This is a genomic window from Streptomyces sp. NPDC090445 (assembly GCF_044769385.1).
Taxonomy (GTDB): Bacteria; Actinomycetota; Actinomycetes; order Streptomycetales; family Streptomycetaceae; genus Streptomyces.
Genome location: NZ_JBIVXV010000017.1, coordinates 56470 through 112899 on the forward strand (window position 1 = coordinate 56470; position 56430 = coordinate 112899).

General features: G+C 72.2%; 52 protein-coding genes, 2 pseudogenes and 1 riboswitch (2 of these 55 cut by a window edge). Of the genes and pseudogenes, 41 read left to right on the top strand and 13 right to left on the bottom strand.

The window, feature by feature from the left end; translation table 11 throughout:
- Positions 1-1499, top strand: the 3' portion of a protein-coding gene (gene ffh, locus ACIQUT_RS26945; protein WP_403566379.1) for a signal recognition particle protein. 70 nt of this gene lie to the left of the window's left edge; only the last 1499 of its 1569 coding nucleotides appear in the window; its start codon lies off the left edge, out of view; it ends in the stop codon at positions 1497-1499.
- Between the two features lie 108 nt (positions 1500-1607).
- Entirely contained in the window at positions 1608-3578 is a 1971-nt protein-coding gene (gene ftsH, locus ACIQUT_RS26950) for an ATP-dependent zinc metalloprotease FtsH (protein ID WP_403566380.1), read from the top strand.
- A gap of 37 nt (positions 3579-3615) precedes the next feature.
- On the opposite strand, the gene ACIQUT_RS26955 is transcribed toward ftsH, so the two are convergent.
- Complete coding sequence (locus ACIQUT_RS26955; RefSeq protein ID WP_403566382.1) at positions 3616-4293, bottom strand: SAM-dependent methyltransferase; 678 nt, start codon at positions 4291-4293, stop codon at positions 3616-3618.
- Between the two features lie 131 nt (positions 4294-4424).
- Between ACIQUT_RS26955 and proS the strand changes: the two genes are divergently transcribed.
- The 18 genes from proS (at position 4425) to ACIQUT_RS27045 (ending at position 19609) form a co-directional block, all read left to right on the top strand.
- Positions 4425-5837: a proline--tRNA ligase gene (gene proS, locus ACIQUT_RS26960; RefSeq protein WP_403566383.1), complete on the top strand. Its 1413-nt coding sequence runs from the start codon at positions 4425-4427 to the stop codon at positions 5835-5837.
- 226 nt (positions 5838-6063) lie between these two features.
- Positions 6064-6663, top strand: a complete 600-nt coding sequence (locus ACIQUT_RS26965) for a hypothetical protein (protein ID WP_403566385.1) — start codon at positions 6064-6066, stop codon at positions 6661-6663.
- 216 nt (positions 6664-6879) lie between these two features.
- Positions 6880-7317, top strand: coding sequence for a 30S ribosomal protein S16 (gene rpsP, locus ACIQUT_RS26970; RefSeq protein ID WP_179176226.1), 438 nt, complete (start codon positions 6880-6882; stop codon positions 7315-7317).
- Between the two features lie 2 nt (positions 7318-7319).
- The gene (locus tag ACIQUT_RS26975; RefSeq protein ID WP_031107040.1) at positions 7320-7559 is read left to right on the top strand and encodes an RNA-binding protein; all 240 of its coding nucleotides are present in this window, start codon (positions 7320-7322) and stop codon (positions 7557-7559) included.
- 81 nt (positions 7560-7640) lie between these two features.
- Entirely contained in the window at positions 7641-8192 is a 552-nt protein-coding gene (gene rimM, locus ACIQUT_RS26980) for a ribosome maturation factor RimM (protein ID WP_403566386.1), read from the top strand.
- Positions 8192-9013 carry a tRNA (guanosine(37)-N1)-methyltransferase TrmD gene (gene trmD, locus ACIQUT_RS26985; protein WP_403566388.1) on the top strand — a complete coding sequence of 274 codons (822 nt, stop codon included), beginning with the start codon at positions 8192-8194 and terminating at the stop codon, positions 9011-9013. Before rimM ends, trmD begins: the two co-directional genes overlap by 1 nt.
- 133 nt (positions 9014-9146) lie before the next feature.
- A complete protein-coding gene (gene rplS, locus ACIQUT_RS26990; RefSeq protein WP_403566390.1) occupies positions 9147-9497 on the top strand; it encodes a 50S ribosomal protein L19 in 351 nt (116 codons plus the stop codon).
- A gap of 43 nt (positions 9498-9540) precedes the next feature.
- Entirely contained in the window at positions 9541-10317 is a 777-nt protein-coding gene (gene lepB / locus ACIQUT_RS26995) for a signal peptidase I (protein WP_403566391.1), read from the top strand.
- Positions 10310-11395, top strand: coding sequence for a signal peptidase I (gene lepB, locus ACIQUT_RS27000; RefSeq protein ID WP_403566392.1), 1086 nt, complete (start codon positions 10310-10312; stop codon positions 11393-11395). The genes lepB (ACIQUT_RS26995) and lepB (ACIQUT_RS27000) overlap by 8 nt, the downstream gene beginning before the upstream one ends.
- Before the next feature lie 166 nt (positions 11396-11561).
- The gene (lepB, locus tag ACIQUT_RS27005; protein ID WP_403566520.1) at positions 11562-12389 is read left to right on the top strand and encodes a signal peptidase I; all 828 of its coding nucleotides are present in this window, start codon (positions 11562-11564) and stop codon (positions 12387-12389) included.
- A gap of 42 nt (positions 12390-12431) precedes the next feature.
- Positions 12432-13241, top strand: a complete 810-nt coding sequence (lepB, locus tag ACIQUT_RS27010; protein WP_403566394.1) for a signal peptidase I — start codon at positions 12432-12434, stop codon at positions 13239-13241.
- Complete coding sequence (locus tag ACIQUT_RS27015) at positions 13231-13734, top strand: NUDIX hydrolase (RefSeq protein ID WP_403566396.1); 504 nt, start codon at positions 13231-13233, stop codon at positions 13732-13734. The genes lepB (ACIQUT_RS27010) and ACIQUT_RS27015 overlap by 11 nt, the downstream gene beginning before the upstream one ends.
- Before the next feature lie 55 nt (positions 13735-13789).
- A complete protein-coding gene (locus tag ACIQUT_RS27020; protein ID WP_179178094.1) occupies positions 13790-14098 on the top strand; it encodes a DUF2469 domain-containing protein in 309 nt (102 codons plus the stop codon).
- A gap of 119 nt (positions 14099-14217) precedes the next feature.
- Positions 14218-14589, top strand: coding sequence for a YraN family protein (locus ACIQUT_RS27025; RefSeq protein WP_403566398.1), 372 nt, complete (start codon positions 14218-14220; stop codon positions 14587-14589).
- Positions 14589-16232: a YifB family Mg chelatase-like AAA ATPase gene (locus ACIQUT_RS27030; RefSeq protein WP_403566400.1), complete on the top strand. Its 1644-nt coding sequence runs from the start codon at positions 14589-14591 to the stop codon at positions 16230-16232. Before ACIQUT_RS27025 ends, ACIQUT_RS27030 begins: the two co-directional genes overlap by 1 nt.
- Positions 16233-16747: 515 nt before the next feature.
- Positions 16748-17914, top strand: a complete 1167-nt coding sequence (gene dprA / locus ACIQUT_RS27035; protein ID WP_403566402.1) for a DNA-processing protein DprA — start codon at positions 16748-16750, stop codon at positions 17912-17914.
- Between the two features lie 248 nt (positions 17915-18162).
- The gene (gene whiG, locus ACIQUT_RS27040) at positions 18163-18999 is read left to right on the top strand and encodes an RNA polymerase sigma factor WhiG (RefSeq protein WP_361095282.1); all 837 of its coding nucleotides are present in this window, start codon (positions 18163-18165) and stop codon (positions 18997-18999) included.
- Positions 19000-19051: 52 nt separating this feature from the next.
- Positions 19052-19609: a TetR/AcrR family transcriptional regulator gene (locus ACIQUT_RS27045; RefSeq protein WP_403566521.1), complete on the top strand. Its 558-nt coding sequence runs from the start codon at positions 19052-19054 to the stop codon at positions 19607-19609.
- Positions 19610-19823: 214 nt separating this feature from the next.
- Here the strand turns inward: ACIQUT_RS27045 and ACIQUT_RS27050 are convergent.
- Positions 19824-20444 (bottom strand): annotated as a pseudogene (locus tag ACIQUT_RS27050) (peptidoglycan DD-metalloendopeptidase family protein); the annotation flags it as partial.
- Between ACIQUT_RS27050 and rpsB the strand changes: the two are divergent.
- The 9 genes from rpsB (at position 20443) to ACIQUT_RS27095 (ending at position 30514) form a co-directional block, all read left to right on the top strand.
- A complete protein-coding gene (gene rpsB, locus ACIQUT_RS27055; RefSeq protein ID WP_403566405.1) occupies positions 20443-21318 on the top strand; it encodes a 30S ribosomal protein S2 in 876 nt (291 codons plus the stop codon). The pseudogene ACIQUT_RS27050 and the gene rpsB sit on opposite strands and share 2 nt — an antisense overlap.
- 135 nt (positions 21319-21453) lie before the next feature.
- Positions 21454-22290 carry a translation elongation factor Ts gene (tsf, locus tag ACIQUT_RS27060; protein ID WP_403566407.1) on the top strand — a complete coding sequence of 279 codons (837 nt, stop codon included), beginning with the start codon at positions 21454-21456 and terminating at the stop codon, positions 22288-22290.
- A gap of 163 nt (positions 22291-22453) precedes the next feature.
- Positions 22454-23233 (top strand): UMP kinase, encoded by a 780-nt coding sequence (gene pyrH / locus ACIQUT_RS27065; RefSeq protein WP_179175889.1) that lies wholly within the window; start codon positions 22454-22456, stop codon positions 23231-23233.
- An 85-nt stretch (positions 23234-23318) separates the two neighbouring features.
- The gene (frr, locus tag ACIQUT_RS27070; RefSeq protein ID WP_179175888.1) at positions 23319-23876 is read left to right on the top strand and encodes a ribosome recycling factor; all 558 of its coding nucleotides are present in this window, start codon (positions 23319-23321) and stop codon (positions 23874-23876) included.
- The gene (locus tag ACIQUT_RS27075; RefSeq protein ID WP_403566408.1) at positions 23876-24961 is read left to right on the top strand and encodes a phosphatidate cytidylyltransferase; all 1086 of its coding nucleotides are present in this window, start codon (positions 23876-23878) and stop codon (positions 24959-24961) included. The genes frr and ACIQUT_RS27075 overlap by 1 nt, the downstream gene beginning before the upstream one ends.
- A gap of 336 nt (positions 24962-25297) precedes the next feature.
- Positions 25298-26413 (top strand): 23S rRNA (adenine(2503)-C(2))-methyltransferase RlmN, encoded by a 1116-nt coding sequence (gene rlmN, locus ACIQUT_RS27080; protein WP_403566410.1) that lies wholly within the window; start codon positions 25298-25300, stop codon positions 26411-26413.
- A 58-nt stretch (positions 26414-26471) separates the two neighbouring features.
- Positions 26472-26580: riboswitch (TPP riboswitch) on the top strand.
- An 87-nt stretch (positions 26581-26667) separates the two neighbouring features.
- Positions 26668-27771 (top strand): thiamine ABC transporter substrate binding subunit, encoded by a 1104-nt coding sequence (locus ACIQUT_RS27085; protein WP_403566411.1) that lies wholly within the window; start codon positions 26668-26670, stop codon positions 27769-27771.
- 56 nt (positions 27772-27827) lie between these two features.
- The gene (locus ACIQUT_RS27090) at positions 27828-29444 is read left to right on the top strand and encodes an ABC transporter permease (RefSeq protein WP_403566412.1); all 1617 of its coding nucleotides are present in this window, start codon (positions 27828-27830) and stop codon (positions 29442-29444) included.
- Positions 29444-30514, top strand: coding sequence for an ABC transporter ATP-binding protein (locus tag ACIQUT_RS27095; protein WP_403566413.1), 1071 nt, complete (start codon positions 29444-29446; stop codon positions 30512-30514). The genes ACIQUT_RS27090 and ACIQUT_RS27095 overlap by 1 nt, the downstream gene beginning before the upstream one ends.
- Before the next feature lie 92 nt (positions 30515-30606).
- Here the strand turns inward: ACIQUT_RS27095 and ACIQUT_RS27100 are convergent, their stop codons facing one another.
- The 5 genes from ACIQUT_RS27100 to ACIQUT_RS27120 all read right to left on the bottom strand — a co-directional run bounded on the left by ACIQUT_RS27100 (position 30607) and on the right by ACIQUT_RS27120 (position 35497).
- Entirely contained in the window at positions 30607-31524 is a 918-nt protein-coding gene (locus ACIQUT_RS27100; protein WP_403566415.1) for a hypothetical protein, read from the bottom strand.
- 126 nt (positions 31525-31650) lie between these two features.
- The gene (locus ACIQUT_RS27105) at positions 31651-32724 is read right to left on the bottom strand and encodes a hypothetical protein (protein ID WP_403566416.1); all 1074 of its coding nucleotides are present in this window, start codon (positions 32722-32724) and stop codon (positions 31651-31653) included.
- Positions 32706-33452, bottom strand: a complete 747-nt coding sequence (locus tag ACIQUT_RS27110; protein ID WP_403566418.1) for an ABC transporter ATP-binding protein — start codon at positions 33450-33452, stop codon at positions 32706-32708. The genes ACIQUT_RS27105 and ACIQUT_RS27110 overlap by 19 nt, the downstream gene beginning before the upstream one ends.
- 177 nt (positions 33453-33629) lie before the next feature.
- Positions 33630-34991, bottom strand: coding sequence for an aspartate aminotransferase family protein (locus tag ACIQUT_RS27115; protein WP_403566420.1), 1362 nt, complete (start codon positions 34989-34991; stop codon positions 33630-33632).
- Positions 34992-34993: 2 nt separating this feature from the next.
- Positions 34994-35497, bottom strand: a complete 504-nt coding sequence (locus ACIQUT_RS27120) for an Lrp/AsnC family transcriptional regulator (protein WP_403566422.1) — start codon at positions 35495-35497, stop codon at positions 34994-34996.
- Positions 35498-35667: 170 nt separating this feature from the next.
- On the opposite strand from ACIQUT_RS27120, the gene ACIQUT_RS27125 reads away from it, so the two are divergent.
- The 3 genes from ACIQUT_RS27125 (at position 35668) to ACIQUT_RS27135 (ending at position 38964) form a co-directional block, all read left to right on the top strand.
- Positions 35668-37107, top strand: a complete 1440-nt coding sequence (locus ACIQUT_RS27125; protein ID WP_403566423.1) for a gamma-aminobutyraldehyde dehydrogenase — start codon at positions 35668-35670, stop codon at positions 37105-37107.
- Positions 37108-37243: 136 nt separating this feature from the next.
- Positions 37244-38422, top strand: a complete 1179-nt coding sequence (locus tag ACIQUT_RS27130) for a spermidine/putrescine ABC transporter substrate-binding protein (RefSeq protein WP_403566425.1) — start codon at positions 37244-37246, stop codon at positions 38420-38422.
- Between the two features lie 71 nt (positions 38423-38493).
- Positions 38494-38964 carry a hypothetical protein gene (locus ACIQUT_RS27135; protein WP_403566426.1) on the top strand — a complete coding sequence of 157 codons (471 nt, stop codon included), beginning with the start codon at positions 38494-38496 and terminating at the stop codon, positions 38962-38964.
- 33 nt (positions 38965-38997) lie between these two features.
- On the opposite strand, the gene ACIQUT_RS27140 is transcribed toward ACIQUT_RS27135, so the two are convergent.
- Together ACIQUT_RS27140 and ACIQUT_RS27145 are read right to left on the bottom strand one after the other, a co-directional pair.
- A complete protein-coding gene (locus ACIQUT_RS27140; RefSeq protein WP_403566427.1) occupies positions 38998-39687 on the bottom strand; it encodes a glycerophosphodiester phosphodiesterase in 690 nt (229 codons plus the stop codon).
- 21 nt (positions 39688-39708) lie between these two features.
- Positions 39709-40734 carry an adenosine deaminase gene (locus ACIQUT_RS27145; RefSeq protein ID WP_403566429.1) on the bottom strand — a complete coding sequence of 342 codons (1026 nt, stop codon included), beginning with the start codon at positions 40732-40734 and terminating at the stop codon, positions 39709-39711.
- Between the two features lie 110 nt (positions 40735-40844).
- Between ACIQUT_RS27145 and ACIQUT_RS27150 the strand changes: the two genes are divergently transcribed.
- Positions 40845-41540: a DUF4190 domain-containing protein gene (locus tag ACIQUT_RS27150; RefSeq protein WP_403566430.1), complete on the top strand. Its 696-nt coding sequence runs from the start codon at positions 40845-40847 to the stop codon at positions 41538-41540.
- An 83-nt stretch (positions 41541-41623) separates the two neighbouring features.
- On the opposite strand, the gene ACIQUT_RS27155 is transcribed toward ACIQUT_RS27150, so the two are convergent.
- The gene (locus ACIQUT_RS27155; RefSeq protein WP_403566432.1) at positions 41624-43234 is read right to left on the bottom strand and encodes a TROVE domain-containing protein; all 1611 of its coding nucleotides are present in this window, start codon (positions 43232-43234) and stop codon (positions 41624-41626) included.
- Positions 43235-43705: 471 nt separating this feature from the next.
- Complete coding sequence (locus ACIQUT_RS27160; RefSeq protein WP_403566433.1) at positions 43706-44266, bottom strand: NADAR family protein; 561 nt, start codon at positions 44264-44266, stop codon at positions 43706-43708.
- A 181-nt stretch (positions 44267-44447) separates the two neighbouring features.
- Here ACIQUT_RS27160 and ACIQUT_RS27165 point away from each other — a divergent pair, with 181 nt between their 5' ends.
- The 7 genes and pseudogenes from ACIQUT_RS27165 to ACIQUT_RS27195 all read left to right on the top strand — a co-directional run.
- Entirely contained in the window at positions 44448-45962 is a 1515-nt protein-coding gene (locus tag ACIQUT_RS27165) for a gamma-aminobutyraldehyde dehydrogenase (RefSeq protein WP_403566435.1), read from the top strand.
- 49 nt (positions 45963-46011) lie between these two features.
- Positions 46012-47259 (top strand): spermidine/putrescine ABC transporter substrate-binding protein, encoded by a 1248-nt coding sequence (locus tag ACIQUT_RS27170; protein ID WP_403566437.1) that lies wholly within the window; start codon positions 46012-46014, stop codon positions 47257-47259.
- A gap of 68 nt (positions 47260-47327) precedes the next feature.
- A complete protein-coding gene (locus tag ACIQUT_RS27175; protein ID WP_403566439.1) occupies positions 47328-48479 on the top strand; it encodes an ABC transporter ATP-binding protein in 1152 nt (383 codons plus the stop codon).
- Positions 48476-49405, top strand: coding sequence for an ABC transporter permease (locus ACIQUT_RS27180; protein ID WP_403566441.1), 930 nt, complete (start codon positions 48476-48478; stop codon positions 49403-49405). The genes ACIQUT_RS27175 and ACIQUT_RS27180 overlap by 4 nt, the downstream gene beginning before the upstream one ends.
- Positions 49405-50199, top strand: coding sequence for an ABC transporter permease (locus ACIQUT_RS27185; protein ID WP_403566442.1), 795 nt, complete (start codon positions 49405-49407; stop codon positions 50197-50199). The genes ACIQUT_RS27180 and ACIQUT_RS27185 overlap by 1 nt, the downstream gene beginning before the upstream one ends.
- Before the next feature lie 21 nt (positions 50200-50220).
- On the top strand, positions 50221-51639 hold the full coding sequence (locus ACIQUT_RS27190; protein ID WP_403566444.1) for an NAD(P)/FAD-dependent oxidoreductase: 1419 nt from the start codon (positions 50221-50223) through the stop codon (positions 51637-51639).
- Positions 51594-51845 (top strand): annotated as a pseudogene (locus ACIQUT_RS27195) (hypothetical protein); the annotation flags it as partial. The gene ACIQUT_RS27190 and the pseudogene ACIQUT_RS27195, both read left to right, overlap by 46 nt.
- A gap of 475 nt (positions 51846-52320) precedes the next feature.
- On the opposite strand, the gene ACIQUT_RS27200 reads toward ACIQUT_RS27195, so the two are convergent.
- Together ACIQUT_RS27200 and gabT are read right to left on the bottom strand one after the other, a co-directional pair.
- Positions 52321-52809, bottom strand: a complete 489-nt coding sequence (locus tag ACIQUT_RS27200) for a phosphatase PAP2 family protein (RefSeq protein ID WP_403566446.1) — start codon at positions 52807-52809, stop codon at positions 52321-52323.
- 451 nt (positions 52810-53260) lie between these two features.
- Positions 53261-54595 carry a 4-aminobutyrate--2-oxoglutarate transaminase gene (gene gabT, locus ACIQUT_RS27205; protein WP_403566448.1) on the bottom strand — a complete coding sequence of 445 codons (1335 nt, stop codon included), beginning with the start codon at positions 54593-54595 and terminating at the stop codon, positions 53261-53263.
- Between the two features lie 246 nt (positions 54596-54841).
- Between gabT and ACIQUT_RS27210 the strand changes: the two genes are divergently transcribed.
- Positions 54842-56430 carry the 5' portion of an ATP/GTP-binding protein gene (locus ACIQUT_RS27210; protein WP_403566449.1) on the top strand. 943 nt of this gene lie beyond the right edge of the window, so only the first 1589 of its 2532 coding nucleotides appear in the window; the start codon lies at positions 54842-54844; its stop codon lies beyond the right edge, outside the window.

Genomic DNA, 56430 nt, shown 5'->3' on the forward strand with positions numbered 1-56430 from the left:
AGGCAGACGTCGACTCCGCGGCCCGGGAGATCCGTATCGCGCTCCTCGAGGCGGACGTCGCCCTTCCGGTCGTCCGGTCGTTCATCAAGAACGTCAAGGAAAGGGCGCTGGGGGCCGAGGTCTCCAAGGCTCTGAATCCGGGCCAGCAGGTCCTCAAGATCGTCAACGAGGAGCTGGTCTCGATCCTCGGCGGCGAGACCCGCCGCCTGCGGTTCGCCAAGACCGCGCCGACCGTGATCATGCTCGCGGGTCTCCAGGGTGCCGGTAAGACCACCCTCGCCGGAAAGCTCGGCTTCTGGCTGAAGGGCCAGGGCCACAGCCCTCTGCTCGTCGCCTGCGACCTCCAGCGCCCGAACGCCGTCAACCAGCTCAGTGTCGTCGCGGAGCGGGCCGGGGTGGCTGTCTACGCGCCACAGCCGGGCAACGGTGTCGGCGACCCGGTGCAGGTGGCCAAGGACTCGATCGAGTACGCGAAGACCAAGGTTCACGACATCGTCATCGTGGACACCGCCGGCCGCCTCGGCATCGACGCCGAGATGATGCAGCAGGCCGCGGACATCAGGGACGTGATCAACCCCGATGAGATCCTGTTCGTCGTCGACGCGATGATCGGTCAGGACGCGGTCAACACCGCCGAGGCCTTCCGCGACGGCGTCGGCTTCGACGGCGTGGTGCTGTCCAAGCTCGACGGCGACGCCCGCGGTGGTGCCGCGCTCTCCATCGCGCACGTCACCGGCAAGCAGATCATGTTCGCGTCGAACGGCGAGAAGCTCGACGACTTCGACGCGTTCCACCCCGACCGCATGGCGGGCCGGATCCTCGACATGGGTGACATGCTCACCCTCATCGAGCAGGCCGAGAAGACCTTCTCGCAGGCCGAGGCCGAGAAGATGGCGGCCAAGCTCGCCAAGGGCCCGAAGGAGTTCACGCTCGACGACTTCCTGGCCCAGATGGAGCAGGTCCGCAAGATGGGCTCCATCTCGAAGCTCCTCGGCATGCTGCCGGGCATGGGCCAGATCAAGGACCAGATCAACAACATCGACGAGCGTGACGTCGACCGCACCGCCGCGATCATCAAGTCGATGACCCCGGCCGAGCGCCAGGACCCGACGATCATCAACGGCTCGCGCCGCGCCCGTATCGCCAAGGGCTCCGGTGTCGAGGTCAGCGCCGTCAAGAACCTCGTGGAGCGGTTCTTCGAGGCCCGCAAGATGATGTCCCGCATGGCCCAGGGCGGCGGGATGCCCGGTATGCCGGGCATCCCGGGCATGGGCGGCGGCCCCGGCCGGCAGAAGAAGCAGCCCAAGCAGGCCAAGGGCAAGCGCAAGAGCGGCAACCCGATGAAGCGCAAGCAGGAGGAGCTGGAGGCGGCCACCCGCCGCGAGCAGGCCGCGCAGGGCGGCCCGGCCGCCGCGGGCAGCCCGTTCGGCCTCCCGGCCGGCGGCCAGTCGGGTCAGGACTTCGACCTGCCGGACGAGTTCAAGAAGTTCATGAAGTAGTCCCTGCACCACTTCGTGAAAGGGCGCTGAGCCCTGTGTACGGGCCCCGGCCGCGGGATGCGGCCGGGGCCCGCGTGCGTCCGGAAGCCGTGGTCCGGAATATCCCTTATGGTCGGCCGGGGGGACGGCAGTAAGGAGGCCACGGTGCCCAGCCCCACCCCCGCGCCGCCCCGCGACCGGGCCGACACCCCCTGGCGGTCCGAAGGCGCGCCGCCCAGCCAGCAGCCGAGGAAGCGGATGCCCGGCGGCTGGCGCGGGCTGATCCTCGCGGCCCTGGTCGTCTTCCTGGTGACCAACCTGGTGCTGTCGTTCTTCAACGAGGGCGACGAGCCGACGATCTCGTACACCGAGTTCAGCAAGCAGGTCACAGCCGGGAACGTCTCGAAGATCTACTCCAAGGGCGACGCCATCCAGGGCGAGCTGAAGGCGAAGCAGCCGCTGCCGCCGGACGGCGACAAGGCCAAGGGCGACTACACGAAGTTCGTCACCCAGCGGCCCGCCTTCGCCGAGGACGACCTGTGGGCCAACCTCACCAAGCAGAACGTGAACGTGACGGCCTCCCCGGTCGTCGTAGCGCGCAGCTTCCTGGCCAACCTGCTGCTCTCGCTCGCCCCGATGCTGCTGCTGATCCTGCTGTGGGTGTTCATCGCCCGCCGGATGGGCTCGGCGATGGGCGGCGGCCTCGGCGGGCTGGGCCGCAAGGCGCCGCCGCGGCCCGTGGAGCTCCAGGAGGGCGCGAAGCGCACCACCTTCGACGACGTGGCGGGCATCGACGAGGTCGCGGGCGAGCTGAACGACGTCGTCGACTTCCTGAAGGACCCGCAGCGGTACCGCAGGATGGGCGCCCGGATGCCCGGCGGCGTGCTCCTCTCGGGCCTCCCCGGCACGGGAAAGACGCTGCTGGCGCGCGCGGTCGCCGGCGAGGCGGGCGTGCCGTTCTTCTCCGCTTCGGCGTCCGAGTTCATCGAGATGATCGTCGGCGTCGGCGCCTCCCGCGTCCGGGAGCTGTTCGCCGAGGCGCGCAAGGTCGCGCCCGCGATCATCTTCATCGACGAGATCGACACCATCGGCCGGGCGCGCGGCGCCGGCGGAGGCATCGGCGGGCACGACGAGCGCGAGCAGACCCTCAACCAGATCCTGACCGAGATGGACGGCTTCTCCGGCTCCGAGGGCGTGGTCGTGATCGCCGCGACCAACCGGGCCGACGTCCTGGACCCGGCCCTCACCCGCCCCGGCCGCTTCGACCGCACGGTGACGGTCTCCCCGCCCGACAAGAGCGGCCGCGCGGCGATCCTGCGCATCCACACCCGCGACATCCCGCTCGCCCCGGACGTGGACCTGGAGCACGTGGCCGCCACGACGCCCGGCATGACCGGCGCCGACCTCTCCAACCTCGCCAACGAGGCCGCCCTGCTGGCAGTCAAGCGGGGGCGGGACGAGGTCACGCCGGCCGACCTGTCCGAGGCCCTGGAGAAGGTGCAGCTGGGCGCGGAGCGGCCGCTCGTCATGCCGGAGGAGGAGCGCCGGCGCACCGCGTACCACGAGAGCGGGCACGCGCTGCTCGGCATGCTCCAGCCGGGCGCCGACCCGGTCCGGAAGGTCACGATCGTGCCGCGCGGCCGGGCGCTCGGCGTGACCCTGTCCACGCCGGAGGCGGACCGCTACGCCTACACCGAGGAGTACCTGCGCGGCCGGATCATCGGCGCCCTGGGCGGCATGGCGGCCGAGCACACCGTGTACGACGTGATCACCACGGGGTCCGAGAACGACCTGGAACAGGCCACCGGCCTCGTCCGCGGCATGGTCGGCCGGTGGGGCATGAGCGAGCGCATCGGCCGCCTCACCGCGATCCCGTCGGACCCGCAGAGCCCGTACGGCCTGGTGGCGGCCCCTGCCACGCTCGACGCGGTGGACCACGAGATGCGGCGGATCGTGGACGAGTGCTACATGGAGGCCTGCCGCCTGCTGCGCGAGCACCGGCCGAAACTCGACGCCCTCGCCGAGGCCCTGCTGGCGAACGAGACGCTGGACGAGGCCGCCGCGTACGCCGCGGCCGGCATCCCGCGTCTGGCGAAGTGACCGGCGCCGCCCCGGCCGCCGGGGATCGCCCGCGCGGTCAGGGCACGCGGGCGATCACGTAGCGGAAGATGTTCGGCAGCCAGACGGCGCCGTCGGCCCGCTCGTACGGGTGAAGTGCCTCGGCCAGCTCCTTCTCGACCTGTGCCGGGTCGCACGAGCGGTCGTACAGCCCGGTCGAGAGCAGGCCGCGCACCGCGCTGTCCGCGTCGGCGTACCCGAAGGGGCAGAACACCCGGCCCGAGCCGTCGGGCACCAGTCCGGCCGCCTCCGCCAGCGCGTCCAGGTCCTGCGGGACCGGCCCGCAGCCGTGCACCGCCGGCACCGTGCAGCGCTCCGCCGGGCCCCAGCCGGCCAGGACCACCGCCCCGCCGCGCCGGACGGCCGGCAGGGCCGCGGCCAGGGCCGCGGGCGAGGTCGAGAAGCCGAGCAGCACGTCGTACGGCCGGACCCCGGTCGGCGGGGTCGCCGCCACCTCCAGCAGGCGTTCGCGTGCGAGCGCGCGCCGGGCCGGGTCCGGCTCCACGCCCGTGGCCGCGGCTCCCCGCCCCTCGGCCAGCAGCAGGGCCAGCCCGGCTCCGCAGTCCAGGCCGAGCAGCCGGTCGCCCGGCCCGATCTCCAGCCGGTCGAAGACCGCCTCGTACAGCGGTACGAGCATCCGCTCCTGGATCTCCGCCCAGTCCCGGGCGGCGAGTGTCGGCGTCGGCGTCGGTGTCATCGAAAGAGCGCTCCTGATTCCTTGTCGCCCCCGTGCCCCCGTTGCCAGAGAACTCCCCATTCGCCCGCGCGTCCAGAGGAGTGCGCCACCCGATTCACGGATGGAGCGCCCGGCGCCGTACCATTCGCGCCATGGCAAAGGCTCCCGTTCTCACCCCCCAGGCGGAGGATTTCCCCCGCTGGTACCAGGATCTGATCAACAAGGCCGAACTGGCCGACAACGGCCCAGTGCGCGGCACGATGGTCATCCGACCGTACGGCTACGGGCTGTGGGAGCGGATGCAGCAGGAGATGGACGCCCGCATCAAGGAGTCGGGCGCCCAGAACGCGTACTTCCCGATGTTCATCCCGCAGGCCTACCTGACCAAGGAGGCCGAGCACGTCGAGGGCTTCGCCCCCGAGCTCGCGGTCGTCACCCACGGCGGCGGCAAGGAGCTGGAGGAGCCGGTCGTCGTCCGCCCCACCTCCGAGACGATCATCAACGACTACTTCTCGAAGTGGGTGCAGAGCTACCGCGACCTGCCCCTGCTGATCAACCAGTGGGCCAACGTGGTCCGCTGGGAGATGCGCCCCCGCGTCTTCCTCCGTACGAGTGAGTTCCTCTGGCAGGAGGGCCACACCGCCCACGCCACGTACGAGGACGCCCGCGACTACGCCGCGCACATCCACCGGAACGTGTACGGCGACTTCATGACCAACGTGCTCGGCATCGACGTCGTGCTCGGCCGCAAGACCCCCAAGGAGCGCTTCGCCGGCGCCATCAACACCCTCACCCTCGAGGGCATGATGGGCGACGGCAAGGCCCTGCAGCTGGGCACGAGCCACGAGCTCGGCCAGAACTTCGCCAAGGCGTTCCACACCTCCTACCTGTCCAAGGAGGGCAAGCAGGAGCTGGTCTGGCAGACCTCCTGGGGTGTCTCCACCCGCATGGTCGGCGGTCTGATCATGTCCCACGGCGACGACAACGGCCTGCGGGTCCCGCCGCGCCTGGCCCACGTCCAGGTCGTCGTCATGGCGATCAAGGGCGACGAGGCCGTGGCCAAGGTGCGCGAGCTGGGCGCCCGCCTGAAGGCCTCCGGCCTGCGGGTGCACGTCGACGACCGCGTCGACGTCCCGTTCGGCCGCCGCGCCGTGGACTGGGAGCTCAAGGGCGTACCGGTGCGCATCGAGATCGGCCCCCGCGACCTGGAGGCCGGCACCGCGATGCTGGCCCGCCGGATCCCGGGCGGCAAGGAGCCGGTGCAGATCGACGCCCTGACGGACCTGCTGCCCAAGGTGCTGGAGGAGGACCAGGCGCAGCTGCTGCGCGAGTCCCGCGAGCGCCGGGAGTCCCGCACCACCGACGTGGCCACCCTCGAGGAGGCCGCCGAGGCCGCGGTCGCCGGCGGCTGGGCGCGGATCCCGTGGGACGTGCTGGGCCCGGAGGGCGAGGCCAAGCTGGGCGAGCAGGCCGTGACCGTGCGGTGCCTGATCGCCGAGGACGGGTCGGTCCCGGAGTCGGACGATGCGCCCGGTACGCTCGCCATCGTCGCGCGCTCGTACTGATCGCCGATCGGTGATCGACACAGGGTGATACTCACGCAGCCCCGGCGTGCGGCACGAGCCGCGCGCCGGGGCTGACGCGTTCCGGTCGCCGTTACGTACCGACTCATCCTGGGATCGGCGCACCCGTCCTCGTCGGGACGCATCAGGCTGAACTGACTGGTACGTGCAAAAAATTTGGAATGGCCCGGAATCGGAACACCGAGGCCCCTCGGCTCGTTGTCACGACGTGAGCACGACACCACCTGTTCTCGCCGCAGAGCTGGCGCAGGCGTGGGCCGACATTCAGCGGTACCACCCCGAGCTGCCCGATCTTGCCGCCCCCGAATCCCTGATCGGAGAGTCCTCGTCCGCCTGCGGCGCCGAGCTCTCCTTCGAGCGACTGCTGCACGAGGCAGTCCACGGCATCGCCGCTGCCCGCGGAGTGCGCGACACCTCCCGGGCCGGCCGCTACCACAACCGCAGATTCCTCGCGATCGCCGAGGAGATGGGCCTGGACCACTCCGACGAGCCGCACCCGAGCAGCGGCTTCTCGCTGGTCACGCTCAACCCGGAGGCGAAGAAGCGCTACCGCCCCACCATGGAGCGGCTGCAGCGCGCGCTGAAGGCGCACACCGTCGCGACGGCCGCGGACACCAAGCGCAGCTTCCGCGGGCCGGCCGCACGGCACGGCTCCTCGGGCGGCGGCGTGCGCGTCAAGGCCGTCTGCGACTGCGGGCGCAACGTGCGGGTGGTCCCCTCCGTACTGGCCCAGGCGCCGATCGTGTGCGGAGGCTGCATGAAGCCGTTCCGCATCCCCGAGGTCGCCGTCACCGCCGCCGCGTCCTGAGCCGGCGGCGCGTGGCGCCGCGGCACGGTGTGCCACTGACCACCGGGCCCGGGGAGGAGGCGCCGTCGGCATGTGGCACAATGACAAGCTGTACTCGACAGTCGCATAGGACCCCTCTCTCCTCCGGCTGACGCGTCCATCGGGCACCCGAGTACCGCAACCCCACGTGGCATCTCAAAGTGCCCAACCACGTCAAGTTCAGGAGACACCACTCCAGTGGCAGTCAAGATCAAGCTCAAGCGCCTCGGCAAGATTCGCTCTCCCCACTACCGCATCGTCGTCGCCGACGCCCGCACCCGCCGGGACGGCCGCGCGATCGAGGAGATCGGCATCTACCAGCCGACTTACAACCCCTCGCGCATCGAGGTCAACGCCGAGCGCGCGCAGTACTGGCTGTCCGTCGGCGCCCAGCCGACCGACGCCGTCCTCGCCATCCTGAAGCTGACCGGCGACTGGCAGAAGCACAAGGGCCTGCCGGCCCCGGCGCCGCTGCTGCAGCCGGCCACCAAGGAAGACAAGCGCCGCTCCTTCGAGGAGTTCGCCAAGGCCCTCGAGGGCATCGGCGAGACCAAGGGCGAGGCCATCACGCAGAAGAAGAAGGCCGACAAGAAGGCGGACGAGGCTGAGGCCGCCGCCGAGTCGACCGAGGCCTGAGCATGCTCGAGGAGGCTCTTGAGCACCTCGTAAAGGGCATTGTGGACAACCCCGACGACGTGCAGGTCGCCTCGCGCAACCTGCGGCGCGGCCAGGTGCTCGAGGTCCGGGTCCACCCGGACGACCTCGGGAAGGTGATCGGCCGCAACGGCCGCACCGCACGTGCCCTGCGTACCGTCGTGGGCGCCATCGGCGGCCGCGGAATCCGCGTCGACCTCGTCGACGTGGACCACGTCCGCTGAGCAGTTGAATCACCGGCACGGGCCGGGGAGGGCATGCGTGCCCGCCCCGGCCCGTCGTCGTCTGGACAGGAGAGACAGACAGTGCAGCTGGTAGTCGCGCGGATCGGCCGCGCCCACGGGATCAAGGGTGAGGTCACCGTCGAGGTGCGGACCGACGAGCCGGAGCTGCGGCTCGCCCCCGGTGCCGTTCTGATGACGGAGCCGGCCTCCACGGGTCCGCTGACCATCGAGACGGGCCGTGTGCACAGCGGGCGCCTCCTGCTGCGGTTCGAGGGCGTCAGGGACCGCAACGGCGCCGAGGCGCTGCGCAACACCCTGCTGATCGCCGAGGTGGACCCGGCGGAGCTGCCCGAGGAGCCCGACGAGTACTACGACCACCAGCTGATCGACCTGGACGTCGTCCTGGAGGACGGCACCGAGGTCGGCCGGATCACCGAGATCAGCCACCTGCCCTCGCAGGACCTGTTCATCGTCGAGCGGGAGGACGGCTCCGAGGTGATGATCCCCTTCGTCGAGGAGATCGTCGCCGAGATCGACCTGGAGGAGCAGCGCTGCGTCATCACCCCGCCGCCCGGGCTGATCGACGACCGCGCCGAGACCGTCTCCGCGCGCGACAACGGGGAAGAGGCCTGATGCGGCTCGACGTCGTCACGATCTTCCCCGAGTACCTGGAGCCGCTGAACGTCTCCCTCGTCGGCAAGGCGCGGGCCCGCGGGCAGCTCGGCGTACACGTCCACGACCTGCGCGACTGGACGTACGACCGGCACAACACCGTCGACGACACCCCGTACGGCGGCGGCCCCGGCATGGTGATGAAGACCGGGCCGTGGGGCGAGGCCCTCGACGAGGCCCTGGCCGACGGGTACGAGGCCGGCGCCCACGGGCCCGTCCTGGTCGTGCCCACGCCCAGCGGCCGCCCCTTCACCCAGGAACTCGCCGTCGAGCTCTCCGAGCGGCCCTGGCTGATCTTCACCCCCGCCCGCTACGAGGGCATCGACCGCCGCGTCATGGACGAGTACGCCACGCGCATGCCGGTCTACGAGGTCTCCATCGGCGACTACGTCCTGGCGGGCGGCGAGGCGGCGGTGCTTGTGATCACCGAGGCCGTGGCCCGGCTGCTGCCCGGCGTCCTCGGCAACGCCGAATCGCACCGCGACGACTCCTTCGCCCCCGGCGAGATGGAGAACCTGCTGGAGGGGCCCGTCTACACCAAGCCCCCCGAGTGGCGCGGCCGCGGCATCCCGGACGTGCTCCTCAGCGGGCACCACGGGAAGATCGCCCGGTGGCGCCGCGACGAGGCACTGCGCCGGACCGCGCGGAACCGCCCGGACCTGATCGAGCGCTGCGAGGCGTCCGCGTACGACAAGAAGGACCGGGCGCTGCTCGGCGCCCTGGGCTGGCAGCCGACCGCCGACGGCCGATTTTGGCGCAGGCCCGAGGCCGTGGAAGAATGAGCGGCTGCTGTGTGCTCGCGTACGCCCCTGCCACAGGGGGACAGTCGTACGACGGGTGACGCGGCTCCCGAATTCTCTACGAAAACCCGCACCGGCGACCTGTGGCGTCGTGCGAAGAAAGCAGACGAAGAACATGTCTCACCTGCTCGACGGCATCAACGCCGCCACGCTGCGCTCGGACGTCCCGGCCTTCCGCCCGGGTGACACCGTCAACGTCCACGTCCGCGTCATCGAGGGCAACCGCTCCCGTATCCAGCAGTTCAAGGGTGTCGTCATCCGCCGCCAGGGCGCCGGCGTCTCCGAGACCTTCACCGTTCGCAAGGTCTCCTTCAGCGTCGGTGTCGAGCGCACCTTCCCGGTGAACTCCCCGATCTTCGAGAAGATCGAGGTCGTCACCCGCGGTGACGTGCGTCGCGCCAAGCTGTACTACCTCCGTGAGCTCCGCGGCAAGGCCGCGAAGATCAAGGAGAAGCGCGACCGCTGATCTCCTCTCCGGATCCAGGGGGAGGCCGGATAGGCTCCCCCCAATGGAAACCGAAGCAGAGCTCACTCGACGCGGCCGCTCCGCCCCCGGCACGGGGGAGGAGCGGCCGCGTTCTGCTTTCGGCCGGGCGTCCGCCCGGAGTCTCGCCCGGCGGGGCCTGCGGGCGCTGCCGACCTGGCGCGGCGCCGCGGTCCTCGGCGTGCTGTGCACGGTCTTCCTGCTGCTGCTCAGCAACTTCGTGGTGCAGCCCTTCCTCATCCCGAGCAAGTCGATGGAGCCGACGCTGCAGGTCGGGGACCGGGTCCTGGTCAACAAGCTGGCGTACCGTTTCGGCAGTCAACCGCGGCGCGGGGACGTGGTCGTGTTCGACGGCACCGGCTCCTTCGTGCAGGAGCCGGCCGCGGAGAACCGGCTCACCGGGCTCGTGCGCGGGGCGGCTTCCACCCTCGGGATCGGCGAGCCGTCCGACACGGACTTCGTCAAACGGGTCGTCGGGGTCGGCGGCGACGACGTGGTGTGCTGCGACGCCGGCGGACGGATCAAGGTCAACGGGACGCCGGTGGACGAGCCGTACCTGTACCCGGGCGACACCCCGTCGAAGGTCCCGTTCCGGATCGTGGTGCCCCTGGGAACCCTGTGGGTCATGGGCGACCACCGCTCCCAGTCCCGGGACTCGCGGGACCACTTGGGCGAGCCCGGCGGAGGGATGGTGCCGGTGGAGAAGGTGATCGGGCGGGCCGACTGGATCGGCTGGCCCGTCGCGCGCTGGGGTACGACCGGCCCACGCGGCGGCGGCGCGGCAGGCGGCGGCCATGGGTAGCCGCGGACGGTCCCGCGGCGGGCGGGGGCGCACCGACCGGGTCAGCGCCGCCGACCTGCTGCGCGACGACGCAGCACGGACCGGCCGGGCGGGTGGCGAGGGCACGCGCGGCGAGAGCACACGAGGTGAGAGCGCACGCGGCGAGGGCAGCCGCGCTGCGAGGGCGCGCGGCGAGGGGGCGCGCGGCGGTGGCCGCGCCGAACAGCGGCGGGCCGAGCGGCCGCGCCGCGGCCGTGCGACAGAGCCGGAGCCGGAGACGCGGTCCCGCAAGCGGCCCGCCGCGCCGGCCGGCGGGCCGGAGGGCGGCGGCCGGGCCGAGCGGCGCCGGCTGGCCCGCCGGATCCGCAGGCGCAGGCGCACGCGCCGGGCGGGCGAGCTGCCCCTGCTGGTGGTCGCCGCGCTGTGCATCGCGCTCCTCCTGAAGACCTTCCTGGTCCAGGCGTTCTTCATCCCGTCCGGGTCCATGGAGCAGACCATCCGGATCGGCGACCGGGTCCTCGTCGACAAGCTCACCCCGTGGTTCGGCTCCCCGATCGAGCGGGGCGACGTCGTCGTGTTCAAGGACCCCGGGGGCTGGCTCAAGGGCGAGGCCGCGCGCCCGCCCCGCGACCCGGTGGGCGTCAAGCAGATCAAGCAGGTCCTGACGTTCATCGGCCTGCTGCCCTCGGCCGACGAGCAGGACCTGATCAAGCGGGTCATCGCCGTCGGCGGCGACACCGTCGTGTGCTGCGACGCCCAGGGCCGGGTCACCGTCAACGGGGCGCCGCTCGATGAGCCGTACGTGAACCCCGGAAACGCCCCCTCCGAGATCCGCTTCGAGGTGCAGGTGCCGCCCGGGCGGCTGTTCGTCATGGGCGACCACCGGGCGAATTCGGCCGATTCCCGGTTCCACCTCGACGAGCCGTTCCAGGGCACCATCGACGAGAAGGGCGTCGTCGGGGAGGCCGTGGTCATCGCCTGGCCGTTCGACCACTGGCGCAGGCTGGAGCAGCCCGCGACGTTCGCCACCGTGCCCGATCAGCAACGCAGCGGGCGACGCGGCCGCCGCGGGCGCCGCGGAGGACCGCCCTTCGCATAGTGTGTCCTCGGTCTCCCGAGCCTTAGGGAACTCCCGCTCGTTAAGGGAGGGGAGGACCTGTGCCGTATCCGGCGCGGGCGGCAAATCCGAGTGAGGAGTGGATGTGGGGGACGTGGCGGTGGGTGCGCGATCCGGACGCGATGAAGGCGAGGAGCGGCCGGACGGCATCAATCGCGATGCCGAGGGCGAGGCCGAGGACGCCGAGGACGGCGCCGAGGAGCACCCGCAGCGGTCGTTCTGGAAGGAGCTCCCGCTCCTCATCGGCATCGCCCTGCTGCTCGCCCTGCTGATCAAGACCTTCCTGGTGCAGGCGTTCTCGATCCCGTCCGACTCGATGCAGAACACCCTGCAGCGCGGCGACCGGGTGCTCGTGGACAAGCTGACCCCGTGGTTCGGCTCGGAGCCCGAGCGCGGCGAGGTCGTGGTCTTCCACGACCCGGCGAGCTGGCTGGCCGGGGAGCCCACCCCGGAGCCCAACTTCCTGCAGACGATCCTCAGCAAGATCGGCCTGATGCCGTCCGCGGACGAGAAGGACCTGATCAAGCGGGTCATCGCCATCGGCGGGGACACGGTCGAGTGCAAGAAGGGCGGACCGGTCGTCGTCAACGGCAAGCCGTTGGACGAGCCGTACGTCTTCCCGGGGAACACCCCGTGCGACGACGCCCCCTTCGGCCCGCTGACCGTGCCCAAGGGCAAGCTCTGGGTGATGGGCGACCACCGCCAGAACTCGCAGGACTCCCGCTACCACATGCAGGACTCCACCCAGGGCTTCGTGCCGGTCGACAAGGTCGTCGGGCGGGCCGTGGTCGTCGCGTGGCCGCTCACCCGCTGGTCGACCCTGCCGGTTCCGGACACGTTCGACCAGCCGGGCCTCGGGGACCAGGCCGCGGCCAAGGCGATCGGCGCCGGCCCGGCCGCGCTGGGGCTCGCCGGAGCCGTGCCCGTCGTGGTGTGGCGCCGGCGGAGGCTGACCAGCGGGACTACCGGCAGGTAGGGTGCCGCCCAGGTCGTCGATCCCGGATGTGGGGGCGCTGCTATGGGCGGAACGCCGAAAGGCACTACACAGACAAGCAGTACGCAGGAAATACGCAGTGGCAGTGACGGCCGCGGCGGTGTCGGCAACGTGTTGTCCGGGGTCGCCGTGGCCGTCGGCTTTGTGCTCTTCCTGGGGGGCTTCGTATGGGCCGCGCTGCTCTACCAGCCCTACACGGTGCCGACCGACTCGATGACGCCGGCGGTGAAGCCCGGCGACCGGGTGCTCGCCCAGCGCATCGACGGCGGCGAGGTGCGGCGCGGGGACATCGTCATCTTCACTGATGCCATGTGGAGCGACTCCCCCATGGTCAAGAGGGTCGTCGGCATCGGCGGCGACACCGTGAGGTGCTGCGGGGAGGGCGGCCGGCTCAGCGTGAACGGCAAGGAGCTGGACGAGCCCTACATCGACCGCACCCGGCCCGTGACGCCGGACGGCACGGCCCCCGCGGGCTCCCCGGCCAGCACCCCGTTCGAGGTGACCGTGCCCGAGGGCAACCTCTTCCTGCTCGGCGACAAGCGCTCCAACTCCCTCGACTCCCGGGCCCACCTCCAGGAGGCCGGCCAGGGGACCGTGGCCCGCTCCACCGTCCGCGGCCGCGTCGACGCCCTGGCCTGGCCCTCCATGACCATGGTCGGCCGGCCGCCGGCGTACGCCGGCCTGCCCGGCGGGACCTCGCAGCCGGGGCCGCTGCGGCTCCAGCTCGCCGCCGTCGCCGCCGGGGCCGCGCTGGTGGTGCTGGGGGCCGCGTACGGGCCGCTCGCGCGAGTCCTGGGGCGCGGCCGCAGGCAGGGGACCGCCGGTGTCCGCTGACCTGGCCGCGGACGGCCCGCGCAAGGTGTCCCGGGTGATCCTGCTGGACCCCGAGGACCGGATCCTGCTGCTGCACGGCTTCGAGCCCGGCGACCCGACGGTCGACTGGTGGTTCACCCCGGGCGGCGGGCTGGAGGGCGGCGAGAGCCGGGCGCAGGCCGCGCTGCGGGAACTCGCCGAGGAAACCGGCATCACCGAGGTGGAACTGGGGCCGGTGCTGTGGCACCGGTACTGCTCCTTCCCGTTCGACGGGCGGCGCTGGGAGCAGGACGAGTGGTACTACCTGGCCCGGACCGCGCAGACCCGGACAGAGCCGCACGGGCTCACCGAGCTGGAGCAGCGCAGCGTCAAGGGGGCCAGGTGGTGGACGCCGGAGGAGCTCCTGGCGGCCCGCGAGACGGTGTACCCGACCCGGCTGGCAGAGCTGCTGCGCACACTGTTGGACGACGGCCCCCCGGCCACGCCGGTGCAGCTGGCGCCGGAAATCGTCTAGGGCCGCCTCGGCCTGCCGCACAATAGGGAGACGCACGGCTGAAGGGGAACATGCCATGAGCGCCGAGGACCTCGAGAAGTACGAGACCGAGATGGAGCTGAAGCTCTATCGCGAGTACCGCGACGTCGTCGGGCTGTTCAAGTACGTGATCGAGACGGAACGCCGCTTCTACCTGACGAACGACTACGAGATGCAGGTGCACTCGGTGCAGGGAGAGGTGTTCTTCGAAGTCACGATGGCCGACGCCTGGGTGTGGGACATGTACCGGCCGGCCCGCTTCGTGAAGCAGGTACGGGTGCTGACCTTCAAGGACGTGAACATCGAGGAGCTCAACAAGACCGACCTCGAACTCCCGGGCAGCTGATCCCTCCCCGGATCCCTCCCCCTCGGGGGTGAGCGGGTTGTCCACAACGGCCCGGCCGTCCACCAAGATCCACAGGGTGGGCGGGTCCGCGGGATCGTCGGGGCCGGAGGTGGTGCCCGATGAACGCGAAGGGCGTGGCGCGACAGGCGCTGGGGCGGTACGGGGAGGATCTGGCGGCGCGGCGGCTGGCCGAGGCCGGCATGACGGTCATCGCACGGAACTGGCGGTGCCGGGCCGGGGAGATCGACATCGTCGCGCGGGACGGTGACGCCCTCGTCGTGTGCGAGGTCAAGACCCGCCGGGCGGGGCCGTTCGAGCATCCCATGGCCGCGGTCCGGCCGGGCAAGGCCGAGCGGCTGCGGAGGCTCGCCGGGCGCTGGCTCGCCGACCACGGCGGACCGCCCCCGGGCGGGGTGCGCATCGACCTGGTCGGTGTCCTGCTGCCGCGGCGCGGCGCGCCCGTGGTGGAGCACGTCCGGGGGGTGGCGTGATGGGCTTCGCACGGGCCTGCTCGGTCGCCCTGGTGGGCGTCGAGGGCGTGGTGGTGGAGGTCCAGGCCGACCTGGAGCCCGGTGTGGCGGCGTTCACGCTGGTGGGGCTGCCCGACAAGACCCTCGTCGAAAGCCGGGACCGGGTCCGCGCCGCCGTCGTGAACTCGGGCGCCGCCTGGCCGCAGAAGAAGCTCACGGTCGGGCTCAGCCCCGCCTCGGTGCCGAAATCGGGCGCCGGCTTCGACCTGGCCGTGGCCGCGGCGGTGCTGGGGGCGGCCGAGGTGGTCGATCCCGCGGTCATCGCCGACCTGGTGCTCGTCGGGGAGCTGGGCCTGGACGGCCGGGTCCGCCCCGTGCCGGGCGTGCTGCCCGCGGTCCTCGCCGCCGCGGAGGCCGGATACCGCAGCGTGGTCGTGCCCCGGCGGTGCGCCGCCGAGGCGCGGCTGGTCCCGGACGTCTCCGTGCTCGGCGTGGGCAGCCTGCGCGACCTGATCGCCGTCCTCACCGGCGGGACGGTCCCCGACGAGGAGCCGCCGGACGAGGCCGGGCGGCCGGGCCCCGGGCCGGGCCCCGGACCGGCGGGCCTGCTGGTCCCGGGCGCCGGGCTGGGCACCGGGGTCGTGCCGGGCGGGGGAGCGGCCGGGGAGGCCGCGGACTTCCCCGACCTGCGTGACGTCGCCGGGCAGCACACGGCCCGCCGGGCCCTGGAGGTGGCCGCCTCCGGGGGCCACCACCTCTTCCTCAGCGGACCCCCGGGCGCCGGCAAGACGATGCTGGCCGAGCGGCTCCCCTGGATCCTGCCGCCCCTCACCCGGCAGGACTCCCTGGAGGTCACCGCCGTCCACTCGGTCGCGGGCATCCTGCCGCCCGGCGATCCGCTGGTCGGCAGGCCCCCGTACTGCGCGCCCCACCACTCGGCGACGATGCAGTCGCTGGTCGGCGGCGGGGCGGGCGTGCCCCGGCCCGGGGCGGTCTCCCTGGCCCACCGCGGCGTGCTCTTCCTCGACGAGGCCGCGGAGTTCGGCACGAAGGCGCTGGACGCGCTGCGCCAGCCCCTCGAATCGGGGCGGGTGGTCATCGCCCGGGCCGCCGGGGTGGTGCAGCTGCCGGCGAGGTTCCTCATGGTCCTCGCGGCGAACCCCTGCCCGTGCGGGCGGCACGGGCTGCCGGGCGCCGGCTGCGAGTGCCCCGCCTCGGCCGTCCGGCGCTACCAGGCGCGGCTGTCCGGGCCGCTGCTGGACCGGGTGGACCTGCGCGTCGGGGTCGAGCCCGTCGGCCGCTCCGAGCTGCTCGGCGGCGGCCGCGGGGAGACCACGGCGGTGGTCGCCGCCCGGGTCCGGCGGGCCCGGGACCGCGCCGCCGCCCGGCTGGCCGGCACCCCGTGGCGGCTCAACGCCGAGATCCCCGGACACGAGCTGCGGACCCGCTGGCCGGCGGCGCCCGGGGCGATGGCGCAGGCCGAGCGGGACCTGGAGCGCGGGCTGCTCACGGCCCGGGGGCTGGACCGGGTGCTGCGGGTCGCCTGGACGGTGGCCGACCTGCGGGGCAACGACCGGCCCGACGCGCTCGACGTGGCCGTCGCGCTGGAACTGCGGACCGGGATCGGCCGCGGCGCCGTCCTGGCCGCGGGAACCGCGCCGTGACCGCGGCCCGGGGCCCCGACCGGCAGCCACCACCGGGCGCCACCCCGTCCCAAGGCCCGGCCCCGTCCCCTTCCCAGGGTCCAGCCCCGTCCCAAGGCCCGGCCCCGGCTCAGGGTCCGGTATCGGCCCAGGCTCCGGCGTCGGCCTCGGTGCAAGGACCGGCCCCGACCCAGGGTTCGGCCTCGGCCATGGGCCCGGCCCTGGTCTCGGTGCAGGGACTGGCCCCAGCTGGGGGTTCGGCGTCGGCCCAGGAGCCGCTCTCGGCTCAGGGTCCGGCGTCGGCCCAGGGCCCAGCCCCGGCCCCGGCCCCGGCCTCGGCTTCGGCTTCGGCTTCGGCTTCGGCCCAGGGTCCGGCTTCGGCCCAGGGTCCGGCGTCGGCCCAGGGCCCAGCCCCGGCCTCGGCTGAGGGTCCGGCGTCGGCGCAGGGGCCGGTCTCGGCTCAGGACCCAGCCCCGGCCCAGGGCCCAGCCCCAGCCCCGGCCCCGGCCTCGGGGCGAGGACAGGCCCCGGGGCGGGTGCCGGCGTCGGAGGTGGGGGTGTGGGGCGCGGGGGAGGAGCCTGGGGGCGAGGTGCTGGCCCGGGCCGCGCTGACGCGGGTGCTGGAGCCCGGGGACGAGTACGCCGGGCGCTGGCTGCGCGAGCACGGAGCCGTCGGGCTGATACGGCTGCTGACCGGCCCCGACCCGGAGCCGGAGGCACTCGGCGGAGCGGGGCGACGGCGGCTTGCCGGATACCGCCGACGGGCCGGACTCGCCGACCCCCGGCGGGACCTCGCGGCCGCCGCCGGGGCGGGCTGCCGGTTCATCTGCCCCGGGTCGGCCCAGTGGCCGACCCAGCTCGACGACCTCGGCGACGCCCGGCCCGTCGGCCTGTGGGTGCGGGGCACCCCCGACCTGCGGACCTGGGCGCTGCGCTCGGTCGCCCTGGTCGGCGCCCGCGCCTGCACCCCGTACGGCGCGCACATGGCCCACACCCTGGCCGCCGGGCTCGCCGAGCGGGGCTGGGTCGTGGTGTCCGGGGCCGCGTACGGGATCGACGGCGCGGCCCACCGCGGAGCCCTCGGCAGCGGCGGCGCCACGGCCGCGGTGCTGGCCTGCGGGGTGGACGTCGCCTACCCCCGCGGACACGCCGGGCTGCTCGGGGCCATCGCCGGCCAGGGGCTGGTGCTGGGGGAGCTGCCGCCCGGCAGCCACCCGACGCCCGCCCGGTTCGTGCTGCGCAACCGGGTCATCGCGGCCCTCACCCGGGGCACCGTCGTGGTCGAGGCCGCCTACCGCAGCGGCTCCCTGGTCACCGCGCGGCGGGCCCGCGAGCTGGGGCGGTTCACCATGGGCGTCCCCGGCCCCGCGACCAGCGGGCTCTCGGCCGGGGTGCACGAACTGCTGCGCGGCGAGGCCGTGCTCGTCACCGACGCCGCGGAGGTCGTCGAACTGGTCGGCGGGATGGGGGAGCTCGCCCCCGAGCGGCGCGGCCCCGTCATGCCCCGGGACCTGCTGCACCCGGACACCGCCCGGGTGCTCGAAGCACTCCCGGCCGGCCGCACCGCGCAGGTGGAGGAGCTCGCCCTCGCCGCGGGCACCGGAACCGATGAAGTCATCGGCAGACTGTACGAACTTCACTCTCTGGGGTTCGTCGAACGGCTGGGCGACGGCTGGCGGTTGACGCCGCAGACACGCCGATGAGCCACACGAACCGGTGGCACCCGGCGAGGCGTTCGCTGACCTGGGGCGTTCCGGTGAAAGAGTGAAGCCGATGAAAGACGCGGTCCTTCCGTCGGCAGCCGCCGGGACCGAGCGCCAGGCGCCGGTCCCGGGTCGCCCGTGTGAGCCGGGGCGCGCCTGGGGCCTCATACGATCCCGTACTCTTCGCGCACCGCGACAATCTCGTCACGCTACGCTCCCAAGGAATCCCGCTCCGGCAAAGGCGAAGCATGCCCCAGCACATCTCAGGGTCCGACCGCGCCGCCGCGCCCCCCGCTGCCCGCGGCAGCGTGCGGGCCACCGCGCCCTCGTCCCTGGACGCGCTGTGGCGCTCGTACAAGGAGACGGGTGACGAACGCCTGAGGGAGCAGCTGATCCTGCACTACTCGCCGCTGGTGAAGTACGTCGCCGGCCGGGTCAGCGTCGGACTGCCGCCCAACGTGGAGCAGGCCGACTTCGTCTCCTCCGGGGTCTTCGGGCTGATCGACGCCATCGAGAAGTTCGACCTCGACCGCTCCATCAAGTTCGAGACGTACGCGATCACCCGGATCCGCGGCGCGATGATCGACGAGCTGCGGGCGCTGGACTGGATCCCGCGCTCCGTACGGCAGAAGGCGCGGGCGGTCGAGCGGGCCTACGCCACCCTGGAGGCCCAGCTGCGCCGCACCCCGACCGAGCAGGAGGTCGCCGGCGAGATGGGGATCGCGGTGGAGGAACTCCACACGGTCTTCAGCCAGTTGTCGCTGGCGAACGTGGTCGCCCTGGAGGAGCTGCTGCACGTCGGCGGGGAGGGCGGCGACCGCCTCTCCCTGATGGACACCCTGGAGGACACCGCCGCCGACGACCCGGTGGAGGTCGCCGAGGACCGCGAGCTGCGCAGGCTCCTGGCCCGCGCCATCAACACGCTGCCCGAGCGCGAGAAGACCGTGGTGACCCTCTACTACTACGAGGGCCTCACACTCGCCGAGATCGGCAACGTGCTCGGGGTGACCGAGAGCCGGGTCAGCCAGATCCACACCAAGTCGGTTCTGCAACTCCGCGCAAAGCTTGCGGATGTAGGGCGCTGAGTCCCCCGGATCTCCGTACAGTGGACGCGTGCCCAGGATTCGAGCGGCCTCCGTGGCCGAGCACCGGTCGATGCAGCGCCGCGCCCTGCTGGACGCGGCGCGCACCCTGCTGTCCGAGGGCGGGACGGAGGCGCTGACCTTCCCCGCCCTGGCACAGCGCACCGGGCTCGCCCGGTCCTCCGTCTACGAGTACTTCCGGTCCCGCGCCGCCGTGGTCGAAGAGCTGTGCGCGGTGGACTTCCCCGTGTGGGCCGCCGAGATCGAGACCGCCATGGAGCAGGCGGCGACCCCCGAGGCGAAGATCGAGGCGTACGTGCGCAGCCAGCTGGGCCTGGTCGGCGACCGCCGGCACCGGGCCGTGGTCGCGATCTCGGCGAGCGAGCTGGACGCCGGGGCCCGCGAGAAGATCCGCGCCGCGCACGGCGGACTCGTGGCGATGATCGTGGAGGCCCTCTCCGCCCTGGGCCAGGAGCAGCCCAAGCTGGCGGCCATACTGCTCCAGGGCGTGGTCGACGCGGCGGTGCGGCGCATCGAGCTCGGTGCCGCCGAGGATCCGGCCGTGGTGACGGAGACCGCGGTCGCGATGGCCCTCCGGGGCGTGCACGGCTGACCCGCGGCCCCCGCCCCACCGTCCCCGCCTTCCCCACCGTCCCCACCGTCCCCGCCTTCCCCGTCCTCCCTGCCGCCGGTGCCGCCCGGGGCGGGCCGTCGGCCGGGTCCGCCGCCGGCAGCAGCCGCGGCGTGGGGCGCGGCAGCAGCGACAGCGGGTTGAGGTAGGTCTCGCCCGACAGCAGGCCCCAGTGCAGGCAGGGGCGTGCGCAGTGGCCCCCTTCCGTCAGGACCGCCACGACCTGGCCCGCGGCGACCGGCTCCCCCTCGGCGACGAGCGGGCGGACCGGCTCGTACGTGGTGCGCAGGCCGCCCGGCAGGGTCAGGGACAGCACGCCGCGCCCGGCCACCGGGCCCGCGAAGTGGACCCGGCCGGGCCCCACGGCCCGCACCCGCGCCCCCGCCGGGGCGGCGAGGTCCACCCCGCGGTGGCCCGCCGCGTACGGCGTCGGCGGCGGATCGAACCAGCGGACCACCGCGAGCGGCGCCGGCAGCGGCCGGAGAGCCGCGGGCAGGGCGTCCCCGGCGGGCGGGGCGCCCGTCCGGGCCACCGCCAGCAGCAGTGCGAGCAGGAGAGTCGTCATGCCGGCAGCGTCCCGCACCGCCCGCAGGACACGGCGGAGCCTGTGGACGGGAGGCCGCGTGTGGACAGCGGCGTCACCTGGCATACCGCCCGGTCCCGTACACTTCTTACGGCGATCCGGGTCACCGGGTCGACTTCGCGCGCCCCAGCGCCGGCCGAACCAGGCCGTGTGGCAGCGTCTCTCGGTCCCTTTTCCGGGGGCAGGACGCGGTGGGGTGTCAGGACCAAACCGAGAAACCAAGGAGATGGCCATGGCCGTCGTAACGATGCGGGAGCTGCTGGAGAGCGGCGTCCACTTCGGTCACCAGACCCGTCGCTGGAACCCGAAGATGAAGCGCTTCATCTTCACCGAGCGCAACGGCATCTACATCATCGACCTGCTCCAGTCGCTGTCGTACATCGACCGCGCCTACGAGTTCGTCAAGGAGACCGTCGCGCACGGCGGCTCCATCATGTTCGTCGGTACGAAGAAGCAGGCCCAGGAGGCCATCGCCGAGCAGGCGACGCGCGTCGGCATGCCGTACGTCAACCAGCGCTGGCTGGGTGGCATGCTCACCAACTTCTCGACCGTCTACAAGCGCCTGCAGCGCCTGAAGGAGCTCGAGGCGATCGACTTCGAGGACGTCGCCGCCTCGGGTCTCACCAAGAAGGAGCTCCTGGTCCTCTCCCGCGAGAAGGCCAAGCTGGAGAAGACCCTCGGTGGTATCCGCGAGATGCAGAAGGTGCCGAGCGCCGTCTGGATCGTCGACACCAAGAAGGAGCACATCGCCGTCGGCGAGGCTCGCAAGCTGAACATCCCGGTCGTCGCGATCCTCGACACCAACTGCGACCCCGACGAGGTCGACTACAAGATTCCGGGCAACGACGACGCGATCCGCTCCGTCACCCTGCTCACCCGTGTGATCGCCGACGCTGTCGCCGAGGGCCTCATCGCCCGCTCCGGCGCTGCGACCGGTGACTCGAAGCCGGGCGACAAGGCCGCCGGCGAGCCGCTCGCCGAGTGGGAGCGCGACCTGCTCGAGGGCGAGAAGAAGGCCGAGGCCGCTCCGGCCGCCGAGGCTGCCCCGGCCGCCGAGGCCGCTCCGGCCGCCGAGGCTGCTCCGGCCGCCGACGCCGAGCAGGCCTGACCCGCTGAGGGCGCCCGGAGTTCACGCTCCGGGCACTCGCAGGACGGACGATGACGGCGGGGGAGCCGCGCCACGAGCGCGGCACCTCCGCCGTTCACCCGTAGATCTACGACTTCGAGAGAGAATCACAGACTCATGGCGAACTACACCGCCGCTGACGTCAAGAAGCTCCGCGAGCTCACCGGCGCCGGCATGCTGGACTGCAAGAACGCGCTCGTCGAGGCCGACGGTGACGTCGAGAAGGCCCAGGAGGCCCTCCGCATCAAGGGTCAGAAGGGCGTCGCCAAGCGCGAGGGCCGTTCTGCCGAGAACGGTGCCGTCGTCTCCCTCATCGCCGACGACAACACCTCCGGTGTCATCGTCGAGCTGAAGTGCGAGACCGACTTCGTCGCCAAGGGCGAGAAGTTCCTGGCCGTCGCCAACCAGCTGGCCGCGCACGTCGCCGCCACCTCCCCGGCCGACATCGAGGCGCTGCTCGCGTCCGAGATCGAGCCCGGCAAGACCGTCACCGCCTTCGTCGACGAGGCCAACGCCAACCTCGGCGAGAAGATCGTCCTGGACCGCTTCGCGCAGTTCACCGGCGGTTTCGTGACCTCCTACATGCACCGCACCATGCCCGACCTGCCGTTCCAGATCGGCGTCCTGGTCGAGCTGGACAAGGAGAACGCCGACGTCGCCCGCGGTGTCGCGCAGCACATCGCCGCGTTCGCCCCGCAGTGGCTGTCCGCCGAGGACGTCCCGGCCGAGAAGGTCGAGTCCGAGCGCCGCATCGCCGAAGAGGTCACCCGCGCGGAGGGCAAGCCCGAGGCTGCCATCGCGAAGATCGTCGAGGGTCGCGTCAACGGCTTCTTCAAGGAGGCCACCCTCCTCGGCCAGCCGTACGCGCTGGACAACAAGAAGTCCGTCCAGAAGGTTCTGGACGAGGCCGGTGTCACCCTGAAGCGCTTCGCGCGCATCAAGGTCGGCATCTGAGTCCGTCCGTACAACGACGGACACCGGACCCCGGTAGGGTCTGAGGCAGTCGTCCGCGTACGCGCGGAACGACCGCAGATCTGACGAGGAGGCCATTGCCGTAGAGGGAACCGCGAGGACCCACCGGCAATGGCCTTCTTCGTATGTGCACGAGGAGATCTCCATGAATCAGGGCGTGGACCCCCACAACGCTTCCGACGACAAGAGCGACCACGGGAAGAAGGGCCGCCGCTTCATGCTGAAGCTGTCCGGCGAAGCCTTCTCCGGTGGCGGCGGACTGGGCGTCGACCCCGACGTCGTCCATGCCATCGCGCGCGAGATCGGCGCGGTGGTCCGGGACGGCGCGGAGATCGCCGTCGTGATCGGCGGCGGCAACTTCTTCCGAGGCGCCGAACTCCAGCAGCGCGGCATGGACCGCGCCCGGTCCGACTACATGGGCATGCTCGGCACCGTCATGAACTGCCTCGCCCTCCAGGACTTCCTGGAGAAGGAAGGCATCGACTCCCGCGTGCAGACGGCGATCACCATGGGCCAGGTCGCCGAGCCGTACATTCCGCTGCGGGCCGTACGGCACCTGGAGAAGGGCCGCGTCGTGATCTTCGGCGCGGGTATGGGCATGCCGTACTTCTCCACCGACACCACGGCCGCTCAGCGCGCCCTGGAAATCGACGCCGAGGCCCTGCTCATGGGCAAGAACGGCGTCGACGGGGTCTACGACTCCGACCCCAAGAAGAACCCCGACGCGGTGAAGTTCGACGCGCTGGAGTACGGCGAGGTGCTGTCCCGCGACCTCAAGGTCGCCGACGCCACCGCCATCACGCTGTGCCGCGACAACAAGCTGCCGATCCTGGTGTTCGAACTGCTTGCCGAGGGCAATATCGCCCGCGCCGTCAAGGGTGAGAAGATCGGCACGCTCGTGAGTGACCAGGGAACCCGGGCCTGAGCGGTCCGCAGCCGGACCGGGTCCCGCGGGGCCCGGCCCGCACCGCCCGCCTGAACCATCCATTCAAGACATGCAGGAGCACGTGGTGATCGAAGAAATCCTCCTCGAGGCCGAGGAGAAGATGGAGAAGGCCGTTGTCGTCGCCAAGGAGGACTTCGCCGCGATCCGCACGGGCCGTGCGCACCCGGCGATGTTCAACAAGATCGTGGCGGACTACTACGGCGCCCTGACGCCCATCAACCAGCTCGCGTCCTTCTCGGTGCCCGAGCCGCGCATGGCCGTCGTGACCCCGTTCGACAAGAGCGCCCTGCGCAACATCGAGCAGGCCATCCGCGACTCCGACCTGGGCGTCAACCCGAGCAACGACGGCAACATCATCCGGGTGACCTTCCCCGAGCTCACCGAGGAGCGCCGCAAGGAGTACATCAAGGTCGCGCGCGGCAAGGCCGAGGACTCCAAGGTCTCCATCCGCTCCGTCCGCCGCAAGGCCAAGGACGCCCTCGACAAGCTCGTCAAGGACAAGGAGACGGGCGAGGACGAGGTGCGCCGCGCCGAGAAGGAGCTCGACGACACCACCGCGAAGTACGTCGCGCAGGTGGACGAGCTGCTCAAGCACAAGGAAGCCGAGCTGCTCGAGGTCTGATGAACGACTCTCCCTGGGCCACGGAGCCGGTTCCGGCGGGTCCCGCATACGATGCGCTGGTGGGACCGCACACTCGGCCCATGCCCATCGTGCCCGATGCCGCCGGCCGTGACTTCGACGACCGGGAAGCACGCGATCGGGGGGCTGCCGCTGACGGCGGCCCCCCGTTCCGCACCGAGATGCCGCCGCAGGAGCCCATGCCCAGCCCCCCGCCTCCGCCTTCGCAGGCACCGCAGGACTCCTCGCCCCCACCGCAGAGGAAGCAGAAGAAGCGGGCCGGGCGAGACCTGCGTGCCGCCATAGGGGTCGGTGTCGGCCTCGGTGCGGTGATCTTCGCTTCGCTCTTCATCGTGAAGGCGGTCTTCGTCGGCGTCATCGTCGTCGCGGTCGTCGTCGGCCTGTGGGAGCTCACCTCCCGGCTCCAGGAGAAGAAGGGCATCAAGGCGCCGCTCGTCCCGCTCGCGATCGGCGGTGCCGCCATGGTCATCGCCGGGTACGTGAGGGGTGCCGAGGGCGCCTGGGTGGCCATGGCCCTGACCGCGCTGGCGGTCCTGGTCTGGCGGATGACCGAACCGCCCGAGGACTACCTCAAGGACGTCACGGCGGGTGTCTTCGCGGCGTTCTACGTGCCGTTCCTGGCGACCTTCGTGGCGATGCTGCTCACGGCGGACGACGGCCCGCAGCGGGTGATGACCTTCCTGGCCCTGACGGTGGTCAGCGACACCGGCGCCTACGCCGTGGGCTGGCGCTTCGGCAAGACCAAGCTCGCGCCGCGCATCAGCCCGGGGAAGACCCGCGAGGGGCTCCTCGGCGCGGTGGCCTTCTCGATGGGGGCCGGCGCGCTGTGCATGGAGTTCCTGGTCGACGGCGGGGCCTGGTGGCAGGGCCTGATCCTCGGCCTCGCGGTCGCGGTCAGCGCCACGCTGGGCGACCTCGGCGAGTCGATGATCAAACGGGACCTGGGCATCAAGGACATGGGCACCCTGCTCCCGGGCCACGGCGGCATCATGGACCGGCTGGACTCCTTGCTGCCGACCGCCCCGGTGGTGTGGTTGCTGCTGGCGCTGTTCGTCGGCACGGGCTGAGCCCGCGCCACGGAGCCACGCGGCGGAGCCGCATATCGGACGCAGTATGGACCGGCTGGACTCCTTGCTGCCGACCGCCCCGGTGGTGTGGTTGCTGCTGGCGCTGTTCGTCGGCACGGGCTGACCGCCGGGACGGGCCGGGGCACCGGCCGCGGGATCGTCGGCAGCGGCCGATCCGACCGGGTTATCCTGAAGGGCGCACCATTTCCGTGGTGCGCCCTTTCCCCGTGATCGCGGGGATGCATCTCGTGAGGTCTCCGGGCGCGGACCGCGCCATCGCCATCGCTCCGCACGTGCGGAGCCCGTCGGACCTCGTCGCCTGAGGAAGGACCGATCATGGCACCCCGCCCCGCTCCGGGAGAGCTCACCTTCGTCGCGCCGAAGGGGGCGAAGAAGCCGCCGCGGCACCTCGCCGACCTGTCGCCGGCCGAGCGGCGCGAGGCGGTCGCCGCGATCGGCGAGAAGCCGTTCCGGGCCAAGCAGCTCTCGCAGCACTACTTCGCGCGCTACGCCCACGACCCGGCGGAGTGGACCGACATCCCGGCGTCCTCCCGCGAGAAGCTCCGCGAGGAGCTGCTGCCGGACCTGATGCGCGTCGTACGGCACATCTCCTGCGACGACGACACCACCCGCAAGACCCTGTGGCGGCTGCACGACGGCACGCTCGTCGAGTCCGTGCTGATGCGCTACCCGGACCGGGTCACCATGTGCATCTCCTCGCAGGCGGGCTGCGGCATGAACTGCCCGTTCTGCGCCACCGGCCAGGCCGGCCTGGACCGCAACCTGTCGACCGCGGAGATCGTGCACCAGATCGTCGACGGCATGCGCGCCCTGCGCGACGGCGAGGTCCCCGGCGGCCCGGCCCGGCTGTCGAACATCGTCTTCATGGGCATGGGCGAGCCGCTGGCCAACTACAACCGGGTCGTCGGCGCCATCCGCCGCCTCACCGACCCCGAGCCCGACGGCCTGGGCCTGTCCCAGCGCGGCATCACCGTCTCCACCGTCGGCCTGGTCCCGGCGATGCTGCGGTTCGCCGACGAGGGCTTCAAGTGCCGCCTCGCCGTCTCGCTGCACGCCCCCGACGACGAGCTGCGCGACACCCTCGTGCCGGTGAACACCCGCTGGCAGGTCCGCGAGGTCCTCGACGCGGCCTGGGAGTACGCCGAGAAGTCCGGCCGCCGGGTCTCCATCGAGTACGCCCTGATCCGCGACATCAACGACCAGGCCTGGCGCGGCGACCTCCTGGGCCGGCTCCTCAAGGGCAAGCGCGTCCACGTCAACCTGATCCCGCTGAACCCGACGCCGGGTTCGAAGTGGACCGCCTCGCGCCCCGAGGACGAGCGGGCCTTCGTCGAGGCCATCGCCCGGCACGGTGTGCCCGTGACCGTGCGTGACACCCGCGGTCAGGAGATCGACGGTGCGTGCGGCCAGCTGGCCGCTGCGGAGCGGTAGCTTCCGCTTCTCGCGGTGCCGGTTCGGCCACGGGGTACCCTGTGGCCGAACCAATTGCATATTCCGACAGGGGAGCGCCACAGCGCTGAGAGTGCGGCACCGTCAGCCGCAGACCCTCTGAACCTCGCCCCGGTCATGCGGGGTAGGAAGTTCGGTCACCACTCAAGCTGTTGCGCCCTGCCCCGGCGCCCGCTCCGACAGAGCGCCGGGGCAGGGCCGCGTCTTCTCCTGGTCATCCCAGGAGGAATACACCAGTGAGCACCACCAGGAAGATCGCGGGAGCTGCCCTCGCGGCCGCCCTCGGCGTCACCACGCTCAGCGCCTGCGGCGGCGACGGCGGGCAGGACAAGCCCGAGGGCAGCGCCGGCGGGTCGCCGAAGTCCAAGACGGTCACCCTCGTCTCCCACGACTCCTTCAACGTGACCGAAACGGTCCTGAAGGAGTTCGAGCAGCAGAGCGGCTACACCGTCAAGGTCCTCAAGTCCGGGGACGCGGGCGCCGCCCTCAACCAGGAGATCCTCACCAAGGGCTCCCCGCGCGGCGACGTGTTCTTCGGTGTGGACAACACGCTCCTCTCGCGCGCCCTGGACAACGGCATCTTCACCCCGCACGAGGCCAAGGGCCTGGCCGGCGTGAAGCCCGAGTACGTCCTCGACAAGCAGCACCGGGTCACGCCCGTGGACTCCGGCGACATCTGCGTCAACTACGACAGGGCGTACTTCGCCGACAAGAAGATCGCCCCGCCGCAGACGCTCGACGACCTGCTCAAGCCCGAGTACAAGAACCTGCTGGTCACCGAGAACGCGGCCACCTCCTCCCCGGGCCTGGGCTTCCTGCTGGCCACCGTCGGCAAGTACGGCGAGGACGGCTGGAAGGACTACTGGAGCAAGCTCAAGGCCAACGGCGTCGAGGTCGTCGACGGCTGGGAGCAGGCCTACAACGAGCGCTTCTCCGGCTCCGCGGGCGGCAAGAAGGCCAAGGCCGACCGCCCGCTGGTGGTCTCGTACGCCTCCAGCCCGCCGGTCGAGGTCCTGTACGCCGACCCGAAGCCGGCCGAGGCCCCCACGGGCGTCGCCACCGGCACCTGCTTCCGCCAGGTCGAGTTCGCCGGCCTGCTCAAGGGCGCGAAGAACGAGGAGGGCGGCAAGGCGCTGATCGACTTCATGATCGGCAAGAAGTTCCAGGAGGACATGCCGCTCCAGATGTTCGTGAACCCGGTGGTCACGGACGCCGCGCTGCCGGAGCTGTTCACGAAGCACGGCGTGGTCGTCGAGAAGCCCGAGACCGTGGCTCCCGAGAACATCGCCAAGAACCGTGAGCAGTGGGTCAAGACATGGTCCTCGCTCGTCGTGAAGTAGCCCCCGGCAGGACAGCGGGCACGGCGGCACGCGGTGCGGCCGTCAGGTTGGCCCTGATGGCCGTGCCGCTGGCCTTCTTCGCACTGTTCTTCGCCTACCCCGTCACCGCGATCGTCGGCCGCGGGGTCAGGACCGACGCCGGCTGGCAGTTCGGCCGCATCGGCGAGGTGCTGACCCGGGCCGACATCGCCGGGGTGCTGTGGTTCACCGCCTGGCAGGCGGTCGCCTCCACGCTGCTCACCCTGCTGATCGCGCTGCCCGCCGCGTACGTCTTCGCACGGCTGGAATTCCCCGGCAAGCAGCTGCTGCGGGCCGTGGTCACCGTCCCCTTCGTGCTGCCCACCGTGGTCGTCGGCACCGCCTTCCTGGCGCTGGTCGGGCGGGGCGGGCTGCTGGAGGAGCTGTGGGGCGTACGGCTGGACACCACGGTGTGGGCGATCCTGCTCGCGCACGTCTTCTTCAACTACGCCGTGGTCGTCCGCACCGTCGGCGGGCTGTGGGCGCAGCTGGACCCCCGCCAGGAGGAAGCCGCCCGGGTGCTGGGCGCCGGACGGTTCGCCGCCTGGCGGCGGGTGACGCTGCCCGCGCTGGTCCCGGCGGTGGCCGCGGCCGCGCTGATGGTCTTCCTGTTCACGTTCACCTCGTTCGGCGTCGTGCAGATCCTCGGCGGGCCTTCGTACGCCACGCTGGAGGTGGAGGTCTACCGGCAGACCGCGCAGCTGCTGGACCTGTCCACAGCCGCCGTCCTGACGATGGTCCAGTTCGCCGCCGTCGCCCTGATCCTCGCCGTGCACGCCCGGACCGTGCGCCGGCGCGAGACCGCGCTGCGGCTGGTGGACCCGGTGCGGACCGCGCACCGGCCGCGCGGGTTCGCGCAGCGGGCCCTGCTGGGCGGGGTGCTGCTGACGGTGGCCGTGCTGATCGTGCTGCCGCTGGGCGTGCTGGTGGAGCGCTCCCTCGACGCCTCCGGCGGGTACGGGCTGGGCTTCTACCGGGCACTGCAGAGCGCGGGCTCGGGCGGCGGAACGTTTCTGGTGCCGCCGCTGGAGGCCGTCTGGAACTCCCTGCAGTACGCGCTGGCCGCCACCGGCATCGCCCTCGTGGTCGGCGGGCTCGCGGCCGCCGCGCTGACCCGGAAGGCGGGCCCCTTCGTCCGCGGCTTCGACGCGCTGCTGATGCTGCCGCTCGGGGTGTCCGCGGTGACCGTGGGCTTCGGGTTCCTGATCACCCTGGACGAGCCGCCGCTGGACCTCCGGACCTCGTGGATCCTGGTGCCGCTGGCGCAGGCGCTGGTCGGCGTGCCCTTCGTCGTACGGACCATGCTGCCGGTCCTGCGGGCCGTGGACAGCCGGCTCCGGGAGGCGGCCGCCGTGCTGGGCGCGTCCCCGCTGCGGGCCTGGCGGGAGGTGGACCTGCCGCTGGTGCGGCGGGCGCTGCTGATCGCGGCCGGGTTCGCCTTCGCCGTGTCGCTGGGGGAGTTCGGGGCGACCGTCTTCATCGCGCGGCCCGACCGGCCGACGCTGCCGGTGGCCGTGGCCCGGCTGCTCGGGCGGGCCGGGGAGCTGAACTACGGGCAGGCGATGGCCCTGAGCACGATTCTGATGCTGGTGTGCGCGGCCGCCCTGCTGGTGCTGGAGCGGCTGCGGCCCGACAAGACCTCGGGAGAGTTCTGATGACGTTGCTCGAACTGGCCGGGGTCTCGGTCCGCTTCGGCGAGCGCGCCGTCGTCGACCGGGTGGACCTCCGGGTCGCCGAGCACGAGATCGTCTGCGTACTGGGGCCCAGCGGCAGCGGGAAGTCCACGCTGCTGCGGGTCGTCGCCGGGCTCCAGCCCGTCTCGGCCGGCCGGGTCCTGCTGGGCGGCGCCGACCAGGCGCGGGTGCCCGTGCACCGGCGGGGGGTCGGGCTGATGTTCCAGGACCACCAGCTGTTCCCGCACCGCGACGTCGGCGAGAACGTGGCGTTCGGCCTGCGCATGCAGGGGGCTGCGGGCGTACTGCGCGGACCGCGCGGCCTGCGCGGCCTGCGCCGCGGAGCGCGCGGCCCCGCGGAGGACCGGGTCGCGGAGCTGCTGGAGCTGGTCGGACTCCCCGGGGCCCGGCAGCGCTCGGTGTCCTCCCTGTCGGGCGGCGAGCAGCAGCGGGTCGCGCTGGCCCGGGCGCTGGCCCCGTCGCCGCGGCTGCTGATGCTGGACGAGCCGCTGGGCCAGCTGGACCGCGGGCTGCGCGAGCGCCTGGTGGTGGAGCTGCGCGGGCTGTTCTCCCGGCTGGGCACCACCGTGCTGGCCGTCACCCACGACCAGGGGGAGGCCTTCGCCCTGGCCGACCGGGTCGTGGTGATGAGCGAGGGCCGGATCGCGCAGGCCGGGACCCCGCTGGAGGTGTGGCAGCGGCCGGCCTCCGAGTTCGTGGCGCGGTTCCTCGGCTTCGAGAACGTCGTCCCGGCGACGGTGTCGGGCGGCGCCGCGGCGACCGCCTGGGGCAAGGTCCCGGTGCCGGAGGGCTCCCCGGAGGGGGAGCAGCGGGTGCTGATCCGGCCGGCGGGCGTGGTCCTCGCGGCCGCCGGCCTCGGCTGCGCGGTGGTGTCCCGTACCTTCCGCGGCACGCACGTGGCGCTGCGGCTGCGCCCCGAGGCCGGTCCGGAGCTGGAGGCCGAGTGCGGGCTGGCGGCAGCCCCGGCGGTGGGGGACCGGGTGGCGGTGGCGTTCACGCCGAACGAGGTGGTCGTCCTCCCGGCCCCCTGATCGCCGCCGTTGCACGAGTCCGGTCGTGAAACCGCGGGTCGGTGGGGGCTGGTCGCGCAGTTCCCCGCGCCCCTTGCGGGGCGCGGGCCCGTTCAGCGCAGCTGTGCCGGCTCCGGGTCCCGTGCCGGTTCCGGGGTCGGGGCGTCGGCCCCGTCGTGCTTGCCGTACCAGGCGACGGCCACGGCGCCGGCCACCGCGAGGACGAAGCCCAGCACGGCCAGCCAGGCCAGGCCCGGCCGGGACGCGTCGCCGAGCCACAGCACGCCGATCGCCCCGGGCAGCACGGTCTCGCCGACCACCAGCGCGGCGGTCGCCCCGTTCACGGAGCCGATCTGCAGGGCCACGGTGTGCAGGTACATGCCGCCGACGCCGGCGAGCACGATCGCGTACAGGGCCGGGTCGCCGAGCAGGGCGACCGGGTCGAAGGGGTCGATGCCGTTCAGGATCCGGACGCCGACGCCGAGCGCGCCGAAGGCGAGGCCGGACAGCAGGCCGGCGAGGATCGCGGCCCGGCCGCCGAGCAGGCGTACGGCGACAGTGCCGCCCACGATGATCAGTGCGGTGACGGCGAACAGCCACCAGTGCGTGGCCATCGGGGCGTGGTGGCCGCCCTCGTGGCCGGCGGCCGTGGCGAGCAGGACGAGTGCCGCGCACACGATGCCGATGGAGATCCACTCCTTGCGGGTCAGCCGGAGGCCGAGCATCCGCACGCTCAGGATCGCCGTGATCACCAGGTTGGCGCTGATGACGGTCTGGGACAGGAAGAGGGGGAGCATCCGGGCGGCGAGGGCGCCCAGGCCGAAGCCCGCGAAGTCCAGGATGGTGCCGACGATGAATTCCCAGGTCATCGCCGCCTTCGCGGTCGACGTCAGGTTGGGGCCGCCGTGCGCGGTGACCCCGGCGGCGGCCGGGTTCGCCCGGGCGGCGCGGCGCGATCCGACGGCTTGCAGGACGGATCCCGTGCCGTAGCAGATGGATGCCGCTATCGCGGTCAGCAGGCCTATGAGCACCGGTGGCTCCGTTCACGTGTGACAGGTTGTGCCGTAAGTACCGCTTGTGCGGGGTACGACTGCCAGACGTGAGAACGGGCCCGGAAGGTTGCCTCCCGAGCCCGGCTTCTTGCGGCGTTCGGCGGGTCAGCGGGCCAGCGCGAGCGAAGTCAGCTGCGCCACGCCCCAGCTGACGGGTACGCACACCGTGAGCAGTGCGCCGGCCCGGACGCCGGCGGCCGTCCGCAGGACGGCGCCGGGGGTGCCGAGGTCGAGCAGGGCGGCGCGGGCGGCGGAGCGGCTCTGGCGGACCTCCACGGCGGAGGCGAGCAGGGTCGCGGCCGCGCACAGGGCGACGAGGGCGCAGGCCGGGCCGGTCAGCGGGCCGAGCGGGGCGCCGAGTCCGCCCGGGCCGGGCAGGGCCGCGGTGCTGAGCGCGGCCGCCCCCACCGCGCAGAGCACGCCGAGCGGGCGGCCGATCCGGGGGGCCTCCTCCTGCAGGGCCCGGCCGGCGAGCAGTCGGAGTGCGCCCGGGCGGGCGGCCTGGACGAGGGTCCCGCAGGCGTAGGCGAGGCCCGGGCCGGCGAGGGCGAGCCCGAGGGCGGTGAGGACCCAGCCGGCGGGCAGCACGGCCCCGCCGCGGCCGGCGTACCCCTCGACGGCGAGTCCGCAGGCGGTGAGGGCGATGCCCCAGGGCAGGCCGGTCTGCGGGGAGGGCGGGGTGTGGGGGCGCAGGGCGAGGGCGGTGGCGGCCGAGGCGGTCAGCGGGACGACGGCCAGCAGGGTCAGGGCGGCGGCGACGGGCAGCGGCCGGTCGGCGTGGAGCAGTCGGGCGCCGGCTCCGTCGAAGGGGAGTCCGCCCAGGTCGCCGCGCAGGTGGAGGAAGGCCGCCAGGGCGAGGGCGCTGCCCAGGGTGCCGGAGATCGCGGTGGAGACGGCCGCGACGAGGGTGAGGCGTACGGGGCCCAGCCCGACGGCGTCCATCCCGGCGCGGGGCCGGGTGGCGGGGTCGGTCCGGGCGACGACGACGGCGAGGTGGACGGTGGCGGCGAGCGGGATCAGCGTCCACAGCAGCCGCGGGAACGATCCGGCGGGGCGGGCGACGGCCCCGGCGAGCACGTACAGCAGCAGGAAGCCGGTGCCGGCGCAGGCGGCGGCGACCAGCAGGCGGCGCAGCTGGACGAGCGGGCGGGAGCCGCGGGCTAGGCGGAGAGCGAGCACGCGGCCTGGTCCTCCGGGGTGTCGCCGGACGGGCCGGCCAGGCCGGCGGCCGCTGCGGCGGGTCGGCCGTCGAGGAGGGCGAACCGGCGGTCGGCGACGGCCGCGGTGTCCTCGTCGTGGGTGGCCAGCACGACGGTGATCTCGTGGGACCGGGCCGCGGTGGTCAGGGTGCGCAGGAGCAGGGAGCGTTCGGAGCGGTGCAGCGGCGCGGTGGGCTCGTCGGCGAAGATCACGGCGGGTTCGCTGACCAGGGCGCGGGCCAGGGCGACGCGCTGGGACGCGGCGCGGTCGAGGGCGCGGGGGCGTTTGTGGGCGGAGCCGGCGATGTCGAGCCGTTCCAGCCAGGCGCAGGCGGCCCGCTTGGCGGTGTGGTGCGAGGCGCCGGAGACCAGCAGGGGGAGGGCGGCGTTCTCCCAGACGGTGAGCTCGGGCAGCAGGGCCGGCTCGGGGCCGATCCAGCCGAACCGGTCGCGGCGCAGCCGTTCGCGGGTGAGGGCGCGCATGGTGTGGACGGGCACGCTGTTGAACCAGACCTCGCCCTCGCGGGGGACGAGGCGGCCGCTGAGGCAGTGCAGGAGGGTGGTCTTCCCGCTGCCGCGAGGGCCGGTCACGGCGAGGACCTCGCCTTGGCGGACGCCGACCGAGACCCCGATGATGCCGGGTGAACCGTTGTGGGAGTAGTGAACGGACCGTGCCCAGAGCACATCGTTGTCCGGTGGAGCCACCATGGCGTACACCTCCGTCCGGGGGAACGAAGCGGAGCCCCTTCGGTCACTGGCGCCGCACTGAGATGTAAAGAGACGAACCTCGCGAATGGCGACAGCACACGGCCCGGACCCCCGCGTTCTCACTCGAACGGGGCACCCGGGCCGTGTGGTTCGGACTGTTTGCAGGCCGGCTTGGCCCTACAGCTTGGTCCACGCCTCGGTGAGCACCGAGCGCAGGATCCCCTCGATCTCGTCGAAGGTGCCCTGGTCCGCGATCAGCGGCGGGGCCAGCTGGACGACCGGGTCGCCGCGGTCGTCGGCCCGGCAGTACAGGCCGTTCTCGAAGAGCGCCTTGGAGAGGAAACCGTAGAGCACGCGCTCGGTCTCCTCGTCCGTGAAGGACTCCTTGGTGACCTTGTCCTTGACGAGCTCGATGCCGTAGAAGTAGCCGTTTCCGCGGACGTCGCCGACGATCGGCAGGTCGTGCAGTTTCTGCAGCGTCTTCAGGAAGGCGGACTCGTTGTCCAGCACGTGCTGGTTGAGGCCTTCCTTGTCGAAGATGTCGAGGTTGGCGAGGGCCACGGCGGAGGACACCGGGTGCCCGCCGAAGGTGTAGCCGTGCAGGAAGGTGTTGTTGCCCTTGTAGAAGGGCTCGGCGACGCGGTCCGACACGATGCAGGCGCCGATCGGGGAGTAGCCCGAGGTCATGCCCTTGGCACAGGTGATCATGTCCGGGACGTAGTCGAACTTGTCGCAGGCGAACATCGTGCCGAGGCGGCCGAAGGCGCAGATCGTCTCGTCGGAGACGAGGAGCACGTCGTACGTGTCGCAGATCTCGCGGACGCGCTGGAAGTAGCCGGGCGGCGGCGGGAAGCAGCCGCCGGCGTTCTGCACCGGCTCCAGGAAGACGGCGGCGACGGTGTCGGCGCCCTCGAAGAGGATCTGCTGCTCGATCTGGTCGGCGCACCAGCGGCCGAAGGCCTCGGGGTCGTCGCCGTGGATCGGGGCGCGGTAGATGTTGGTGTTCGGCACCTTGTGCGCGCCGGGGACCAGCGGCTCGAAGGGGGCCTTGAGGGCGGGCAGGCCGGTGATGGACAGCGCGCCCTGCGGGGTGCCGTGGTAGGCGACGGCACGCGAGATGACCTTGTACTTGGTCGGCTTGCCCTTGAGCTTGTAGTACTGCTTGGCCAGCTTCCAGGCGGTCTCGACGGCCTCGCCGCCGCCGGTGGTGAAGAAGACCTTGTTCAGGTCGCCCGGCGCGTAGCCGGCGAGGCGCTCGGCCAGCTCGACGGCCTTGGGGTGGGCGTAGGACCACACGGGGAAGAATGCGAGCTCCTGCGCCTGCCGGTAGGCGACCTCGGCGAGCTCCTTGCGGCCGTGACCGGCGTTGACCACGAACAGTCCGGCGAGACCGTCCAGGTAGCGCTTGCCCTTGTCGTCGTAGATGTAGGTGCCCTCACCGCGGACGATGGTGGGGACGGGGGTGTTCTCGTACGAGGACATGCGGGTGAAGTGCATCCACAGGTGGTCGTACGCGGTTTTGGACAGGTCCTGGGTCACGGTTATCGGGTTCCCCACATGTAGGTCTGCTTCTTCAGCTTCAGATAAACGAAGCTTTCGGTGGATCGCACGCCGGGGAGCGCGCGGATCTTCTTGTTGATCGTTTCCAGCAGGTGGTCGTCGTCCTCGCAGACGATTTCCACCATCAGGTCGAACGAGCCCGCGGTCATCACCACGTACTCGCACTCGGCCATCTGGGTCAGGGCATCGGCCACCGGGTCGACGTCGCCCTCGACGTTGATGCCGACCATGGCCTGGCGGCGCAGGCCCACGGTGAGCGGGTCGGTGACGGCGACGATCTGCATGACGCCCTGGTCGAGGAGCTTCTGCACGCGCTGGCGCACGGCCGCCTCGGACAGGCCCACGGCCTTGCCGATCGCCGCGTACGGACGCCGGCCGTCCTCCTGCAGTTGCTCGATGATCGCGAGCGACACAGCATCGACCGAAGGGGACGGCTGCCTGCTCCTGGAATCTGCGCTTCGACTGACCACGACCTCACTCTGCACGAGGAGTCGTCTGTTCCGCAAGACGGATTCAATGAAATCCGTTGTCTGCGGATGTGGATCTCACGGATTTCGTAGGTGGCCGTGTCTGGCCCTGTCGAAAGCCTCCGCCCAGGGGCTAGGCTTGGGTGAGCGTCTCAATCATTGGACATGTGATCAGGAGTGTGGCTGTAGTGACCACCGAACTGCGTCGTCTGCGCAACTACATCGGCGGGGAGTTCAAGGACGCCGCCGACGGGCGGACCACCGACGTGGTCAACCCCGCCACCGGCGAGGTGTACGCGACGGCTCCGCTCTCCGGCCAGGCCGACGTGGACGCGGCCATGGCCGCTGCCGCTGCCGCCTTCCCGGGCTGGCGCGACACCACCCCCTCGGAGCGGCAGAAGGCCCTGCTCAAGATCGCCGACGCCTTCGAGGCGCGCGCGGACGAGCTCGTGGCCGCCGAGTCCGAGAACACGGGCAAGCCGCTGGGCCTCACGGCCAGCGAGGAGCTGCCCCCGATGGTGGACCAGATCCGCTTCTTCGCGGGTGCGGCCCGGCTGCTGGAGGGCCGCTCCGCCGGTGAGTACATGGACGGGATGACCTCGATCATCCGCCGTGAGCCGGTCGGCGTCTGCGCCCAGGTCGCGCCGTGGAACTACCCGATGATGATGGCCGTGTGGAAGTTCGCCCCGGCCATCGCCGCGGGCAACACCGTGGTGCTCAAGCCCTCGGACACCACCCCCGCCTCCACCGTCCTGATGGCGGAGATCATCGACTCGGTCCTGCCCAAGGGCGTCTTCAACGTCGTCTGCGGCGACCGCGAGACCGGCAAGGCCATGGTCGAGCACTCCACTCCGGCGATGGCCTCCATCACCGGCTCCGTCCGCGCGGGCATGCAGGTCGCCGAGAGCGCCTCGAAGGACGTCAAGCGCGTCCACCTGGAGCTCGGAGGCAAGGCCCCGGTAGTGGTCTTCGAGGACGCCGACATCGCCAAGGCCGTCGAGGACATCGCCGTCGCCGGCTACTTCAACGCCGGCCAGGACTGCACGGCCGCGACCCGCGTCCTCGTGCACGAGTCCATCCACGACGAGTTCGTGGCCGCCCTCGCGAAGGCCGCCGCCGACACCAAGACCGGCCAGCCGGACGACGAGGACGTGCTCTACGGCCCGCTGAACAACCCCAACCAGCTGAGCCAGGTCGCGGGCTTCATCGACCGCCTCCCGGCGCACGCCAAGGTCGAGGCGGGCGGCCACCGCGTCGGCGACAAGGGCTACTTCTTCGCCCCGACCGTCGTCTCCGGCCTCAAGCAGGACGACGAGATCATCCAGAACGAGGTCTTCGGCCCCGTCATCACCGTCCAGTCCTTCACGGACGAGGCGCAGGCCGTGGAGTACGCGAACGGCGTCGAGTTCGCCCTCGCCTCCTCGGTGTGGACCAAGGACCACGGCCGCGCGATGCGCATGTCCAAGAAGCTCGACTTCGGCTGCGTGTGGATCAACACCCACATCCCGCTCGTCGCCGAGATGCCCCACGGCGGCTTCAAGAAGTCCGGCTACGGCAAGGACCTCTCCGCCTACGGCTTCGAGGACTACACCCGCATCAAGCACGTGATGACCTCGCTCGACGGCTGACGAACGGTCACGACCGGTCACGGCCGCACGCGGTCCGGTGCGGACCGCGCAAGAGCCGCCGGAGTTCGATCAAGGGGCGGGCAGTGGACAATGTGTCCATTGCCCGCCCCCGTCACGTTCCCCGAGGCTCTTCTCCATGCCTGAACTCGCCTTCCCCCGCCGTACGGCGCTGCGCGGAATCGGTGCCGCCGGCCTGCTCGCGGCCCTCGCCGGCTGCGGCGTGCCGTCCGCGTACGTCCCCGAGGACCGGCGGGGAGGCCCGGACCGCTCGGGGCGGGACCGGAGCATCGCCTTCTCCAACTGGCCGCTGTACATCGACGCCGACGAGGAGGACGAGGAGCGCCGCCCCACCCTGGAGGCCTTCACGCGGAAGACCGGAATCGAGGTCTCCTACAGCGAGGAGATCAACGACAACGACGAGTTCTTCGGCAAGATCAGCCCCGCCCTGACGAACCGCCAGGACACCGGCCGCGACCTGGTGGTGATCACCGACTGGATGGCCGCCCGCTACGTCCGGCTGGGCTGGGTCCAGAAGATGGACCGCGCGGCGCAGCCCAACGTGGCCGCGCACCTGGACCCGCAGCTGCGCTCCCCCGCCTTCGACGAGGGCCGCCTGCACACCGTCCCCTGGCAGTCGGGGATCACCGGCATCGCGTACAACCGCAAGGCGCTCGGCCGGGAGATCAAGTCCGTCAAGGACCTGTGGCACCCGGACCTGGCGGGCCGGGTCACCCTCTTCTCCGGCCTCGACGAGTCCTTCGCGCTGCTGATGCAGGGCAACGGCGTGGACGTCACCCGGTGGACCGAGGCCGACTTCCACCGGATGTGCGACCAGGTCGAGGAGCTGGTGCGCAAGAAGCACATCCGCCGCTTCACCGGCAACGACTACACCTCCGACCTCGCCAAGGGCGACGTCCTGGCCTGCCAGGCCTACTCCGGCGACGCCATCCAGCTCAAGGCCGACAACCCCGACATCGAGTTCACGGTCCCCGAGGAGGGCGGCGAGCTGTGGTCGGAGAGCATGCTCATACCCAACCTGGCCCGGCACAAGGCCAACGCCGAGGCCCTCGTCGACTACTACTACGACCCTGAGGTGGCTGCCGAGCTCGCCGCCTTCGTGAACTACGTCTGCCCCGTGCCGGCCGCCCGCGAGGTCCTGGCCGCCTCGGAGGACAAGGAGACCGCGGAGCTCGCCGAGAACCCGCTGATGTTCCCGGACGGGGAGATGCGCAAGCGGCTGGCCGTGGCCCGCGCCGTCACCTCCGCGGAGCGCCGCTCCTTCGCCCGCCGCTGGAACGCCATCGCGGGTCTGTGATCATCACCACGAAACTGAACGCGTTCAGTGAATTGGCTGAACGCGTTCAATTCGAGGCGTAGGGTGCTGCCATGAGCGAGAGAAACGCCCTCCGGCGGCGGATCCGTGCCTGGCTGATCCTTTTCATCGTGTGCCTCGTCCTCAGCGGGCTCACGGCCTTCCCCCTCGTCACCGAGCTGCGCTGGGCCAACTCCCTGGTCTCCCACGCATGGCTGGCCCGGGTCGGCGAGGGCCTGGATCATGCCGACGCGCAGTACCCGTTCCTCCTGTACGGCAACGACTGGCTCGCGTTCGCCCACCTGGTGATCGCGGTCTTCTTCTACGGCGTCCTGCGCGACCCCGTACGCAACATCTGGATCATCGAAGCCGGCATGATCGCCTGCGCCGGCGTCATCCCCCTGGCCCTGATCTGCGGGCCCATCCGGGACATCCCCTTCGGGTGGAGCCTCATCGACATGTCCTTCGGGGTCTTCGGGGTGATCCCGCTGATCGCGCTCCGCCGCCTCGTCAAGCGGCTGGAGGCGCTGCCCGCCACCGCCTGACGGCGGCCGCCGCCCGTACCCGCGCCCGCGGCCTCACCGGCCGAACCGGGCGCGGACGGACGCCAGGACGTCGATCCGGTTGGTGGTGATCGCGTCCACCCCGGCCGCCAGCAGCCTGCGCATCGAGGGCGCGGTGTCGGCGGTCCACGCCGAGACCTTCAGGCCGTCCCGGTGCAGCGCGTCCACCAGCTCCCGGCCGACCAGCCCGAAGCGGTAGTTGAGCCAGGCCGGCGCCACCGCGTCGATCAGCACCCGGCGCGGCGGCGACAGCGTCGTCCACGTCAGCGCGATCTCCGCGCCCGGATCGGCGGCGCGCACGGCCAGCATGGTGTTCGGGCCCGCGCTGTAGTACGCACGCTCGCGGGCCCCGCACTCGCGGACCACCCCGACCACCGTCCGCACCGACTCGGCGGTCGCGCCCGGCAGGTCGATCATCACCCGGCCCGGGCCCGAGGCCGCCAGGGCCTCGCGCAGCGTCGGGACCCCGCCCGCCGTCATCTCCCGCAGCTGCGCGGCCGTGACGGCGTCCAGCCGCACGTCGTGCCGCCACAGCCGCCACAGTGTGTCGTCGTGCAGGAGGACCGGCTCCCCGTCGCGGGTCAGCCGTACGTCGATCTCCACCGCGTCCGCCCCGCGCGCGAGCGCCGAGCGGACGGAGGGCACGGTGTTCTCGGGGAACCGGTAGGGATCGCCGCGGTGGGCGACGGCCGTCAGGGTGCGCATGGCGCCCATTCTCCGGTGGCGTCAGCGCGCGAGCCAGGCCTCGGTGTAGGTGTCGATCTCCGCGATGATCCGCTCCTTGCCGGCCCGGTCCAGGAAGGAGGCCTCGACCGCGTTCTTCGCCAGCTGCGCGATCCCGCGCTCGTCGAGGTCGAGGAGCCGGGCGGCGACCGCGTACTCGGTGTTGAGGTCCGTGCCGAACATCGGCGGGTCGTCGCTGTTGATGGTGACCAGCACGCCCGCCTCGACCATCTCCTTGACCGGGTGCCGGTCCAGGTCGGCCACGGCGCGGGTGGCGATGTTCGACGTCGGGCAGACCTCCAGCGCGATGCGGTGCTCGGCGAGGTACGCCAGCAGCTCCGGGTCCTGCACGGCGCTGGTGCCGTGGCCGATGCGCTCGGCACCGAGCTCGCGGATGGCGTCCCAGACGGTCTCCGGCCCGGTGGTCTCGCCGGCGTGCGGCACGCTGCGCAGGCCGGCGGCCCGGGCGGCGTCGAAGTACGGCTTGAACTGCGGACGCGGGACGCCGATCTCGGGGCCGCCGAGGCCGAAGGAGACCAGGCCCTCCGGGCGCAGGTCGACGGCGAGGCGCGCGGTCTCGGCGGCGGCCTCCAGGCCGGCCTCTCCGGGGATGTCGAAGCACCAGCGCAGGATGACGCCGAGTTCGCCCTCGGCGGCCTTGCGGGCGTCCTCGATGGCCTCCATGAACGCGTGCTCGTCGATGCCGCGGCGCGTGGAGGAGTACGGGGTGATGGTCAGCTCGGCGTAGCGGATGTTCTGCCGCGCCATGTCGCGGGCGACCTCGAAGGTGAGGGTGCGCACGTCGTCGGGGGTGCGCACCAGGTCCACGACGGAGAGGTAGACCTCGATGAAGTGGGCGAAGTCGGTGAAGGTGAAGTAGTCGGCGAGCGCCTCCGGGTCGGTGGGGACCTTGGAGTCGGGGTGCCGCGCGGCGAGCTCGGCCACGATGCGCGGGGAGGCCGAGCCGACGTGGTGGACGTGGAGCTCCGCCTTGGGGAGCCCTGCGATGAAGGGGGTCAGGTCGGGCACGGCAATGCCTCCGGGATGGCACGGGTTCGGACGGATCGGGCTTCATCGTAGGCAGCCCCGGGCATGTCGGCGGCAGCGCATAGCATGGCCGTACGAGAGGGGGGCGACGCATGACCGACCAGAGTCCCGACCCGAGGGACCCGTGGGCGCCGCCGGCGGGGGAGCCGGGCGGGCCGCAGGGACGACCGGGGGTGCCGGGGCCGCCGTCCGTGCACGACCAGATCACGATCGCCGGGATGCCGGGCGCGGGGGCCGGCACGCCACCCGCACCGACACCCCCCGCGTACCCGGGGGCCGCGCAGCCCCCGGCGCCGGCACAGCCGGCCCCGTCGGCCGTGCCCCCGGCCTACGCCTACCCGGCCCAGCCGGCCCCCGGCGGGTACGGCTACCCCGGTGCCGGCTACCCCGGAGCGCCGTCCGCGCAGTCCGCCCCGTCCGTGTACGGCTACCCCGGCTACCCGGGCCCGGCCGCGTACGTCCCCTACGGCGGGCAGCCGAGCAACGGGTTCGGCACCACCGCGCTCGTCCTCGGCATCCTGTCGGTCGTCGGCTGCATCACCAGCTTCCTGGCGATCGCGGTCGGCATCGCGGCGGTCGTCTTCGGCGCGCTCGGCCGCGGCAAGGCCCGCCGGGGCGAGGCCACCAACGGCGGCATGGCCCTGGCGGGCATCATCCTCGGCGCGATAGGCATCCTGCTCGGCGCGGCGCTCCTCACGATCGGGATCATCGGCATCCTCGAACGCGACGGCGGGGGCGGCGGGTACAACAGCCCGTACTCCAACTCGCGGATGCGCGAGAAGGTCTGACGCCCCGGCGCCGGGCCCGCAGCCGGGCCCGGCGTCCGCGCAGGCCCGGCGTGCGTGCGGGCCCGGCGTGCGTGCGGCGGGCCTCAGCCGGCCCACGGCCAGTCGGCGTCCCGGCCCGCCTCGATCAGCGGCACCGTGCGGAAGGCCGCGTCGGTGAGCCCGCCGAAGGTGTGCCGGTTCGCCGACCCGGAGGGCGCGTGCCCCACCCGGTACCCGGCCAGGTTCCAGGTGTAGACCGGCACTTCGTCCGGGACCTCGGCCGTCGGGTCGCCGCCGTAGGTGTAGGACGCCTGCTCGTCGGTGACGATCAGGACCCGGTCGTGGTCCCGGTAGTGCCGGCGGACGGCCTCCGCGGTGTAGGTGCCGCCGAGGTTCTCGAACCGCTCCAGCACCTTCAGCACGCTCTCGCCCCGGTGGTACGGGACCGGCTTGCTGGACGTGCCGAACTGCACCAGGTCCGCGTGCTCGGCCCGCAGCGCCACCGCCGTGCCGAAGACGGCCGCGGCGTCGGCCCGGTTGAGCTGCGAGCGGTCCGACAGCGGCGACCACATCGACCCGGACCGGTCGACGAGGACGAGGGTGCGCCCCGGCAGCGCGGGTACGGACGCCAGCGAGTGCCCGAGGGCCTGCTCCAGCGGGTACGCCCAGCGCAGGGACGGCGCGTGCTGGTAGGCGGCCAGGTAGCGGAACGGGAACTGCCGGGACCGGGCGACCGCATCCGGGTCGGAGACCCGGGCGGCGACCTGCGCCGCCACCTCGTCCGAGACCCCGGCCTCGTCGAAGTTGCGCAGGTTGCGCAGCAGCGCCATCACGCCCATGGACGGGATGACCGCCTCCCAGGCGGCCGCGTCCATCGGCCCCTGCAGCCAGCCGGCCAGCGCCTCCCAGGTCATGCCCGCCGCCGCGAGCCGCTCGGCGCCGCCGGGGCCCGTCACCACGGCCCGGCGCTCCTCGACCGGCAGCGCCATGAGCTCCCGGTGGGCGATCAGGGTGCGGTTGCCGGACGGCGCCTCGGCCGCGTCCGGGTGGTGGCGGCGGTCGAGGGCGTAGCGGAACAGCTCGCTCTGCCAGGGCTTGGCCGGGTCCGGCGCGGCGTGCACGAGGTTCAGCACGTCGCCGAAGCGGAAGCCCTTGGACGCGGTGTCGTACTTCAGCAGGGAGGTGCCGGAGTAGAGCCGGCGCACGGCGTCGGCGATGCCGCGCTTGACGGGCTTCGGCACGGCGCGCCCGTACGTCTCCGTCCAGTAGGCCAGGAGCTCGCCGGGCTCGTCCGCACGCCGCAGGACGGCGTCCACCACCTGCCGGTTGGACGGCCCGCCGGTGGCGCCCGCGTCGAGCCGCGCCTTGACGTACTCGGCGGCGCCGACCAGCGAGGCGGTGCGCATGTTGCCCTCACCGCGCAGCCAGCCCAGCAGGCCGGCGGTCCATTCGGGGTCCTCGACGGCCAGGGTGCGCACCAGGGCGGCGAAGCGGTCGTCGCGCTCCCGTGCGCCCTCGTAGGCGGTGCGCTGCGTCACGAAGTTGGCGACGGCGAGCAGGAACAGCTCCGAGCGCGGATCGCGGACGAAGCCGGGGCTGCCGTGGTGGTTGCCGGCGCGCCGCCCGGTCGAGCGCACCGGTGACACGGGTGACACCGGCGCGGCGGTCGTGGTTCCGGAAGCGGCCGCGGACGCGCGCCGGTTGAAGCGGGCCATGAGAATTCCCCCGAATTCCGTTCACACTGGGGGAAGGCGTGACGTGCGGGACGCCCGAGGTCGGAAGGTCGGCGACGGGCTGCATGCCATGCGAGCTTCCGGGCTGCTCCACCGGCCGTGGCCGGGCGGGATTCGAACCCGCGACCTCATGGTCCGGAAGTAGCCGTCGCCTGCGCACCGGGCGTCCCGCACGCGGCCTCCCGAGATCAAGGTGGCGGCGGCCTGGGATTCTTTGCAAAAGAAGGAGCCGCAGCCTGCGCACCGGGAGGTGCGTGAGGTGTGTCCAGAGATCAAGGCGGCGAAACCACATGCTGCTCTGCCGACTGAGCTACACCGGCCCGAAGCCGGTGACGGGACTCGAACCCGCGACCTGCCCGTTAAGAGTGGAAGTAGGTCTCGCCTGCGCACCTGGACGATCACACCGTAGGCCGCGGCCCACGGCGCGCGCCACGCAATTTTTCCTTCGGGCGGCTACGCCTCCTGCGCCTCGGCGCGCAGCCGCTCCCGGGCCTCCATCAGGGCGAACCCCAGCAGGTTCAGCCCGCGCCAGCGCGCCGGGTCCAGGGCCCGGGCGTCGTCGGCCGCCAGCCCGATGCCCCAGATGCGGTCCATCGGACTAGCCTCCACCAGGACCCGGTCCCCGGTTGTCAGCAGGTACGAGCGCAGCTGCGGCGTGGAGCGGAACTTGTGCACGCTGCCCTCCACGACCAGGGCGAACCGCTCCCGCTCCCACACCTCGTTGTCGAAGCCGCGCACCAGCCGCCCCGCCTTCTTGGCCTCGGCCGGGGTCGCGGCGGCCAGCGCGGCGCGCTCCCCGTCGGCGTCCCCGAACAACCGGGCCTTCCCGGCCATCATCCAGTGCTCGGCGGTGTCGTAGCGGACGCCGTCCACGGTGAACGGAGCGGGCCACCACTGGCTCAGGCAGCTCGGGCCGAGCGTCCCGTCCGGCCGCGGCCGGTGTCCCCAGAAGGGCAGGAACTTCACCCGGTCACCTCGGCTGACCTGCTCGATCAAAGTGTCGATCATCTCCATGCACGGGAGTCTGGCAGTCGCCACGGACACTTCGTACGGGATTTGAGGTGTCCCTCGACACATGGTCGACCGAATCCGTCGCGTAATCAAAAGGAAACAACGGAATCACTTGGCTGCGGGTAACACCTCTGCCAGGATCGGCACTCAATTCGAGCTGAAGCCACGAGGGCGTGAGAGCGTGATGGGTAGTCGCTTCCAGGTCGAGGACCGCTTCGCGGACGGCGCGCAGTACATCGACGGCCGGCTGCGGACCGGTACCTCCGGACGGTCGCACACCGTGGTCGATCCCGCCACCGGTGAGGACGTCCTCACCTACGAGCTGGCCTCCACCGCCGACGTGGACGAGGCCGTGGCCGCCGCCCGGCGCGCCTTCCCCGCCTGGTCGGCGGCCACCCCGGGCGAGCGCTCGGACGCCCTGCACCGGCTGGCGTCCGTCCTGGCCGCGCAGGCGGACGACCTCGCGCACGCCGAGTCGCTGCAGTGCGGCAAGCCGATCAAGCTGACCACCGAGTTCGACGTACCGGGGACGATCGACAACACCGCCTTCTTCGCGGGCGCCGCCCGCCACCTCCAGGGGCAGGCGGCCGCCGAGTACTCCGGGGACCACACCTCGTACGTGCGCCGCGAGGCGATCGGGGTCGTCGGCTCCATCGCCCCCTGGAACTACCCCCTCCAGATGGCCGCCTGGAAGATCCTCCCGGCCGTCGCCGCGGGCAACACGATCGTCCTGAAGCCCGCCGAGCTGACCCCGCTGACCTCCCTGATGCTCGCGCAGGCAGCCACGGAGGCGGGCATCCCCGACGGCGTGATCAACATCGTCACCGGCGCAGGCCGGGACGCCGGCGAGCACCTGGTCGGCCACCCGGACGTCGCCATGACCTCCTTCACCGGCTCCACCCCCGTGGGCAAGCGCGTCGCCGAGATCGCCACCGCCACCGTCAAACGGCTCCACTTGGAGCTCGGCGGCAAGGCGCCCTTCCTCGTCTTCGACGACGCCGACCCGGAGGCCGCCGCCCACGGCGCCGTCGCCGCCTCCCTGATCAACACCGGCCAGGACTGCACGGCAGCCACCCGCGCCTACGTCCAGCGCCCCCTGTACGAGGCCTTCACCGCCCGCGTCGCCGAACTGATGGAGAGCGTCCGCCTGGGCGACCCCTTCGACCCGGCCACCGACCTCGGGCCGCTCGTCTCCCACGCCCAGCGCGACCGCGTCGCCGGCTTCGTCGAGCGCGCCCGCGCCTACGCCACCGTCGCCACCGGCGGCACGGTCCCGGGCGGCGCCCTCGCCGACGGCGCCTACTACCGGCCCACCCTGATCACCGGCGCACCCCAGGACAGCGAGATCGTCCAGTCCGAGATCTTCGGGCCGGTCCTCGTCGTCCTGCCCTTCGACACCGACGACGAGGGCATCGCGCTGGCCAACGACACCCCGTACGGACTCGCCGCATCCGCCTGGAGCCGCGACGTCTACCGGGCGAACCGCGCCACCCGCGAGCTGCGGGCCGGGTGCGTGTGGATCAACGACCACATCCCGATCATCAGTGAGATGCCCCATGGGGGATACGGGGCGAGCGGCTTCGGAAAGGACATGAGCTCGTACTCCTTCGAGGAGTACACGCAGGTCAAGCACGTGATGTACGACAACACCGCGGTCGCCGCGAAGGACTGGCACCGCACGATCTTCGGGGACCGATAGCAGCCGGCCGTCCGACCGGCGGCCCACCCATCCCGAAAGGGCACAGCCCATGGAGCAGTTCGAGCCCGAGCGCCTCTCCGCGGCACAGGCCGCCGCGATGCGGCGCAGCCTCACCGGCGGGCGCGGCGCCCTCACCCGCCGCTCCCTGCTGCGCGCCTCCGGCGCCGGCGCGCTCACCCTCGGCGGCCTGGCCTCCCTGAGCGCCTGCGGCATCCCGCCGGCCCGGCGCGACGGCGCGACAGCGGCCTCCGACGACCACTCGGACACGGAGAAGGTGATCAACTTCTCCAACTGGACCGAGTACATGGACATCAGCGACGACGAGAAGACCCACCCGACGCTGGAGGAGTTCACCAAGCGGACCGGCATCGAGGTCAAGTACACCGAGGACATCAACGACAACGTCGAGTTCTTCGGCAAGATCCGCCCGCAGCTGGCCTCCGGCCAGGACACCGGCCGCGACCTGATCGTCGTCACCGACTGGCTCGCCGCCCGCATCATCCGCCTGGGCTGGGCGCAGAAGCTGGACCCCTCCCACCTGCCGCACGCCTTCGCCAACCTGATCCCGCAGTACCGCAGCCCCGACTGGGACCCGGGCCGCGCCCACAGCTACCCGTGGACCGGCATCAACACCGTCATCGCCTACAACACCAAGGCGACCGGCGGGAAGAAGGTCGACTCCGTCACGCAGATGCTCGACGACCCCACCCTCAAGGGCCGGGTCGGCTTCCTCACCGAGATGCGCGACACCGTCGGCATGACCCTCCTCGACCAGGGCAAGGACCCGGCGACCTTCACCACCCCGGACTACGACGCGGCCATCGCCCGGCTCCAGAAGGGCGTGGACACCAAGCAGATCCGCCGCTTCACCGGCAACGACTACACCTCCGACCTGGACAAGGGCGACCTCGCGGCCTGCCTGGCCTGGGCCGGCGACGTCATCCAGCTGCAGGCCGGCAACCCGGACATCCAGTACGCCATCCCCGCCGTCGGCTACATCACCTCCAGCGACAACCTCCTCGTACCGGCCCGTGCCCGGCACAAGGCCAACGCGGAGAAGCTCATCGACTTCTACTACGAGCCCCCGATCGCCGCCCGGCTCGCGGCCTTCATCAGCTACGTGTGCCCGGTCGCAGGGGTCAAGGACGACCTTGCGAAAATCGATCCTGCGCTCGCGGACAACCCCTTGATCATTCCCGACGAGGAGATGACCGCCAGGGCCCATGCCTTCCGCATGCTCACCAGCGAGGAAGAGACCGAGTACGAGGAAAAGTTCGCCAAGCTCATCGGAGCCTGACGAGCGCCCGTACCGGCACCGCCCCCCGCAACTCTTCCGAAGAACACCACCACCGAAGGCCGCGACCCATGACTGACAAGACCGCGGGCGGCGACGTCCGCCTCGCCGGGATCGGCAAGCACTACGGCACGTTCACCGCCGTGCACCCGCTGGACCTCACCATTCCCCAGGGCTCCTTCTTCGCCCTGCTCGGCGCCTCCGGCTGCGGAAAGACCACGACCCTGCGGATGATCGCCGGCCTGGAGGAGCCCTCCACCGGCACGGTCCACCTGGGCGAGCGCGACGTCACCCAGCTTCCCCCGTACAAGCGCCCCGTGAACACGGTCTTCCAGAGCTACGCGCTCTTCCCGCACCTGAGCATCCACGAGAACGTGGCCTTCGGTCTGCGCCGCCGCGGCATCAAGTCCGTCAAGAAGCAGGTCGAGGACATGCTCGACCTGGTCGAGCTCGGCCAGTTCGCCCAGCGCAAGCCGCACCAGCTGTCCGGCGGCCAGCAGCAGCGCGTCGCCGTCGCCCGCGCCCTGATCAACCACCCCCAGGTGCTCCTCCTCGACGAGCCCCTCGGCGCCCTCGACCTCAAGCTGCGCCGCCAGATGCAGCTGGAGCTCAAGCGGATCCAGACCGAGGTCGGCATCACCTTCGTGCACGTCACGCACGACCAGGAGGAGGCCATGACCATGGCCGACACGGTCGCCGTGATGAACGGCGGCCGGGTGGAGCAGCTCGGCGCCCCCGCCGAGCTCTACGAGAACCCGCGCACCACCTTCGTCGCGAACTTCCTCGGCACCTCCAACCTCATCGAGGCCCAGGTCGTGGAGGCCGGCGGCTCCGACGTCGTCGTCAGCTCCGCCGGGACGAAGCTCAGGCTCCCCGCGGCCCGCTGCTCGACCACCCCCAGGGCGGGCGGAAAGCTGCTGGTCGGCGTGCGCCCCGAGAAGATCTCCCTGGTCCCCGCGGACGAGGAGCACACCGTCGCGGCCGGCCGGAACAAGGTCGCCGGCCGGATCGCCGACTCCTCCTTCATCGGGGTCTCCACCCAGTTTGTGATCGACAGCCCGGTCTGCCCCGAGCTGGAGGTGTACGTGCAGAACATTGAGCGCGACCCCCGCCTGACCCCGGGCACCGAGGTGGTCCTGCACTGGAACCCCGAGCACACCTTCGGGCTCGACGCCGCACAGGACATCGAGGCGGGCATCGAGACGGTCGAGGAGGGCGCATGACCGCCACCGCGGCCCCACCCGAGGCCCCCGCCCCGGCCGAGCCCCCGGTCCACAGGCCCTCCCTGCGCAAGCGGCTGGTCCCGTACTGGCTGCTGCTGCCCGGCATCCTGTGGCTGCTCGTCTTCTTCGTGCTGCCGATGATCTACCAGGCCTCGACCTCGGTGCAGACCGGCTCCCTCGAAGAGGGCTTCGCGGTCACCTGGCACTTCGGGACCTACTGGGACGCCTTCACCGAGTACCTCCCGCAGTTCCTGCGCTCCCTGCTGTACGCCGGCACCGCGACCGTGCTCTGCCTGCTGCTCGGGTACCCGCTGGCCTACCTGATCGCCTTCCGGGCGGGCCGCTGGCGCAACCTGCTGCTGGTGCTGGTCATCGCGCCGTTCTTCACCAGCTTCCTGATCCGCACCCTGGCCTGGAAGACGATCCTGTCCGACGGCGGCCCGGTCGTGTCCTTCCTCAACACGATCGGCTTCCTGGACGTCACCAGCTGGCTCGGCCTCACCGAGGGCGACCGGGTGCTGGCCACGCCGCTCGCGGTGGTCTGCGGCCTCACGTACAACTTCCTCCCCTTCATGATCCTGCCGCTCTACACCTCGCTGGAGCGCATCGACCCGCGCCTCCACGAGGCGGCCGGCGACCTGTACGCCCGCCCCGCCACCACCTTCCGCAAGGTCACCTTCCCGCTGTCCATGCCGGGCGTGGTCTCCGGGACCCTGCTCACCTTCATCCCGGCGAGCGGCGACTACGTCAACGCCGAGCTCCTCGGCTCGACCGACACCCGCATGATCGGCAACGTCATCCAGTCGCAGTACCTGCGCATCCTCGACTACCCGACGGCGGCCGCGCTCTCCTTCATCCTCATGGCCATCGTGCTGGTCATGGTCACCCTCTACATCCGCCGTGCGGGAACGGAGGACCTGGTCTGATGCAGTGGCTCCGCCGCAACTTCGTGGTCATCGCCGGCCTCGGCACGCTCGCCTACATGGTGCTGCCGAACCTCGTCGTGACGCTGTTCTCCTTCAACAACCCCGCCGGGCGGTTCAACTACGCCTGGCAGGAGTTCTCCCTCGACGCCTGGAAGGACCCCTGCGGGGTCGCCGACCTGTGCGGCTCCCTGTCCCTGTCGCTCCAGATCGCCCTGTGGTCCACCCTCGCCGCCACCCTGCTGGGCACCGCCATCGCGTTCGCCCTGGTCCGATACCGGTTCCGGGCGCGTGGCGCGGTCAACTCGCTGATCTTCATGCCGATGGCCATGCCCGAGATCGTGATGGCCGCCTCGCTGCTCGCGCTGTTCCTCAACATGGGCATCCAGCTGGGCTTCTGGACGATCCTGATCGCCCACATCATGTTCTGCCTCAGCTTCGTCGTCGCCGCCGTCAAGGCGCGCGTGCTGTCGATGGACCCGCGGCTGGAGGAGGCCGCCCGCGACCTCTACGCGGGCCCGGTGCAGACCTTCGTACGGGTCACCCTGCCGATCGCGGCACCCGGCATCGCGGCGGGCGCGCTGCTGGCCTTCGCGCTCTCCTTCGACGACTTCATCATCACCAATTTCAACTCGGGCAACACCGTCACCTTCCCCATGTTCGTGTGGGGATCGGCCCAGCGCGGTACGCCCGTGCAGATCAACGTCATCGGCACGGCGATGTTCGTCCTCGCGGTGCTGGTGGTCCTCGCCGCCCAGGTGGTCGGCAACCGCCGCAAGAGCGCACAGCCCAAGTAACTCTGTAGGGAGTTGGAAGACATGGCCCCAGTCGCCATGCGAAGCGTTGCGAAATCCCTTTCCGAAGCACTGCCGGTCTCGTACTGGCTGGACGACCCCGGCAAGCCCGCCGCACAGCCGGCCCTGACCTCCGACGAGGCCTGCGACCTGCTGGTCATCGGCGGCGGGTACAGCGGCCTGTGGACCGCGCTGATCGCCAAGGAGCGCGACCCCGCCCGGGACGTCGTCCTGATCGAGTCGAAGGAGGCGGGCTGGGCCGCCTCCGGCCGCAACGGCGGCTTCTGCGCCGCCTCCCTCACGCACGGCCTGGCCAACGGCATGGCCCGGTGGCCCGGCGAACTGGCCCGGCTGGAGGAGCTGGGCGCCCGCAACCTCGACGAGATCGAGGCGGCGGTCGCCCGCTACGGCATCGACTGCGACTTCGAGCGCACCGGCGAGATCGATGTGGCCACCGAGCCCCACCAGGTCGAGGAGCTGCGCCAACTCCACGAGGAGGCGCAGAAGCTGGGCCTGGCCGGCGGCTCGCGCTGGCTGGACCGCGACGAGCTGCGCGCCGAGGTCGACTCGCCGACCTTCCTCGCCGGCCTGTGGGACACCGACGGCGTGGCCATGCTCAACCCGGCCAAACTCGCCTGGGGCCTGAAGCGGGCCTGCCTCGGCCTCGGCGTGCGCATCTACGAGAACACCCGGGGCCTGTCGCTGGCCTCCTCGGGCCCGGGGATGGCCGTACGCACGCCGTACGGGCGGATCTTCGCCCGCCGGGTGGCCCTCGGCACCAACATCTTCCCCTCCCTGGTCAAGCGGATCCGCCCGTTCACCGTCCCGGTCTACGACTACGCGCTGATGACCGAGCCGCTGACCGCCGACCAGCTGAAGGCCATCGGCTGGCAGCGCCGCCAGGGCATGGGCGACAGCGCCAACCAGTTCCACTACTTCCGCATCACCCCGGAGAACCGGATCCTGTGGGGCGGCTACGACGCCATCTACCCCTACAAGGGCCGCCTCGACTCCGAGTACGACCACCGCCCCGAGACCTACCTGAAGCTCGCCCGGCACTTCTTCACCGCGTTCCCGCAGCTGGAGGGCGTCAACTTCAGCCACGCCTGGGGCGGGGCCATCGACACCTGCTCCCGCTTCTCCGCCTTCTTCGGCACCGCCCACTCCGGCCGGGTCGCCTACGCCTCCGGCTTCACCGGGCTCGGCGTCGGCGCCACCCGCTTCGGAGCGGACGTGATGCTGGACCTGCTCGACGGCGCGCGCACCGAGCGGACCCGGCTCCAGATGGTCAGGTCCAAGCCGATGCCGTTCCCGCCCGAGCCGTTGGCCTGGACCGGCATCACGCTCACCAAGTGGTCCCTGGCCCGGGCCGACGCCCGCGGCGGCCGCCGCAACCTGTGGCTGAAGACGCTCGACAGGTTCGGCCTCGGCTTCGACAGCTGACGGCCGTCAGCCCCTGCGGGACCGCCCCGCTGCCCGCAGGCCGGCGGTGGGACGTGCTGATCCTGCCCGGGCGGCTGGGCCGGGGGACCCGCGCCGTGCTACGCCGCCTGCGCGATCGGACAGGCCTGGTCCTCGCCGGCCCGGGCGGCACCCGGCTGGGCTTCTTCGTGCCCCCGGGCACTGCCTCGCGCTGGCTCGGCACTGGATCGTGGTCCCGTACCGTTCCTGTGGACTGGGCGGGAGTGGGTCCGCTCAGCCGCACGCCCCGAACGGTCCTGGGCGCTCCCCCAGCTACCGCTGGGAGGTACCCCCAGGTCGCCGGCGTACTCGACCCCGGGGCGGCGACACGGATCCTGTCCGTGGTCCGGTCCCGGGAGGCCAGTTCCCTGCGCGACCTGGCCATCTGGGCACGGCCAGAGGCGACGGGGAGGCCCCGAACCATCACTCCGGTGGAGCGGGGGCCCTGCACACTGGCGCCGTACCCGGCGTCCCAGATCGCACGGTCACCGCAGCCCGAACCGCCCAGGTCCCGGCAAGCCCGGAAGCCGACCATCACACGATCGAGCTAGTCGGCCTTCGTGCACGAGGCGAGCAGTCGGCAACCGCGGCCGCGGTGGAGCTGGCGGTGAGGGGGCGGCCGCGGGGGAGACGGACCGCAGTCCGTGACGCCCGGGGCTCGGCTCAGGTCCCTCCCGCCGGGCCGGACCGGCCCCGGCCGCCGCGGTCGACCGCGCAGGCGACGCCGAACAGGAGGGGGAGGCACAGCAGCAGGCTGGCCAGGACGTCCAGGGGCCAGTGCCAGCCGCGCAGGACCAGGCCGACGGCCGTCGCGCCCGTCAGGACGAGGGCGGCGGCCACCGGCCACGGCCGGCGCGTGTACGGGCGCAGCAGCAGGGCCGCGCCGAGGTAGGCGACGGCGGCGGTGGCCGTGTGGCCGGAGGGGAAGTAGCCGACGGCCCACGGCTCCAGCGGGCCCGGGCGGCCGGTCCACAGCTTCAGCGGCACCACCAGGGCCGGCACGAGGGCCATGGCCAGGCCGGCCGCCAGGGCGCCGAGCCGGTTGCCGCGCCGGACCGCGTACGTCATCGCCAGCGCCAGGACCGGCACGGCGACCGGGACGTTGCCGAGGTCGGAGAGGCGCTCGGTCACCGCGTCGGGGACGGAGCGCACCAGGGCGCGGCTGAGCCGCTCGTCCGGGGTGAGCAGCGGGCCCGACGCGAGGACCTGCCAGGTCGCGACGGCGAACCCCAGGAGGGGCGCGACGAGAAGCGCGAGAAGGGGGAGGAAGGAGGCGGCCGGCCGTCCCGGAACAGGGGGGATGGTTCCGGGAGGGCCGGCCTGATCGGGTTGCCGTGCGCCCCGGGGGGTTTGGGGCGTACGGCTGTCCGATCGGTGAGGAGTGCGCGCGAACGCAGGCCCAGTACGGCGCTGGGGATGCCCGATACCGGGATCGCCCCCGGTTTCCCGGGAGCGGGGTGTCTCACTCATCTGCAGAAACCGTACGGCAGCGGAAAGGGGACCGACAGCAGGAACGCGGTCCTGCCATCGGCCCCCCACATCTTCTTCACAGCGCCCGCCCGTTACCGGCGGTAGCGACCGGGACGCGTGTTCGGATGCTCGCTCAGATGCCCGAGAAGGCGCCCTCGATGATGTCCAGGCCCTCGTTCAGCAGGTCCTCGCCGATGACGATCGGCGGCAGGAAGCGGAGCACGTTGCCATAGGTGCCGCAGGTGAGGACGATCAGGCCCTCGGCGTGGCAGGCCTTGGCCAGCGCGGCGGCGGCCTCCGGGTTCGGGGTCTTGGACTCCGGGTCCTTGACCAGCTCGATGGCGATCATGGCGCCGCGGCCGCGGATGTCGCCGATGATCTCGTGCTTCTCCTGCATCGCGGTCAGGCGCGCCTTCATGACGGACTCGATCTTCTTCGCCTTGGCGTTGAGGTCGAGCTCCTTCATGGTCTCGATGGAGCCGAGCGCACCGGCGCAGGCCACCGGGTTGCCGCCGTAGGTGCCGCCCAGGCCGCCCGGGTGCGCGGCGTCCATGATCTCGGCGCGGCCGGTCACGGCGGCCAGCGGCAGACCGCCGGCGATGCCCTTGGCGGTGGTGATCAGGTCCGGGACGATGCCCTCGTCCTCGCAGGCGAACCACTGGCCGGTGCGGCAGAAGCCGGACTGGATCTCGTCCGCGACGAAGACGATGCCGTTGTCGTTGGCGAACTTCACGATCTCCGGCAGGAAGCCCTTGGCCGGCTCGATGAAGCCGCCCTCGCCGAGCACCGGCTCGATGATGATCGCGGCGACGTTCTCGGCGCCGATCTGCTTGGTGATCTGGTCGATCGCCTGGGCGGCGGCCTCCGGGCCGCAGTTCTCGGCACCGGTGGGCCAGCGGTAGCCGTAGGCGACCGGGACGCGGTAGACCTCGGGGGCGAACGGGCCGAAGCCGTGCTTGTACGGCATGTTCTTCGCCGTCAGCGCCATGGTGAGGTTGGTGCGGCCGTGGTAGCCGTGGTCGAAGACCACGACGGCCTGGCGCTTGGTGTACGCACGGGCGATCTTGACGGCGTTCTCGACGGCCTCGGCACCGGAGTTGAACAGCGCCGACTTCTTGGCGTGGTCGCCCGGGGTCAGCTCGGCCAGCGCCTCGCAGACCTCCACGTAGCCCTCGTACGGGGTGACCATGAAACAGGTGTGGGTGAAGTCGGCGAGCTGCGCGGTGGCGCGGCGCACGACGGCCTCGGCGGAGCCGCCGACCGAGGTCACGGCGATGCCGGAGCCGAAGTCGATCAGGCGGTTGCCGTCGACGTCCTCAAGGATGCCGCCGTCCAGGCGCTTCGTGAAGACGGGAAGCACGGAGCCCACGCCGCCGGCCACCACGTCGAGACGGCGGGCCTGCAGCTCCTGCGACTTGGGGCCGGGGATCGCGGTGACGAGCTTGCGCTCCTGCGGGACAGCAGTCATGGAGGGCTCCTGGGGGTGTTTTCGGACGCACTTGTGTCTTTGTCCGCAGGCTAGGCCCGGGGGAGGGGGTACGGCATGCTCCGTTCGGGAGTGGTCTGTGCGTGTCCTTGTCCGCCGCGGCCATAGGAAGGAGTCGGCGCGTGCCGTGCGGCCCCGCGGCGACACCGGCCGGTACCGGCCCGGATCCGCCGCCGGGCAACTACATTGAGCGACGCAGCGCAGGCACGGGCAGGGGGGCAGGTCTTCATGGACACCGACGGCACGTACGGGCACGGCCAGGGCGGGCAGGGGGGGCCGCCCGACGCGAACGCCGCCGGGGCACACCTGCCCCGCCCGGCCGGTCCGCCGCCCGCCCGGCCGCCGCACCCGGCGCTCCCGCCGCTCCCGGCCGCGGCCCCGCCGCTGCCCGCCCACGCCCCCGGCACGCCGACGGCCCCGACCGCCGCGCCCACGCCCGCGCCTGCGGGCACGGGCCACGGCGCGGGCAACGGCGGCGGCAACGGCGGCGGCAAGGGCACGGGCGCGGGCACGGGCCAAGCCGCGTCCGACTCCGCCTTCGCCGCCTGGCTGCGCGCCCCCCGGCCGGACGCCGCGCCCGGCATCTGGCGCCACGGCCACGTCCCGGCGCCGAGGCAGGCCGAGGGGACCGGCCGGTCCGTGCTGATCCGGGTCGTGATCGCCCTCCTCGTGGGCTTCGTCTGCTGGCGGCTCTTCCTCGAAGGCGGCCTGCCGTTCATCGGCGCCCCCCTCCACTACTTCACGCCCGAGAGCTGGTGGACCGGGGGCCTCGAACCCCAGCCGGTGGACCACCGGGGCCAGGTCGCGCTGGAGCTGTACGAGCTGCTGATCTCGGTCGGCATGTTCCTCTTCTTCGCCCGGCTCGGCGGCTGGCGGGCCGCCTTCGACCGGCACATCGCCGTGCACGGCCCCTGGCACCGGGCGCTGGCCGCCGCGGCCGGAGCCCTCGTGGTCTGGGCGCTGATCGACAACAATGTGCTCCCGGTCTACTCGCTCGCCTTCAGCCACCTCCCGTACCAGGAGCTCGGCGAGGTCGCCGGCCCGGTGCTCACCTACGCCCTCTACGTCGTCGTCTACCTCCCCGTCGTCTACGTCTTCGCCCGCCTCGGCGGCTGGGCCGACCTCCTCGCCCGGGCCGGGGCCGGCGCCGCGTCCGCCGCGCCCGGGACCCAGGTCCCGGGCGGCCCGGACGACCCGGCGGAGTGGCCGCAGCTGCGCGCCGCCGGCCTCGACGAGTCCGCCGACCGGCTCGCCGCCGAGGTGTCCGGCGGACGCATGAACGACGTCGACCACGCCCGGATCCGGCGGGCCTTCGAGTCCGTACGGGCCGACCCCTCGCGCCGGTCCGCCTTCGCCCAGTCCGTACGGGACCACGGCGCGGCAGCCTGCGCGCACCCCTCGAAGGCGCGCGACCTGCCCGTCCGCACGGCCGCCCACGACCTGGTCGTCGCCCAGGTCCGGATCGGCGCCGTCACCGGCGCCGACTCCAATCCGTACGAGCGGCGCGGGACCGGGCTGGCCCTCGACCCCGCCGTGCTGGGTACCTCGGTGCTCGCCGTCGGCCCCTCCGGCGCCGGCAAGACGCACCTGCTGGTCCGGCCGGTCGTCGAGTCGCTGGCGCTCCAGGCCCTCGCCGGCCAGGCGGCCCTGATCGCCGTCGGCGCCGCCGGAGCCGGGCTCGGCCCCGACGACGGCTACGACGTCGTGGTCCGCCCCGGCGATCCCGCGTCCGTCCACGACCTCGACCTCTACGGCGGCACCACGGACGCCGACGAGGCCGCCTCCCTCCTCGCCGAGGCCTTCGTCGGCGACCTCCC

Excerpts from the sequence above, each read along its gene's own strand:
- ftsH (WP_403566380.1), top strand. The coding sequence starts at position 1,608 with ATGGTCGGCCGGGGGGACGGCAGTAAGGAGGCCACGGTGCCCAGCCCC.
- ACIQUT_RS26955 (WP_403566382.1), bottom strand. The coding sequence starts at position 4,293 with ATGACACCGACGCCGACGCCGACACTCGCCGCCCGGGACTGGGCGGAG.
- proS (WP_403566383.1), top strand. The coding sequence starts at position 4,425 with ATGGCAAAGGCTCCCGTTCTCACCCCCCAGGCGGAGGATTTCCCCCGC.
- ACIQUT_RS26975 (WP_031107040.1), top strand. The coding sequence starts at position 7,320 with ATGCTCGAGGAGGCTCTTGAGCACCTCGTAAAGGGCATTGTGGACAAC.
- trmD (WP_403566388.1), top strand. The coding sequence starts at position 8,192 with ATGCGGCTCGACGTCGTCACGATCTTCCCCGAGTACCTGGAGCCGCTG.
- rplS (WP_403566390.1), top strand. The coding sequence starts at position 9,147 with ATGTCTCACCTGCTCGACGGCATCAACGCCGCCACGCTGCGCTCGGAC.
- lepB (WP_403566391.1), top strand. The coding sequence starts at position 9,541 with ATGGAAACCGAAGCAGAGCTCACTCGACGCGGCCGCTCCGCCCCCGGC.
- lepB (WP_403566392.1), top strand. The coding sequence starts at position 10,310 with ATGGGTAGCCGCGGACGGTCCCGCGGCGGGCGGGGGCGCACCGACCGG.
- lepB (WP_403566394.1), top strand. The coding sequence starts at position 12,432 with ATGGGCGGAACGCCGAAAGGCACTACACAGACAAGCAGTACGCAGGAA.
- ACIQUT_RS27020 (WP_179178094.1), top strand. The coding sequence starts at position 13,790 with ATGAGCGCCGAGGACCTCGAGAAGTACGAGACCGAGATGGAGCTGAAG.
- ACIQUT_RS27025 (WP_403566398.1), top strand. The coding sequence starts at position 14,218 with ATGAACGCGAAGGGCGTGGCGCGACAGGCGCTGGGGCGGTACGGGGAG.
- ACIQUT_RS27030 (WP_403566400.1), top strand. The coding sequence starts at position 14,589 with ATGGGCTTCGCACGGGCCTGCTCGGTCGCCCTGGTGGGCGTCGAGGGC.
- whiG (WP_361095282.1), top strand. The coding sequence starts at position 18,163 with ATGCCCCAGCACATCTCAGGGTCCGACCGCGCCGCCGCGCCCCCCGCT.
- rpsB (WP_403566405.1), top strand. The coding sequence starts at position 20,443 with ATGGCCGTCGTAACGATGCGGGAGCTGCTGGAGAGCGGCGTCCACTTC.
- tsf (WP_403566407.1), top strand. The coding sequence starts at position 21,454 with ATGGCGAACTACACCGCCGCTGACGTCAAGAAGCTCCGCGAGCTCACC.
- pyrH (WP_179175889.1), top strand. The coding sequence starts at position 22,454 with ATGAATCAGGGCGTGGACCCCCACAACGCTTCCGACGACAAGAGCGAC.
- ACIQUT_RS27075 (WP_403566408.1), top strand. The coding sequence starts at position 23,876 with ATGAACGACTCTCCCTGGGCCACGGAGCCGGTTCCGGCGGGTCCCGCA.
- rlmN (WP_403566410.1), top strand. The coding sequence starts at position 25,298 with ATGGCACCCCGCCCCGCTCCGGGAGAGCTCACCTTCGTCGCGCCGAAG.
- ACIQUT_RS27090 (WP_403566412.1), top strand. The coding sequence starts at position 27,828 with ATGGCCGTGCCGCTGGCCTTCTTCGCACTGTTCTTCGCCTACCCCGTC.
- ACIQUT_RS27095 (WP_403566413.1), top strand. The coding sequence starts at position 29,444 with ATGACGTTGCTCGAACTGGCCGGGGTCTCGGTCCGCTTCGGCGAGCGC.
- ACIQUT_RS27110 (WP_403566418.1), bottom strand. The coding sequence starts at position 33,452 with ATGGTGGCTCCACCGGACAACGATGTGCTCTGGGCACGGTCCGTTCAC.
- ACIQUT_RS27130 (WP_403566425.1), top strand. The coding sequence starts at position 37,244 with ATGCCTGAACTCGCCTTCCCCCGCCGTACGGCGCTGCGCGGAATCGGT.
- ACIQUT_RS27135 (WP_403566426.1), top strand. The coding sequence starts at position 38,494 with ATGAGCGAGAGAAACGCCCTCCGGCGGCGGATCCGTGCCTGGCTGATC.
- ACIQUT_RS27140 (WP_403566427.1), bottom strand. The coding sequence starts at position 39,687 with ATGCGCACCCTGACGGCCGTCGCCCACCGCGGCGATCCCTACCGGTTC.
- ACIQUT_RS27150 (WP_403566430.1), top strand. The coding sequence starts at position 40,845 with ATGACCGACCAGAGTCCCGACCCGAGGGACCCGTGGGCGCCGCCGGCG.
- ACIQUT_RS27155 (WP_403566432.1), bottom strand. The coding sequence starts at position 43,234 with ATGGCCCGCTTCAACCGGCGCGCGTCCGCGGCCGCTTCCGGAACCACG.
- ACIQUT_RS27160 (WP_403566433.1), bottom strand. The coding sequence starts at position 44,266 with ATGGAGATGATCGACACTTTGATCGAGCAGGTCAGCCGAGGTGACCGG.
- ACIQUT_RS27165 (WP_403566435.1), top strand. The coding sequence starts at position 44,448 with ATGGGTAGTCGCTTCCAGGTCGAGGACCGCTTCGCGGACGGCGCGCAG.
- ACIQUT_RS27170 (WP_403566437.1), top strand. The coding sequence starts at position 46,012 with ATGGAGCAGTTCGAGCCCGAGCGCCTCTCCGCGGCACAGGCCGCCGCG.
- ACIQUT_RS27175 (WP_403566439.1), top strand. The coding sequence starts at position 47,328 with ATGACTGACAAGACCGCGGGCGGCGACGTCCGCCTCGCCGGGATCGGC.
- ACIQUT_RS27180 (WP_403566441.1), top strand. The coding sequence starts at position 48,476 with ATGACCGCCACCGCGGCCCCACCCGAGGCCCCCGCCCCGGCCGAGCCC.
- ACIQUT_RS27185 (WP_403566442.1), top strand. The coding sequence starts at position 49,405 with ATGCAGTGGCTCCGCCGCAACTTCGTGGTCATCGCCGGCCTCGGCACG.
- ACIQUT_RS27190 (WP_403566444.1), top strand. The coding sequence starts at position 50,221 with ATGGCCCCAGTCGCCATGCGAAGCGTTGCGAAATCCCTTTCCGAAGCA.
- gabT (WP_403566448.1), bottom strand. The coding sequence starts at position 54,595 with ATGACTGCTGTCCCGCAGGAGCGCAAGCTCGTCACCGCGATCCCCGGC.